47 protein-coding genes and 2 pseudogenes (2 of these 49 running past the window's edge) are annotated in these 57,671 nt (G+C 58.5%); 28 read left to right on the top strand and 21 right to left on the bottom strand.

Features of this window, described 5'->3' with window-relative positions:
* Together GYN01_RS09010 and GYN01_RS09005 are read left to right on the top strand one after the other, a co-directional pair.
* Positions 1-874, top strand: partial view of an SdiA-regulated domain-containing protein gene (locus GYN01_RS09010; protein ID WP_048363982.1) — the 3' portion only. Its footprint begins 59 nt before the window's first position; only the last 874 of its 933 coding nucleotides appear in the window; its start codon lies off the left edge, out of view; the stop codon is at positions 872-874.
* A 115-nt stretch (positions 875-989) separates the two neighbouring features.
* Positions 990-1,910, top strand: a complete 921-nt coding sequence (locus tag GYN01_RS09005; protein ID WP_048402280.1) for an SdiA-regulated domain-containing protein — start codon at positions 990-992, stop codon at positions 1,908-1,910.
* On the opposite strand, the gene GYN01_RS09000 is transcribed toward GYN01_RS09005, so the two are convergent.
* From GYN01_RS09000 to GYN01_RS08990, 3 genes are all read right to left on the bottom strand, one after another.
* The gene (locus GYN01_RS09000; protein WP_203307023.1) at positions 1,904-2,554 is read right to left on the bottom strand and encodes a TetR family transcriptional regulator; all 651 of its coding nucleotides are present in this window, start codon (positions 2,552-2,554) and stop codon (positions 1,904-1,906) included. The genes GYN01_RS09005 and GYN01_RS09000 overlap by 7 nt on opposite strands.
* A 58-nt stretch (positions 2,555-2,612) precedes the next feature.
* Complete coding sequence (locus GYN01_RS08995; RefSeq protein WP_053221371.1) at positions 2,613-3,383, bottom strand: carbonic anhydrase family protein; 771 nt, start codon at positions 3,381-3,383, stop codon at positions 2,613-2,615.
* A 199-nt stretch (positions 3,384-3,582) separates the two neighbouring features.
* A complete protein-coding gene (locus tag GYN01_RS08990; RefSeq protein ID WP_048363984.1) occupies positions 3,583-4,959 on the bottom strand; it encodes a glutamine synthetase family protein in 1,377 nt (458 codons plus the stop codon).
* A 278-nt stretch (positions 4,960-5,237) separates the two neighbouring features.
* Between GYN01_RS08990 and GYN01_RS08985 the strand changes: the two genes are divergently transcribed.
* The 8 genes from GYN01_RS08985 (at position 5,238) to GYN01_RS08950 (ending at position 14,469) form a co-directional block, all read left to right on the top strand.
* Entirely contained in the window at positions 5,238-6,014 is a 777-nt protein-coding gene (locus tag GYN01_RS08985) for a gamma-glutamyl-gamma-aminobutyrate hydrolase family protein (RefSeq protein WP_203306913.1), read from the top strand.
* A gap of 36 nt (positions 6,015-6,050) precedes the next feature.
* Positions 6,051-7,409 (top strand): glutamine synthetase family protein, encoded by a 1,359-nt coding sequence (locus GYN01_RS08980; RefSeq protein WP_048363986.1) that lies wholly within the window; start codon positions 6,051-6,053, stop codon positions 7,407-7,409.
* Between the two features lie 56 nt (positions 7,410-7,465).
* Positions 7,466-8,830: an aspartate aminotransferase family protein gene (locus GYN01_RS08975; protein WP_048363987.1), complete on the top strand. Its 1,365-nt coding sequence runs from the start codon at positions 7,466-7,468 to the stop codon at positions 8,828-8,830.
* Positions 8,831-9,014: 184 nt separating this feature from the next.
* Positions 9,015-10,127, top strand: coding sequence for a polyamine ABC transporter substrate-binding protein (locus GYN01_RS08970; RefSeq protein WP_048363988.1), 1,113 nt, complete (start codon positions 9,015-9,017; stop codon positions 10,125-10,127).
* A 232-nt stretch (positions 10,128-10,359) separates the two neighbouring features.
* On the top strand, positions 10,360-11,454 hold the full coding sequence (locus GYN01_RS08965) for a polyamine ABC transporter substrate-binding protein (protein WP_048363989.1): 1,095 nt from the start codon (positions 10,360-10,362) through the stop codon (positions 11,452-11,454).
* A gap of 68 nt (positions 11,455-11,522) precedes the next feature.
* A complete protein-coding gene (locus GYN01_RS08960) occupies positions 11,523-12,665 on the top strand; it encodes an ABC transporter ATP-binding protein (protein WP_048363990.1) in 1,143 nt (380 codons plus the stop codon).
* A complete protein-coding gene (locus tag GYN01_RS08955; RefSeq protein WP_048363991.1) occupies positions 12,662-13,582 on the top strand; it encodes an ABC transporter permease subunit in 921 nt (306 codons plus the stop codon). The genes GYN01_RS08960 and GYN01_RS08955 overlap by 4 nt, the downstream gene beginning before the upstream one ends.
* Complete coding sequence (locus GYN01_RS08950) at positions 13,579-14,469, top strand: ABC transporter permease subunit (protein ID WP_048363992.1); 891 nt, start codon at positions 13,579-13,581, stop codon at positions 14,467-14,469. Before GYN01_RS08955 ends, GYN01_RS08950 begins: the two co-directional genes overlap by 4 nt.
* A gap of 92 nt (positions 14,470-14,561) precedes the next feature.
* Here the strand turns inward: GYN01_RS08950 and GYN01_RS08945 are convergent, their stop codons facing one another.
* Positions 14,562-17,327, bottom strand: coding sequence for an RHS repeat-associated core domain-containing protein (locus GYN01_RS08945; protein WP_203306912.1), 2,766 nt, complete (start codon positions 17,325-17,327; stop codon positions 14,562-14,564).
* 301 nt (positions 17,328-17,628) lie between these two features.
* Complete coding sequence (locus GYN01_RS08940; protein ID WP_048402279.1) at positions 17,629-18,009, bottom strand: COG4315 family predicted lipoprotein; 381 nt, start codon at positions 18,007-18,009, stop codon at positions 17,629-17,631.
* A gap of 153 nt (positions 18,010-18,162) precedes the next feature.
* On the opposite strand from GYN01_RS08940, the gene phoB reads away from it, so the two are divergent.
* From phoB to GYN01_RS08925, 3 genes are all read left to right on the top strand, one after another.
* Positions 18,163-18,855, top strand: a complete 693-nt coding sequence (phoB, locus tag GYN01_RS08935; protein WP_048363994.1) for a phosphate regulon transcriptional regulator PhoB — start codon at positions 18,163-18,165, stop codon at positions 18,853-18,855.
* A 42-nt stretch (positions 18,856-18,897) separates the two neighbouring features.
* On the top strand, positions 18,898-20,220 hold the full coding sequence (phoR, locus tag GYN01_RS08930; RefSeq protein WP_048402278.1) for a phosphate regulon sensor histidine kinase PhoR: 1,323 nt from the start codon (positions 18,898-18,900) through the stop codon (positions 20,218-20,220).
* A gap of 121 nt (positions 20,221-20,341) precedes the next feature.
* Positions 20,342-21,682, top strand: coding sequence for a hemolysin family protein (locus GYN01_RS08925; protein WP_048363996.1), 1,341 nt, complete (start codon positions 20,342-20,344; stop codon positions 21,680-21,682).
* Between the two features lie 28 nt (positions 21,683-21,710).
* Here GYN01_RS08925 and GYN01_RS22825 read toward each other — a convergent pair.
* Positions 21,711-22,175: pseudogene (locus GYN01_RS22825) on the bottom strand (M23 family metallopeptidase); the annotation flags it as partial.
* 562 nt (positions 22,176-22,737) lie between these two features.
* On the opposite strand from GYN01_RS22825, the gene GYN01_RS08915 reads away from it, so the two are divergent.
* The 9 genes and pseudogenes from GYN01_RS08915 to GYN01_RS08875 all read left to right on the top strand — a co-directional run bounded on the left by GYN01_RS08915 (position 22,738) and on the right by GYN01_RS08875 (position 34,252).
* A complete protein-coding gene (locus GYN01_RS08915) occupies positions 22,738-24,045 on the top strand; it encodes a CitMHS family transporter (protein WP_048363997.1) in 1,308 nt (435 codons plus the stop codon).
* Positions 24,046-24,286: 241 nt separating this feature from the next.
* Positions 24,287-25,945, top strand: coding sequence for a Na/Pi cotransporter family protein (locus tag GYN01_RS08910; RefSeq protein WP_203306911.1), 1,659 nt, complete (start codon positions 24,287-24,289; stop codon positions 25,943-25,945).
* 89 nt (positions 25,946-26,034) lie between these two features.
* On the top strand, positions 26,035-27,417 hold the full coding sequence (locus tag GYN01_RS08905; protein ID WP_203306910.1) for a M16 family metallopeptidase: 1,383 nt from the start codon (positions 26,035-26,037) through the stop codon (positions 27,415-27,417).
* 96 nt (positions 27,418-27,513) lie between these two features.
* The gene (gene epsC / locus GYN01_RS08900; protein ID WP_048364000.1) at positions 27,514-28,440 is read left to right on the top strand and encodes a serine O-acetyltransferase EpsC; all 927 of its coding nucleotides are present in this window, start codon (positions 27,514-27,516) and stop codon (positions 28,438-28,440) included.
* A 228-nt stretch (positions 28,441-28,668) separates the two neighbouring features.
* Positions 28,669-29,745, top strand: a complete 1,077-nt coding sequence (locus GYN01_RS08895; RefSeq protein WP_048364001.1) for a putative 2-aminoethylphosphonate ABC transporter ATP-binding protein — start codon at positions 28,669-28,671, stop codon at positions 29,743-29,745.
* Between the two features lies 1 nt (position 29,746).
* Positions 29,747-31,471, top strand: a complete 1,725-nt coding sequence (locus GYN01_RS08890; protein WP_048402274.1) for a putative 2-aminoethylphosphonate ABC transporter permease subunit — start codon at positions 29,747-29,749, stop codon at positions 31,469-31,471.
* Positions 31,472-31,503: 32 nt separating this feature from the next.
* Complete coding sequence (locus GYN01_RS08885) at positions 31,504-32,526, top strand: putative 2-aminoethylphosphonate ABC transporter substrate-binding protein (protein ID WP_203306909.1); 1,023 nt, start codon at positions 31,504-31,506, stop codon at positions 32,524-32,526.
* A 35-nt stretch (positions 32,527-32,561) separates the two neighbouring features.
* Positions 32,562-33,695 carry a TIGR03364 family FAD-dependent oxidoreductase gene (locus tag GYN01_RS08880; RefSeq protein WP_203306908.1) on the top strand — a complete coding sequence of 378 codons (1,134 nt, stop codon included), beginning with the start codon at positions 32,562-32,564 and terminating at the stop codon, positions 33,693-33,695.
* Positions 33,695-34,252: pseudogene (locus GYN01_RS08875) on the top strand (HD domain-containing protein). Before GYN01_RS08880 ends, GYN01_RS08875 begins: the two are co-directional and overlap by 1 nt.
* 16 nt (positions 34,253-34,268) lie before the next feature.
* Here GYN01_RS08875 and GYN01_RS08870 read toward each other — a convergent pair.
* Both GYN01_RS08870 and GYN01_RS08865 read right to left on the bottom strand, forming a co-directional pair.
* A complete protein-coding gene (locus GYN01_RS08870; RefSeq protein WP_048402273.1) occupies positions 34,269-35,633 on the bottom strand; it encodes a GTPase/DUF3482 domain-containing protein in 1,365 nt (454 codons plus the stop codon).
* Positions 35,626-37,008: a DUF2868 domain-containing protein gene (locus GYN01_RS08865; protein WP_203306907.1), complete on the bottom strand. Its 1,383-nt coding sequence runs from the start codon at positions 37,006-37,008 to the stop codon at positions 35,626-35,628. Before GYN01_RS08865 ends, GYN01_RS08870 begins: the two co-directional genes overlap by 8 nt.
* 91 nt (positions 37,009-37,099) lie before the next feature.
* Between GYN01_RS08865 and GYN01_RS08860 the strand changes: the two genes are divergently transcribed.
* A complete protein-coding gene (locus GYN01_RS08860; protein WP_048402271.1) occupies positions 37,100-37,612 on the top strand; it encodes a dihydrofolate reductase in 513 nt (170 codons plus the stop codon).
* Between the two features lie 111 nt (positions 37,613-37,723).
* Here GYN01_RS08860 and GYN01_RS08855 read toward each other — a convergent pair whose 3' ends face one another.
* From GYN01_RS08855 to GYN01_RS08835, 5 genes are all read right to left on the bottom strand, one after another.
* Positions 37,724-39,115, bottom strand: coding sequence for an L-cystine transporter (locus tag GYN01_RS08855; protein WP_048364009.1), 1,392 nt, complete (start codon positions 39,113-39,115; stop codon positions 37,724-37,726).
* Positions 39,116-39,305: 190 nt separating this feature from the next.
* Positions 39,306-41,153, bottom strand: coding sequence for a dihydroxy-acid dehydratase (gene ilvD / locus GYN01_RS08850; protein ID WP_048402270.1), 1,848 nt, complete (start codon positions 41,151-41,153; stop codon positions 39,306-39,308).
* Positions 41,154-41,389: 236 nt separating this feature from the next.
* The gene (locus GYN01_RS08845) at positions 41,390-42,583 is read right to left on the bottom strand and encodes an MFS transporter (protein WP_203306906.1); all 1,194 of its coding nucleotides are present in this window, start codon (positions 42,581-42,583) and stop codon (positions 41,390-41,392) included.
* A complete protein-coding gene (locus tag GYN01_RS08840; protein WP_048364012.1) occupies positions 42,576-43,544 on the bottom strand; it encodes a diiron oxygenase in 969 nt (322 codons plus the stop codon). Before GYN01_RS08840 ends, GYN01_RS08845 begins: the two co-directional genes overlap by 8 nt.
* Complete coding sequence (locus GYN01_RS08835) at positions 43,541-44,626, bottom strand: SagB/ThcOx family dehydrogenase (RefSeq protein ID WP_048402267.1); 1,086 nt, start codon at positions 44,624-44,626, stop codon at positions 43,541-43,543. Before GYN01_RS08835 ends, GYN01_RS08840 begins: the two co-directional genes overlap by 4 nt.
* Positions 44,627-45,051: 425 nt before the next feature.
* On the opposite strand from GYN01_RS08835, the gene GYN01_RS08830 reads away from it, so the two are divergent.
* Positions 45,052-46,743: a DUF4153 domain-containing protein gene (locus GYN01_RS08830; protein ID WP_048402266.1), complete on the top strand. Its 1,692-nt coding sequence runs from the start codon at positions 45,052-45,054 to the stop codon at positions 46,741-46,743.
* Positions 46,744-46,787: 44 nt separating this feature from the next.
* Here GYN01_RS08830 and GYN01_RS08825 read toward each other — a convergent pair whose 3' ends face one another.
* Positions 46,788-47,984, bottom strand: coding sequence for a class I SAM-dependent rRNA methyltransferase (locus GYN01_RS08825; protein ID WP_048364015.1), 1,197 nt, complete (start codon positions 47,982-47,984; stop codon positions 46,788-46,790).
* 201 nt (positions 47,985-48,185) lie between these two features.
* Between GYN01_RS08825 and GYN01_RS08820 the strand changes: the two genes are divergently transcribed.
* Positions 48,186-48,998, top strand: coding sequence for an HDOD domain-containing protein (locus GYN01_RS08820; RefSeq protein WP_173427017.1), 813 nt, complete (start codon positions 48,186-48,188; stop codon positions 48,996-48,998).
* Positions 48,999-49,021: 23 nt separating this feature from the next.
* A complete protein-coding gene (mutM, locus tag GYN01_RS08815; protein WP_048364017.1) occupies positions 49,022-49,834 on the top strand; it encodes a bifunctional DNA-formamidopyrimidine glycosylase/DNA-(apurinic or apyrimidinic site) lyase in 813 nt (270 codons plus the stop codon).
* Between the two features lie 137 nt (positions 49,835-49,971).
* On the opposite strand, the gene GYN01_RS08810 is transcribed toward mutM, so the two are convergent.
* The 5 genes from GYN01_RS08810 to GYN01_RS08790 form a co-directional block, all read right to left on the bottom strand.
* Positions 49,972-50,223 carry a YfhL family 4Fe-4S dicluster ferredoxin gene (locus GYN01_RS08810; protein ID WP_048364018.1) on the bottom strand — a complete coding sequence of 84 codons (252 nt, stop codon included), beginning with the start codon at positions 50,221-50,223 and terminating at the stop codon, positions 49,972-49,974.
* A gap of 100 nt (positions 50,224-50,323) precedes the next feature.
* Entirely contained in the window at positions 50,324-50,806 is a 483-nt protein-coding gene (coaD, locus tag GYN01_RS08805; RefSeq protein ID WP_019409197.1) for a pantetheine-phosphate adenylyltransferase, read from the bottom strand.
* Positions 50,807-50,921: 115 nt separating this feature from the next.
* Entirely contained in the window at positions 50,922-52,517 is a 1,596-nt protein-coding gene (locus GYN01_RS08800; protein ID WP_048402264.1) for a GMC family oxidoreductase, read from the bottom strand.
* 90 nt (positions 52,518-52,607) lie between these two features.
* Positions 52,608-53,153 carry a hypothetical protein gene (locus tag GYN01_RS08795; RefSeq protein WP_048364020.1) on the bottom strand — a complete coding sequence of 182 codons (546 nt, stop codon included), beginning with the start codon at positions 53,151-53,153 and terminating at the stop codon, positions 52,608-52,610.
* Between the two features lie 12 nt (positions 53,154-53,165).
* Entirely contained in the window at positions 53,166-54,596 is a 1,431-nt protein-coding gene (locus GYN01_RS08790) for a coniferyl aldehyde dehydrogenase (RefSeq protein WP_048364021.1), read from the bottom strand.
* A gap of 164 nt (positions 54,597-54,760) precedes the next feature.
* On the opposite strand from GYN01_RS08790, the gene GYN01_RS08785 reads away from it, so the two are divergent.
* Entirely contained in the window at positions 54,761-55,429 is a 669-nt protein-coding gene (locus GYN01_RS08785; RefSeq protein WP_048364022.1) for a TetR/AcrR family transcriptional regulator, read from the top strand.
* Between the two features lie 30 nt (positions 55,430-55,459).
* Positions 55,460-56,314: a sulfurtransferase gene (locus tag GYN01_RS08780; protein WP_048364023.1), complete on the top strand. Its 855-nt coding sequence runs from the start codon at positions 55,460-55,462 to the stop codon at positions 56,312-56,314.
* Positions 56,315-56,345: 31 nt separating this feature from the next.
* Here GYN01_RS08780 and GYN01_RS08775 read toward each other — a convergent pair whose 3' ends face one another.
* Both GYN01_RS08775 and GYN01_RS08770 read right to left on the bottom strand, forming a co-directional pair.
* Positions 56,346-57,188 carry an AraC family transcriptional regulator gene (locus GYN01_RS08775; protein WP_173427016.1) on the bottom strand — a complete coding sequence of 281 codons (843 nt, stop codon included), beginning with the start codon at positions 57,186-57,188 and terminating at the stop codon, positions 56,346-56,348.
* Positions 57,188-57,671, bottom strand: partial view of a hydrolase gene (locus GYN01_RS08770; RefSeq protein ID WP_048402303.1) — the 3' portion only. 506 nt of this gene lie beyond the right edge of the window; only the last 484 of its 990 coding nucleotides appear in the window; the start codon falls outside the window, past its right edge; it ends in the stop codon at positions 57,188-57,190. Before GYN01_RS08770 ends, GYN01_RS08775 begins: the two co-directional genes overlap by 1 nt.

The raw sequence follows: 57,671 nt of genomic DNA, 5'->3' as shown, positions 1-57,671 counted from the left end.
CTGGTATTACTGGCTTTTATTGTTGGCAGCATTGCTTTACGGCGTGGCGGCCGTCATGCACTGGGATGATCGGGGTGCATTGTGGGTATTGGAGCGGTTTGAAAGCAGCGGCGAGCAGAGCGAAAGCGTCTGGCTGCCCGATTACACGGCGGTCATCGATGCCAAGCCTTTGCCCGGCATGGAGAAGGACGAAGCCTCCGATCTGGCGTATTCCCCACTCAGCAAAACATTGTTTTCGGTCATGGGCAAAAACCCTTTCCTGGTCGAGCTGACACTTGAGGGTGATGTGTTACGCAAAATTCCTCTGGTGGGCTGGAGTAACCCGGAAGGTCTGACAGTCATGGAGAACGGGCTGTTGGCCATCGTTGATGAACGTGAACATTTGTTGACGATTGTGAAGGTCGATGCCAACACCAAAAGCTTGAACATTGCCGATTTCCCCAAGTACAACCTGGGTGTTTCCAAGGATCAGAACAAAGCATTCGAAGCCATTGCCTGGGACCCGCGTCGCCAACAATTATTACTCGGTGAAGAGCGTCCACCTGCCATGTTTGTCTGGAAGAGTGATGGCAGTCAGGTTCTCACGGGTAACAAACAAAAAGTGCCCAGTGATGAGCTTGATCTGCGCAACCTCTCGGCATTGAGCATTGATCCTCGCACCGGCCACACCCTGGTGCTCTCAGCAGACTCGCACCTGTTGCTCGAACTGGATGAACTGGGCGAACAAGTCAGCTTTATGACGTTGCTGGGCGGTTTCAATGGCCTTAAAAACACCATTCCTCGTGCCGAAGGCGTGGCCATTGATGAGCACGGCACGTTGTACATGGTGAGTGAGCCGAACCTGTTTTATCGATTCGAGAAGGCACCCAAATAAGCTGGGGCTAATGTAGGAATGTTCTTAAAGGCGCAGAGGGGGTGTTGTGGATTAAGGTTTAATTCATACAGCCGTGGTATCTACACGGCCTGATCTGATTGTGAGTCATGCCCCCATGCGCCGTGCCAGCCGTTCGACCGTGTTTTTCATTAGCCTGCTGCTCGTGGTTTTTGTAGCAGGCGGGTTTGCTGCACAACATTACCGCTTGTTCGAGCGCACCTGGTTCAATGCCCGCCAACTCTGGGAGCCTATGGACCCCAACGCGATCAACCTGGGTGAGTATCGTGCTGTGCTGCAAGGCCAGATAATCGAAGGGCTTGAGGATGATGTGTCTGCTCTCACCTACGATCCGTTACGAAAAACCCTGTTTACAGTCACCAACCAGAAAGCCGAGCTGATTGAACTCTCCTTGGACGGCAAGGTTTTGCGCCGTATCCCGTTGATCGGGTTTGGTGATGCAGAGGCCGTGGAGTTCATTGGCCCCGACACCTACGTCATCACCGACGAGCGCCAGCAGCGACTGATCAAAGTGCATGTAGATGACGCTACGCATTCCCTGGATGCCGCTGATGCAGAGCAATTGATCCTTGGTATCAATCTGTCGGGCAACAAGGGCTTTGAAGGGCTGGCGTATGACTCGGCGGGCAAACGGCTGTTTGTCGCCAAGGAACGTGATCCCATGCTGATTTATGAAGTACGCGGCTTTCCTCAAGCTAACCCGCAACAGCCGTATGCGACTCACGTGGTGAATAATCCACGGCGTGATTCGCGATTATTCGTACGTGACTTGTCGAGTTTGCAGTTCGATGAGCGCAGCGGTCATTTACTGGCGTTGTCGGATGAGTCCAAGTTGCTGATTGAACTGGACGTCGAAGGGCGCCCGATCAGTACTTTGTCGTTGAAGAAAGGTCGGCATGGCTTAAAGAAGTCAGTCCCGCAAGCCGAAGGCATTGCGATGGACGATGAAGGCACGGTCTACGTGGTCAGTGAGCCGAATCTGTTTTATGTGTTCAAAAAGCCCGCGCCCGATCAGTGATCGCACGGCGCAGGCACTTCTCGTTTAGGTAAATAGGGCGGTAAGTAGAGGGCCAGATAAGCCTCGAAAACCCGCATGCCTTCTTCGGCCATGCGTGGGGTAATGCTGGCGTGAAGCTGAATGGAGCGCGCATAGACCCGGTCGCCCAGCTCCATTGCCAGCGCAAAAACATCCACGTCATGGGGCAAGGCAGGCAGTTCAAAGTGGCGTGAAAACAATGCCTGCAATTGCTGGCCCAGCTCCAGATCGTGTTGACGGTCAGCCTGGGTCACTTCCGTCAGGCCGTGCTGGGCCAGAATCAGCTGCCTGGCAGCTCCATCCTCGTTGTAAATCCTTAGCATGCGTTGCTCAGCCTGACGCGCCAGGTTTCGCCAGCTGTTGAGGTGCTGATGTGCCACAGGTGCTTGCAGGCAAGCGCGGAAGGCGGCGTGTATGTCTGCGGTCAGCGCCTCAAGCAAGGCGGGCACATTGTTGAAGAAGTGATACACCGAAGAGGGTGGGATTTTTGCGCGCTCAGCCACGCTGTAAATCGAAAGACTGGCCACGCCTTCTGTCGCCAGCAGTGTGCGGGCGGCGTTCAATATGGTGTCGATTCGAGCCTGGCTGCGTGCGCGGGCCTTGCGAGGTGTAGCGCGTGAAGTCACGGGGGCCGTCATGGGTCTCTCCTGCGGGCAGCAGGCATTGTACGAGCCGGATAGTCGGTTAGCCACCGACCCGAACCGAGCGGTTGCGCGCAGGGTGCGCCGGCCGCCTGTGCGCAGGGAGTATCAATTGGAAGGCGTGCAGTTGCGCATCCGATACTTCCATCGGGGTCTTGAGAATATGCCAGTTAATGCCTTCAATGCCGGGCTGCGCGGACATTGATTCTTTATAGGCGTAGTACTTACGCTGTTGTGGAAGCAGTTGAGCGATATCGAATTTCCCCAAAACAAATGCATCGCCCTTATGACGCGGCATTACGGCGAGTAACTGTGCAAGATTGGCGTTTTCCTGGCCTCTTTTGAAGACGATGGCGACCACAGCCACTTCGCCGGTTGAACTTCTATGCACCAGATGCGCGACCAGCGGGTAGCTGCGACCCTTTATGAGGTCAACTCCAGGCAGATGAAAATGCAACTGCACAAAATCGTAGGACTTGGCCCCCAATGTGAGGTGTCCCTTCATTTCAGTCCTGACTTCCAGGGTGTGGCCAATGTGCTTAACCGTTGCTGGCCCTGGACTGTATCGCGTGACCAGTTCGGGCAGATGAGCGCGCAGTGAATGCTTGATGTTGATAGGTGACTGCAACTCTCCACACCCGCACGGCGCCCCTTCGGGGGACTGCTGCGAGCAATCGTCGGCCTTGGCAGGCGTCGTAAAGTGCCAAGGTTGCTCCTCAGACAGTGCGCTGTGATAAACAAACATGCCAATCAACAAAATGACCGCCGCGAGGCGATGGTGTTTTGTGTAGGGGAGCTTTTTAGCGATAGGCATGTAAGTGCGGTCCGGTAAAGATGGCTGAGCACCCTGCGTGTGGCTCAATAAGCCGATCATCTTGGGAGCTCGGAGTACTTTTATATGTAGGTTTTTTCCTGAGTTCTTGTGGACAGCGACGTAAAAGAGGAAAGAAAAAAGCCACAAAAAAACGCCGCTGGCTTTAAGGCCAGCGGCGTTTTTTTAGAGCAGCAATCGTTTACACGGTATGCAAGTACCAGTTGTATTCGAGGTCGGAGATGGAGTGTTCAAACTCTTCCAGCTCGCTCTCTTTACAGGCCACAAAGATATCGATGTATTTAGGGTCGATGTATTTGGCCATGACTTCGCTGTCATCCAGCTCACGCAGTGCATCGCGCAGGTTGTTTGGCAGGCTTTGCTCGTTCTGCTCGTAGCTGTTGCCTTCGACCGGAGCACCCGGCTCGATCTTGTTGGTCAGCCCGTGGTGAATACCGGCCAACACAGACGCCATCAACAGATACGGGTTGGCATCGGCACCGGCTACCCGATGTTCGATGCGCACAGCATCAGACGAACCGGTCGGTACGCGGATAGCCACCGTACGGTTATCCAGGCCCCAGCATGGCGAGTTCGGCACATAAAACTGAGCACCGAAACGACGGTACGAGTTGACGTTAGGGCATAGGAACGCCATCTGCGCCGGTAGGGTCTCCAGCACACCGCCGATCGCGTGACGCAATGCGGCGTTCTGCTCGGGATCCTCGCTGGCAAAAATGTTTTTGCCTTCTTTGTCCAGAATCGAGATATGTACGTGTAGTCCGTTGCCCGCCTGGCCTGGGTAAGGCTTGGCCATGAACGTGGTATCCATCTCATGGTCGTAGGCGATGTTTTTAATCAGGCGTTTGAGCAGTACCGCGTAGTCGCAGGCCTTGATCGGGTCGGCAACGTGGTGCAGGTTCACTTCGAACTGCGCCGGGGCACTTTCTTTAACGATAGCGTCAGCCGGGATGCCTTGCTCTTTCGCACCTTCCAGAATGTCCTGGAGGCAATCGACGTATTCGTCGAGGTCGTCGATCAGGTACACCTGAGTCGAGTGCGGGCGTTTGCCGGAGATCGGCGAGCGCGGAGGTTGCGGGCGACCGTTCACGTTCTCCTGGTCGATCAGGTAGAACTCAAGTTCGAAAGCGGCGCAGATGGTCAGGCCAAGCTCGTCAAATTTAGTAACAACTTGACGCAGCACTTCGCGCGGGTCGGCGAAGAAAGGTTCACCTTCAAGTTCGTGCATGGTCATCAGCAATTGCGCGGTAGGGCGCTTTTGCCACGGCTCGTTGCACAGGGTGTCAGGGATTGGATAACAGATTCGGTCTGCGTCGCCGATGTCCAGACCCAGACCGGTGCTTTCCACCGTTGAGCCATTGATATCCAGAGCAAATAGAGAGGCTGGCAGGTTGATGCCTTTCTCGTAAACCTTGTGGAGGCTGGTGCGTTCAATGCGCTTACCGCGCACTACACCATTCATATCCGCAATTAGAAGGTCAACGTACAGAACCTCAGGATGTTCCTTAAGGAACGCGTTCGCTTCATTCAGCTGAACGGCACGCGGGGGTACCGACATGATGCAACACCTTTGTTGTTAAAAATATCAATCATTGAGCGCTACGGGTTTCAGTCAACCCGAACGGCATACCGAAGTCAAGCAGCCTATTTTTTGCCCTAAAAAAGCGCTTAAAGGGCATTTTTGACGCTTTTTAGAGCGTCTGATGCCTAAAAAAAAGCGTGCCGCCCGCAGGCTTGAGCGGGCCGTATTGTATTTTTTACGGGAGTGTTGTGTAAAAAAATGAACAAGGCTAAGCTCGATTCAAACCCATAACAGCAATAATACCGGGGTGTTACATGTCACGCCTGCCGTTAATCGGCGTCACCGCCTGCACCAAGCAGATCGGTTTGCATCCTTATCACATCACCGGTGACAAGTACGTGCGAGCAGTTGCGGTGGCAGCCCAAGGCTTGCCTCTGATCGTTCCGTCTTTAGCGGAGCTGATTGATCCGAACGATATTCTTGACGGTCTGGACGGCCTGCTATTTACCGGGTCACCTTCCAATATCGAACCTCATTTGTATAACGGTCCTGCCAGCGCGGCCGGCACGCTGCACGATGCTGACCGTGATCGCACCACACTCCCCCTGATTCGCGCGGCACTGGCTGCCGGCGTTCCCGTGCTCGGCATTTGCCGTGGCTTTCAGGAATTGAATGTAGCTCTCGGCGGATCGCTTCACCAGAAACTGCATGAAGTCGAAGGCTTTATCGAGCACCGTGAAGACCCGAGCGCGCCAGTCGATGTGCAGTACGCCCCCAGCCACGCCATGCACGTTCAACCCGGCGGCGTATTGGCGGGCTTGGGCTTGCCTGCCGAGTTCGACGTCAACTCCATCCACACTCAGGGCCTTGATCGCTTGGCCCCCGGTTTACGGGTGGAAGCTACAGCACCCGATGGCCTGGTAGAGGCCGTCTCGGTCGAGGGCGGCAAGGCTTTTGCTTTAGCTGTTCAGTGGCACCCCGAATGGCAGGTAAGCTCTAACCCGATTTACCTCGCCATCTTTCAGGCATTTGGCGATGCCTGTAGAAGGCGCGCAACCCAACGCGACGCCGATGCGTCAGTAAACGCCTGACTAATTCAAGTCAGGACACTCAGCCCAGAGGCATTTATGAGTAACAACCTCGACCAGCTCACCGATTGGTTGAAAGACCACAAGATCACAGAAGTCGAATGCATGATCGCCGACCTTACCGGGATTACTCGCGGGAAGATTTCGCCGACCAACAAGTTCATTGCCGAAAAAGGCATGCGCCTGCCCGAGAGCGTATTGCTGCAAACCGTAACGGGCGACTATGTCGAAGACGACATCTATTACGAACTCCTCGATCCGGCCGACATTGACATGGTCTGCCGTCCCGATCAGAACGCCGTATTTCTCGTGCCTTGGGCAATTGAGCCTACGGCTCAGGTGATTCACGACACGTACGACAAACAGGGCAACCCGATTGAGTTGTCGCCGCGCAACGTGCTGAAAAAGGTCCTCAAGCTCTATGCCGACCACGGTTGGCAGCCGATCGTGGCGCCAGAGATGGAGTTCTACCTGACCAAGCGCAGCGACGACCCGGACTACCCGTTGCAGCCGCCTGTCGGTCGTTCCGGTCGCCCCGAAACTGGCCGCCAGTCCTTCTCTATAGAAGCTGCCAACGAATTCGACCCGCTGTTCGAAGACGTCTACGACTGGTGCGAGCTGCAAGAGCTGGATCTGGACACACTGATCCACGAAGACGGCACCGCGCAGATGGAAATCAACTTCCGTCACGGCGATGCGCTGTCGCTGGCCGACCAGATTCTGGTGTTCAAGCGCACCATGCGCGAAGCCGCACTCAAGCACGACGTGGCCGCCACCTTCATGGCCAAGCCCATGACCGGCGAGCCTGGCAGTGCCATGCACTTGCACCAGAGCATCATCGACATCGAAACCGGCAAAAACGTCTTTTCTAATGAAGACGGCAGTATGAGCCAGCTGTTCCTCAATCACATCGGCGGCTTGCAGAAGTTCATTCCAGAGCTGTTGCCGCTGTTTGCACCGAACGTGAACTCCTTCCGTCGTTTCTTGCCTGATACCTCGGCACCGGTAAACGTGGAGTGGGGCGAAGAGAACCGTACGGTAGGTTTGCGTGTGCCGGATGCCGGCCCACAAAACCGCCGCGTCGAGAACCGCTTGCCGGGCGCCGACGCCAACCCGTACCTGGCGATTGCGGCCAGCTTGCTGTGTGGCTACATCGGCATGGTTGAAGGCATCAACCCGAGTGCACCGGTGGTGGGGCGCGGGTACGAACGCCGCAACCTGCGCTTGCCGCTGACCATCGAAGATGCCCTGGAGCGTATGGAAAACAGCAAGACCGTCGAGAAGTACCTGGGCACCAAGTTCATCACCGGCTACGTCGCGGTGAAACGTGCCGAGCACGAAAACTTCAAGCGCGTCATCAGTTCGTGGGAGCGGGAATTCCTGCTGTTCGCCGTCTGACACGCCGGAGCCGCGCTTGGGAAGCGCGGCTCCCCACTGAATAAAGGAGAAGCCGTATGACTAACAAGAACCCGCAAACCCGCGAATGGCAAAACCTCAGTAATGATCACCACCTGGCGCCGTTCAGTGACTTCAAACAATTGAAGGAAGTTGGCCCACGCATCATCACTCACGCCAAGGGCGTGTATTTGTGGGACAGCGAAGGTCACAAGATTCTCGACGGCATGGCCGGCCTGTGGTGTGTAGCAATCGGTTACGGGCGCGATGAACTGGCAGACGCTGCCAGTCAGCAAATGCGCGAATTGCCGTACTACAACCTGTTTTTCATGACCGCTCACCCCCCGGTGCTTGAGCTGTCAAAAGTCATTGCCCAGATTGCGCCTGAAGGCATGAACCACGTGTTCTTCACCGGCTCCGGCTCCGAAGGCAACGACACCATGTTGCGCATGGTTCGCCACTACTGGGCGATCAAAGGCCAACCGAACAAAAAAACCATCATCAGCCGCAAAAACGGCTATCACGGTTCGACCGTGGCCGGTGCCAGCCTGGGCGGCATGACCTATATGCACGAACAGGGCGACTTGCCGATCCCGGGCATCACGCACATCCCGCAGCCTTACTGGTTCGGTGAAGGCGGTGACATGTCCCCGGAAGAGTTCGGCATCTGGGCGGCCAATCAACTGGAAGAAAAAATTCTCGAAATCGGCGTCGATAACGTCGGTGCCTTTATTGCCGAGCCGATTCAGGGCGCAGGCGGCGTGATCGTGCCACCTGATACCTACTGGCCGCGCATCAAAGAGATTCTGGCCAAGTACGACATTCTGTTCGTGGCCGATGAAGTGATTTGCGGTTTTGGCCGCACAGGTGAGTGGTTTGGTAGCGATTTCTACGGCCTCAAGCCCGACATGATGACCATCGCCAAGGGCCTGACCTCGGGCTATATCCCGATGGGTGGTCTGATCGTGCGCGACGAAGTGGTGGCGGTACTGAACGAAGGCGGCGATTTCAACCACGGCTTTACCTACTCCGGTCACCCCGTAGCGGCAGCTGTTGCGCTGGAAAACATCCGCATCCTGCGCGACGAAAAAATTATCGAAAAAGTGCAGGCCGAAACGGCACCGTATTTGCAAAAGCGTTTACGCGAACTGAACGATCACCCGTTGGTGGGCGAAGTGCGCGGCGTTGGCATGTTGGGTGCCATTGAACTGGTACAGGACAAAGCCACGCGCAAACGTTATGAAGGCCGTGGGGTTGGCATGATCTGCCGCCAGTTCTGCTTTGATAACGGCCTGATCATGCGCGCCGTGGGCGACACCATGATCATTTCGCCCCCGCTGGTGATCAGCAAAGACGAGATCGATGAGCTGGTAACCAAGGCTCGCAAGTGCCTGGATCTGACCTTGGAAGTGCTTCAAGGTTAACTGCAAGGCTCCGAGCGTAAGACAACTACCGCTTTTACGTAGGTAATTACGCTCTAAGCCTTAAGAATAAAGGCTCTTCCCTTGAAAGCCTGCCCCGGAACTTGCCAGACTAGCCGCCGGCTTTAGTCACCCTGATCTCAGGACGCTGAATCGGTGGTTTAAAAGAATAAGTGGAGCATTACAGATGAAGGCATCAGGTTTTAAAAAAGCTGGCAAGACCCTTCTCGCCCTGTCTTTGATGGGTGTGATGGCGGGGGCAGCGCAGGCAGCCGACAAAGTGCTGCACATCTACAACTGGTCCGACTACATCGCACCCGATACCGTGAAAAAGTTTGAAGACCAGACCGGTATCAAAGTGGTGTACGACGTGTTCGACAGCAACGAGACCCTCGAGGCCAAGCTGCTGGCGGGCAAGTCCGGCTACGACATCGTCGTGCCGTCTAACAACTTTCTGGCCAAGCAGATCAAGGCCGGGGTTTACCAGGAGCTGGACAAGTCCAAGCTGCCCCTCTGGAAAAACCTCGACCCTGCGTTGCTCAAGGCCGTTGGCGATGCCAGCGACCCGGATAACAAACACGCGTTCCCGTACATGTGGGGCACCATTGGCATCGGCTACAACCCTGAAAAGGTCAAAGCGGCCCTGGGCGTCGACACCATTGATTCATGGGACGTGCTGTTCAAGCCCGAGAACGCGGCCAAGCTGAAAAGCTGTGGCATCAGCTTCCTGGACTCGCCGACCGAAATGATCCCGGCTGCCTTGCATTACTTGGGCAAGCCCACCAACTCGACCAACAAGGATGACTTGAAAGCAGCGGAGGACCTGTTCCTGAAAATCCGTCCTTCGGTGGGTTACTTCCACTCCTCCAAGTACATCTCCGACCTGGCCAACGGCAACATCTGCGTCGCCGTGGGCTACTCGGGCGACCTGGAACAGTCGATTTCCCGCGCTAAAGAAGCCGGCGACAAGGTCAAGCTCAAGTACGTGATCCCGAAAGAAGGTGCTGGCAGCTTCTATGACATGGTCGCCATCCCTAAAGACGCCGAAAACGTTGAGGCCGCCTACGCCTACATGAACTTCCTGATGCAGCCTGAGGTGATGGCCGAAATCACCAACAGCGTGCGCTTCCCCAACGGTAACAAGGCTGCAACGCCGCTGGTGAATAAAGACATCTCGGGCGACCCGAGCATCTACCCGTCCGACGAAGTGAAAGCCAAGCTGTATGCGATCAGTGACTTGCCGCCTACCACCTTGCGCCTGCTGACGCGTAGCTGGACCAAAATCAAGTCCGGTAAGTAACTCGACACCCTGTAGGAGCGGTCACAGGCTGCGATCTTTATAAACGTTCAACAGATCGCAGCCTGCGGTTTAGGGTGAAATCAGCGCTAAATCAGGGCATTACAGCAATAAATCGCAGAAAACTTTGCTGTGCACGTTTATCGAGGGTAAGTTGCGCGCCGGTTTTGTCTTTGGCGGTTCTACTGCCGTGTGACGCGGGCAACTCAGGCCCAACTATTTTGAGGACCATCACGTGTCTACATCTTTGTTTCGCAGGACCTTGCTGGTCGGCGCTGGTTTGACGCTTGCCGTCAGCGTACAAGCAGCACCTACCGTGCACATTTACAACTGGTCGGACTACATCGCGCCGACCACGCTGGTGGATTTTGAAAAGGCCACGGGCATCAAACCGGTGTATGACGTCTTCGATTCCAACGAAACGCTGGAAGGTAAACTGCTGGCCGGGCGTACCGGTTATGACGTGGTTGTGCCGTCTAACCACTTCCTGGGCAAGCAGATCAAAGCGGGCGCGTTCCAGAAACTCGATCTGGCGCAACTGCCCAATTATTCCAACCTTGACCCGGCCCTGCTCAAGCGCCTTCAGGCCAACGATCCGGGCAACCAATATGCCGTGCCGTACCTGTGGGGCACCAATGGCATTGGTTACAACGTGGACAAGGTCAAAGAAGTGCTGGGCGTCGACACCATCGACTCCTGGGACGTGGTGTTCAAGCCCGAAAACATGAAGAAGCTGCAAAGTTGCGGCGTTGCTTTTCTGGACTCGGCAGATGAAATGCTGCCCACCGTACTCAACTACCTGGGGCTGGATGCCAACAGCACCAACCCCAAGGATTACAAGAAAGCTGAAGAAGTGCTGATGTCGGTGCGTCCATACGTCACCTACTTCCATTCCTCCAAGTACATTTCCGACCTGGCCAACGGCAACATCTGTGTCGCCATTGGTTTCTCCGGCGATGTGTTCCAGGCAAAAGCGCGTGCCGAAGAAGCCAAAAAAGGCGTCAACATCGCCTACATCGTGCCCAAGGAAGGCGGCGCCCTGTGGTTTGACATGCTGGCGATCCCCAAAGATTCCGGCAACGTCAAAGAAGCTCACACCTTCATCAACTACTTGCTCAAGCCTGAAGTGATCGCTCAGGTCAGTGACTATGTCGGCTATGCCAACCCTAACCCGGCCGCCGACAAGGTGATGGATGCGTCCATTCGTGCCGACGAAGCGGTTTACCCAACCCAGGCGGTGCTGGACAAAACGTACGTTTCCACCGAACTACCCCCGAAAGTGCAGCGTCTGATGACGCGCACGTGGACCAAGGTCAAAACGGGTAAATAACCCCCGCGACCGCCTATCCAAGGCCTGGCTATTGAAGTCGGGCTGCTAAATTTGTTGGGAGTTTCGTAATGGCTGTTGCCTCCGGCGCCTATAAGAAAGCCCTCGAGGGCGACCAGACACCTAAACAGGTGCTGGTCAAAATCGACCGGGTCACGAAAAAATTCGACGAGACGATTGCGGTGGACGACGTGTCCCTGGAAATCAACAAAGGCGAAATCTTCGCCTTGCTCGGCGGATCGGGATCGGGCAAATCCACCTTGCTGCGCATGCTCGCCGGTTTCGAGCGCCCAACAGAGGGCCGTATTTTCCTCGACGGTGTAGACATCACTGATATGCCGCCGTACGAACGGCCGATCAACATGATGTTCCAGTCCTACGCCTTGTTTCCGCACATGACCGTGGCGCAGAACATCGCGTTCGGCCTCAAGCAGGACAAAATGTCCGGCGCCGAGATTGATGCGCGCGTGAACGAAATGCTCAAGCTGGTGCACATGAGCCAGTACGCCAAGCGCAAGCCGCATCAATTGTCCGGTGGTCAACGTCAGCGTGTGGCCCTGGCCCGTTCGTTGGCCAAACGCCCGAAACTGCTGCTGCTCGACGAGCCGATGGGCGCGCTGGATAAAAAGCTGCGTTCGCAAATGCAGCTCGAACTGGTTGAAATCATCGAGCGCGTGGGCGTGACCTGCGTCATGGTGACCCACGACCAGGAAGAGGCCATGACCATGGCCCAGCGCATTGCGATCATGCATTTGGGCTGGATCGCGCAAATCGGCAGCCCGATCGATATTTACGAAACCCCGGTCAGCCGGTTGGTGTGCGAGTTCATCGGTAACGTCAACCTGTTCGAGGGTGAAGTGGTCGACGACGCGGAAGGCTATGCGCGCATCAACTGCCCGGAGCTGGAGAACGACATTTATGTCGGTCACGGCGTCAGCACCTCGGTTGAAGACAAGCACACCACGTACGCGATTCGCCCGGAAAAAATGCTCGTCACCACCGAGAAGCCGACCTGCGAATACAACTGGTCGCGCGGCAAGGTGCATGACATCGCCTACCTGGGCGGCCACTCGGTGTTCTACGTCGAGCTGCCGAGCGGCAAACTGGTGCAATCGTTTGTGGCCAACGCCGAACGCCGTGGCGCGCGTCCTACCTGGGACGACGAAGTCTACGTGTGGTGGGAAGACGACAGCGGCGTGGTACTGCGCTCATGAACATGCGAAAACTTAAACGCCGTCTGCAACGAATAACCCCCAAGGGCCGCCATGCGGTGATCGGGATTCCATTCCTGTGGCTGTTTTTGTTCTTCATGTTGCCGTTTTTCATCGTCCTGAAAATCAGCTTTGCTGAAGCCGACGTCGCGATCCCGCCGTACACCGAGATCTACAGCTACATCGACCAAAAGATCCAAATCCTGCTGAACCTGGGCAACTACGCCATGTTGGGCGACGATGAGCTGTATATCGCTGCCTACCTTGGCTCGTTGAAGATGGCCTTTTTCAGCACGGCGTTATGCCTGCTGATCGGCTATCCAATGGCTTACGCCATTGCCAATGCGCGCAAAGAGATGCAGACCGTGCTGGTGCTGCTGATCATGATGCCGACCTGGACGGCGATCCTGATCCGCGTGTACGCGTGGATGGGCATCCTCAGCAACAATGGGCTGCTCAACGGCTTTTTGATGTCGATGGGCTGGATCAGCGAACCGTTGCAGATCCTCAACACCAACATTGCGGTCTACATCGGCATCGTCTATTCGTACCTGCCGTTCATGATCCTGCCGTTGTACGCCAACCTGGTGAAGCACGACCACAGCTTGCTGGAGGCCGCGTCTGACCTGGGTTCAAGCACCATCAACAGCTTCTGGAAGATCACCGTTCCGCTGTCCAAAAACGGCATTATCGCGGGCTGCATGCTGGTGTTTATCCCGGTGGTGGGTGAGTTCGTGATCCCGGAACTGCTGGGCGGCCCCGAAACCCTGATGATCGGTAAAGTGTTGTGGCAAGAGTTCTTCAACAACCGTGACTGGCCGGTAGCGTCTGCGCTTGCCGTGGTCATGCTGGCGATCCTGATCGTGCCCATCATCCTGTTCAACCGCAGCCAGGCTAAAGAGCTGGAGGGCAAGATATGAATCGCGTCCGTTTTTCGAGCTTCATGTTGGTCGTCGGGTTGCTGTTCATCTACCTGCCGATGTTGATTCTGGTGATCTACTCGTTCAACGCCTCCAAACTGGTGACGGTATGGGGCGGCTGGTCGCTGAAGTGGTACACCGGCTTGCTGGACAACACGCAGTTGATGGGTTCGGTGATGCGCTCGCTGGAAATCGCCTTGTACACGGCGATTGCAGCGGTCGCGCTGGGCACGTTGGCCGCCTTCGTGCTGACGCGTATCAGCCACTTCAAGGGCCGCACCCTGTTTGGCGGTCTGGTGACCGCACCGCTGGTCATGCCTGAAGTGATCACCGGTCTGTCATTGCTGCTGCTGTTTGTCGCGATGGCGCAAATGATTGGTTGGCCGCAAGAGCGCGGCATTGTCACCATCTGGATCGCCCACACCACGTTCTGCTCGGCCTATGTGGCCGTGGTGGTGTCATCGCGCCTGCGTGAGCTGGATTTGTCGATCGAAGAAGCCGCGATGGATCTGGGTGCCAAACCGTGGAAAGTGTTCTTTCTGATCACCATCCCCATGATTGCGCCGTCGCTGGCGGCGGGCGCCATGATGTCGTTTGCCTTGTCACTGGATGACCTGGTCCTGGCCAGCTTCGTGTCCGGGCCGGGTTCCACGACCTTGCCGATGGAAGTGTTCTCGGCGGTACGTCTGGGGGTTAAGCCCGAGATCAACGCCGTGGCCAGCTTGATTTTGCTGGCGGTGTCGCTGGTGACCTTTATGGTGTGGTTCTTCAGCCGTCGTGCGGAGGAGCATCGTAAAAAGGCTATTCAGCAAGCCATTGACGAATCGGCGGCAGAGTCGTGGAAGCAGCCTGATGTACGCCGTCCCAAGTCGCCTAACGCCGTTTAAGGCCGCGCTATAAAAAACCTCGCCTCCTGTAACAGGGAGGCGAGGTTTTTTATGGGCGCTGGGTCTGTTCTGGGGCACAGTGCTTTCATTGACTAATGCCCGCTCTTGCGCTTGTGCCGGGTCAGACTGCCCTTCAAGGTGAACGTCCTGTGACAACCCGCAGTGTTGCACCAGAAACGTGGTGCTTGTGTATGAATACTTTGATGCTTCTTTAGGTTGCTCCCATCTGCAAAGCTTTTTGTGCAGCCAGGTTCAGGGCATGAGTAAGGTTTCTCACCTGTATGAGTCCGCTGGTGCAGCCTTAGATGTTCCTTCAGCGCAAAGTTTTTTGCGCATCCAGGCTCTGAACATGCGTAAGGTTTTTCGCCTGTATGAGTTTGCTGGTGCCTCTTTAGATTACCTGCCTGCTTAAAGGTTTTGGTGCAGCCAGGCTCAGCGCACGCGTAAGGGGCCTCCCCCGTATGAACGCGGGTGTGGATTATCAGGTTGTGGTTGCTGAAAAAGCTTTTATTGCAGTCAGGGGTACTGCACTTAAAGCGCTTCTCTTTTGGCGCAGCAGGCACTTTGAATGTGCCCTGCGTGGACGTACCAGGCTGTGGTTTTGCGGCAACGGGAGCTAATGTTTCAACGATTGCTGCGTATTGTTCTTGCAAACTGAGTGTCGGTAGCAACGTCTCATCAAAATCGCTCAGAGACGGCGCTGGCGAGGGGGGGGGAGAAGGAGCGGGAGAGAATAGACTGGTATCAAAATCACTCAGAGACCGAGCAGGTGATGACGGCCTTGACCCACCCACATTGGTAGGTTGCAGAGATTCAGACCCAGCCGCGTCGGGAATCAGGCTCCCGTCCGCTCGCCGTTTGATCTGCCCATCCGTATCGACATGACCAATCGGGTCATTGCCCACAAACCCATACCCATTGAGCCCATCAACAGTGCCCCCAGGGTCAGGGTTCAGCCAGCGCCTTAGCCACGGCGCGTAGTAGCGGTAACCGTAGTAATACAAGCCCGTGGCATCACGTTCCTTACCCGAGTAACGATGGGTATTGTAGGTGGCCTCAATCGCACTTTTTGCCGCCCACCAGGCCGTGGCGCCATAGGGGTAATAGCCCTCGTGGTTGAGCAGCGCGGCTTGCTCGTCGAGTTCCAAGGTGCAACTGCCGCTCAAGTCCGACAGGCTGAAACGCACTTGTTCGTCGGCTGTTTGCGCAGGCCGATGTTGCTCCCATTGCAGGGCTCTGACGGTGGTACGCCCGGTCTCGATGCAGAGCACGCTGAGCCACTGTTCGCTGGCATGGTCGCGACGCAGTTCAAGCCCCGGCAAGTACATGACTTCGCGGGTGTGGGTCAGGCTTTTGGCCTTGCTCAACCGTCGTTTGAGCACGCGTTGACCGGCGCCATCGTAGGTGTAGGTTTCTTCATCGCACTCACCGTCCTCGCGCAACACCTGTGTTACTTGCGACAGTTGGTTGCGCAAGCTCCAACTCATCACTTGGCCTCGTGCCAGGGTGTGCTGATTGCCGCCCTGATCGAAGCCACGGCCCAGCCCCGGGTTCGCGTTCGGTGTCTCCAGCAGGCTGTGATTACTATGAGCTGCCACGTTCATACGCTGGGTATAACCCTGGCCGGTGGAGGGCACATGCTGCATCTGCAACAGATTGCCAGCCGCGTCGTAGTGATAATGACGGGTGTAATTACCCCAAGGCGTATTTTGCGTGGCGCCGAACAAGACCAGCCCCGGCAAGGTTGCCTTACGGTTGTTCTGAACGTTTTCGCGGCCGGTGGCCTTGGTCAGTTGATACAGCGTGTCGTACTCATACTGACTCACGGCATCGATTTTGGCGTTACTGAACCAGGCTGTCGGTTGGGCGGCGTCCTGAATGCTGATCACATTGCCAGTGCGGTCATAAGAGTAGGTCAGGTCTTGCAGCACACGGCCCCTATTGTGCGACTGATAGACCTTCATCTGCTGTAAACGGCCGTCTGCCTCATGGTGGCTGGCCATGGTGGTAGCACCGTTTCCGGCGCGTTCAGAGATCACTTGGCCCTGCGCGTTATACACCCTGCTGTCCACCAGCACCTTGCGTTTTCCGCTGCTGAACTGCAGCGTGATCCGGCTCAGTTCACCGTCGATACCGTATTCGGAAAACCGCCGGTTGCCTTTGGCGTCGACCTGTTCTCGCACCGCATTAAGCGCGCTGTAGTGCCAGGAGCTGGTGAACGGCTCCGGCGCCAGCAACTGCTCGCGTGCTGTTATGAGTGCGGGCCAGTTGAGCGCGGTGTGTGCCTTGACAAAACGGCGAGACTGCTGCGTGACGGCGCCATTGAGCCCGTAGTGTTCGTAACGCACGCTGCCTGCCGGATCATCGTGGCGCAACAGCCGGCCGCTACAGTTAAGCGCCGCGTACTCGGGGGTTGCGCCCGCATACGTCAAGTGCTCAATACAGGCTTCGAAGGGGTCATCCTGCGCTTGCTCAAACACCGCCACCTGCCTGAGCATGCGGTCGTATTCATGGCGTTGCAGCCCGCCGCGAGCGTCCCAGCTTTTGACCGGCTGACCGGCACTGCCCAGCAGTGAAACGCGCCATCCGGCATCGACACTGTCGTTGCGCAGCACCTGCCCGGACAGGCTCAAGCGCTGGCTGAAATTGGGTTTTATACCGGCATCCGTGGCGTGCAAGGTGTGCAGGCGCGGGTCCCACTGCTCCTGCAAGAACCCGGTGTGGCCGAACACGCTGCGTGTGACTCGGGCAAACGGTGCTTCCTCGGCGCGCACGCGGTGGTAAGCCACCTTACGCACGCAGGCCCCTCTGGGGTTGAGGGCGGCGAGGGAGGGGGTGTGGTGATGTAAGGAAGCCATACGTGTGACCTGATTGGCACAATGATCCAATCAGATTAAAAGAGAGAGTTTCACCAGAGGCAGTAGTTATGTATGGCCGTTGGGCGGGGGTAGCGTTTTTGCTTTCCGTGCTCAACCCACTATAACGATGGGCTTGCACCGTTGTAGTCGCTGTCGAGGAACGAGGCTGCGATCAATCGCGAAGCGGTCGTAAAATTCCACGAGGCAGTGTGTCTGCAATACCAGGCTGGATGGTTTTACGACGGCGGCGCAGCAGGACGCAGCCTCGCATGACGGGTCAGTGGCTACAGGGTTGCGTCCGTTAGGGTTTGGCCACTTTCCACGCGCCATCCATTTTGCCGTCCCCGGTCTTGTCCCCGGCTTTCTTGTCCATGACAAAGGTGTACAGCGGCTTGCCGTTATAGGCCCACTGCATCTGTTGGTCATCACGAATAAGGGTGGTCCATTGACCCTCGCCTTTGTCCGTGCTTTCAGCTTTGAGCGGCGGCCAATTTTTGGCGCATTCGTCATTGCACTTCGATTTGCCTTGCTCATCTTTGGCAAAGGTGTAAAGCGTCATGCCGCGGTGATCTACCAGCACACCGTTTTGGGTCATCGCCGGTTCTGCGGCAAAGGCCAGGCCAGGCAGCGCCAATACAGCGCCTAAAAACAGTGACTTCAGGGAAAGCGAGCTGTGAGTCATCGGAATCGTCCTCTAGGTGGTTGTACGATTTGAACCTACAAGCGTAGTTCACTCGCCCTTCGAACGTGGCGCTTGCCCAAAGTTGTCACACGACTGCAATAATTCCGTTATCTAATGCGCCACAAGACAGTTAAATGACATGGGGATTACGGCATGGTTGGCAGGAGCATTCTGATTGTTGATGACGAGGCACCGATCCGCGAAATGATCGCAGTCGCCCTGGAAATGGCGGGCTACGACTGCCTCGAAGCAGAGAATGCTCAGCAGGCCCACGCGATCATCGTCGACCGCAAACCTGATTTGATCCTGCTCGACTGGATGCTGCCCGGCGGCACCTCCGGCATTGAGTTGGCCCGACGCCTCAAGCGTGAAGAAATGACCGGCGATATTCCGATCATCATGCTCACGGCCAAAGGTGAGGAGGACAACAAGATCCAGGGCCTGGAAGTCGGCGCTGACGATTACATCACCAAGCCGTTTTCCCCACGCGAGCTGGTAGCACGCCTTAAGGCCGTGTTGCGTCGCGCTGGCCCGGCCGATGGCGAGTCGCCGATTGAAATCGGCGGCTTGCTGCTCGATCCCATCAGCCATCGCGTCACCATCGACGGCACGCCCGCCGAAATGGGCCCCACTGAATACCGCCTGCTGCAATTTTTCATGACCCACCAGGAACGCGCTTACACCCGTGGCCAGTTGCTCGACCAAGTATGGGGCGGCAACGTTTATGTCGAAGAGCGCACCGTGGATGTGCACATTCGCCGTTTACGCAAAGCGCTCGGCGAGGCGTACGAGAATCTGGTACAAACCGTGCGCGGCACGGGTTATCGTTTTTCGACCAAAGCCTGATTTGCACTTTCAGACTCAACGCCAAGCAAGGACCCGCGCGACGTGAATCAAAACTGGCATAGCACGCTGATTCGTCATTTGTTGCTGTTGGTCACCGCCTGCCTGTTGATCGGCCTGGTCAGCGGTTATTACGGCTGGAGCCTGGCCGCAGGTGTGACGCTGTACTTGGGCTGGACGCTCAAACAGCTGTTACGTCTGCACGACTGGTTACGCAATCACCAACCCGACGAAGCCCCCCCTGATGGCTATGGCCTGTGGGGAGAAGTGTTCGACAGCATTTATCACCTGCAACGACGCGACCAGCGGGTACGCGGGCGCTTGCAAGCTGTGATCGACCGCGTGCAAGAGTCCACCGCAGCGCTCAAAGACGCCGTAGTGATGCTCGACAGCGACGGCAACCTCGAATGGTGGAACCGCGCCGCAGAGACCTTGCTGGGCCTCAAGACGCCACAGGACAGCGGCCAGCCCGTGACCAACCTGGTGCGTCACCCGCGCTTCAAGGAATATTTCGAACAGAACAGCTACGCTGAGCCGCTGGACATCCCTTCGCCGGTCAACGATCACCTGCGTATACAGCTCTACATCACCCGCTACGGCAACAATGAGCACTTGATGCTGGTACGCGATGTCACGCGCATTCATCAGCTCGAACAAATGCGCAAAGATTTCATCGCCAACGTCTCCCACGAATTGCGCACGCCGTTGACAGTGATCTGTGGCTATCTGGAAACCCTGCTCGATAACGTCGACGACGTGAACCCGCGCTGGAAGCGCCCGCTGTCGCAAATGCAGCAACAGGGCGAGCGCATGCAAACGTTGCTCAACGACCTGCTGCTACTGGCCAAGCTGGAAGCCACCGATTACCCGTCAGACAACCAGCCGGTGCAGGTCGAGCGTTTATTACGCACAGTCAAAAGCGACGCACAGGCGTTGTCCGGTCAGCGCAACCAGACCATCACGCTGGAGGCGCAGGCCGATGTAGCGCTCAAAGGCAGTGAGTCTGAGCTGCGCAGTGCGTTTTCGAATCTGGTGTTTAACGCGGTCAAATACACCCCGGACGGTGGGAGTATTCGGATCCGCTGGTGGGCCGACGCCTTGGGTGCGCACCTGAGCGTGCAGGATTCCGGGGTCGGAATCGACAGCAAGCACTTGCCACGCCTGACCGAACGTTTCTACCGCGTTGACTCCAGCCGCCATGCCAGCACCGGTGGCACCGGCCTGGGCCTGGCCATCGTCAAACATGTGCTGCTGCGCCATCGTGCGCGCCTTGAGATCAGCAGCGTGTTGGGCCACGGCAGTACGTTTACCTGCCATTTCGCTCCGGTTCAGGTGACAAAAACCCTTAGCGTGGACCCGATCGACTGAGCCATGCGGCGTTAGCCCACTAGGCAAGGGCCACGTCAGTCGTTACATTGCTTGCCATGTGCCTGTCGTTCAGGCACCTGACCCTCCCTATTTGAAACAACGGAACCATTAAAACTCCATCATGGACCCTTCCCCTGGCTTGACCCTCGCCACACTGTTCGCCGATTTCGGCATGATTCTTTTTGCACTGATCCTGGTTTTGCTCAACGGCTTCTTCGTTGCGGCCGAATTTGCCATGGTCAAACTGCGCTCCACCCGGGTCGAGGCCATTGCTGACCAGAACGGCTGGCGCGGACGTATCCTGCGCACCGTGCACAACCAACTCGATGCTTACCTCTCGGCGTGCCAACTGGGTATCACCCTGGCATCGCTGGGCCTGGGCTGGGTCGGCGAGCCGGCGTTCGCGCACTTGCTGGAGCCGCTGCTCAGCGCCTTGGGCGTTGAATCGGCCGAAGTGGTCAAGGGCGTGTCGTTCTTTACCGCCTTCTTCATCATTTCGTACCTGCACATCGTCGTCGGCGAGCTGGCGCCCAAGTCTTGGGCCATTCGTAAACCCGAGGCCCTGTCGCTGTGGACGGCCGTGCCGCTGTACCTCTTCTATTGGGCCATGTACCCGGCCATTTACTTGCTCAACGCCAGTGCCAACGCGATTCTGCGGATTGCCGGCCAAGGTGAGCCGGGCGCCCATCACGACCACGCCTACAGCCGCGAAGAGCTCAAACTGATCCTGCACTCCAGCCGTGGTCAGGACCCCAGCGATCAAGGTATGCGAGTGCTGGCGTCGGCGGTCGAAATGGGTGAGCTGGAGGTGGTCGACTGGGCCAATTCGCGCGAAGACCTGGTGACCCTTGATTCCAAGGCGCCACTCAAAGAAATCCTGGCGTTGTTCCGCCGCCACAAGTTCAGCCGCTACCCGGTCTACGATGCCGAAAACAACACCTTCGTCGGGCTGTTGCACATCAAGGACCTGTTGCTGGAGCTGGCTGATCTTGATCACCTGCCCGAAACCTTCAACCTCGAAGAGTTGACCCGGCCACTGGAGCGCGTGTCGCGCCATATGCCGCTGTCGCAGTTGCTCGAACAGTTTCGCAAGGGCGGCGCGCACTTTGCGCTGGTCGAAGAAGCTGACGGCAAGGTCGTGGGCTACCTGACGATGGAAGACGTGCTCGAAGTGCTGGTGGGCGACATTCAGGACGAACACCGCAAGGCCGAGCGCGGCATTCTGTCGTACCAGCCGGGCAAGCTGCTAGTGCGGGGCGACACGCCGTTGTTCAAGATCGAGCGCTTGCTCGGCGTTGACCTGGACCACGTCGAAGCCGAAACCGTCGCAGGCTTGATCTACGACACCCTCAAACGGGTGCCCGAAGAAGAGGAGCTGCTGGAAGTCGAAGGTCTGCGCATCATCATCAAAAAGATGAAAGGCCCGAAAATCGTCTTGGCCAAAGTCCTCAAGCTGGACTAACCCCCACGCGTAAACCGGTCAGGGGGTATTACCTGCCGAGCGCAAAGTTCGGCAGGCCCTGCAGCGGTTGGTTGAACTGAAACGGGATCGACACCCAGCCCAGCCCCGAGTTGCGTTGCACCACAAAGTGCAGATGCGGCCCGTTGCTGTGGCCGGTGTTGCCAGACAGACCCAATACACTCCCCAGCTTCACCTGTTGCCCCACCTGCACCCGCACCGATCCACGGCTCAGATGCAGGTACACCCCGGTGCTGGCGTCGCTGTGCAGCACCCGCACAAAATTGCCTGATGGGCTGGGCCACGCGCCGCTCTGGCTGTTCTCCAGATCCAGCACCCGGCCCGCGCGCGCCGCGATGATGGGCGTGCCCTCGGGCATGGCGATGTCCATCGCGTATCGGCTGCGCACGTCCTGATGGCTGTAAGACCCGCCGGGGCCTTGGGTCAGACGGAACGGTCCACCTCGCCACGGGAAGGGATAACGCTCGCCCTGCGCCACCCACGGCACGATGGGTGCCGACAGGCGCGGGCGGTTGCGGATCAGGCTCTGCCCCGGCACATACCCCAGCGCGGGGTTGTCCGGCACCCAGGCGCGACGTTTGACGGGTTTGGCCGGACGTTCATTGCAGGCCCGCGCAGCATGGGGGTCGGGCGGTGTACTGAATGCACAGGCCGCTGGCGCCGTGAGTGTGAGCAGCAAACCCCCACCCGCTAGCCACATCAACGCCTTGGCCGAATGCCGCTGCGGTGATTCGCGCATGGAGCTGAAACCCTTCACAGGCAAGTCCTTCACACCAGGGCTGGCGCATTGCAATCAGCCTGTGATTAAACATATGCCAGCGCGTAGGAATAATCCGCTACCAGTGGTCAGACTCTTTTCTTTAGGCCCGTTCGCTCAGGTATTTCAGCGCCACCGCTCAGAAAACTTACTCGTGAAAGCGGGATGAAAGGAATCATCACTAGCATCCCGTCACCCCCGGCATTAGACCGGCTGGCCAGAGCCGCGGTGTAAGCCGTTGCCAGCGCCCACTCGACAACAATAAGAATGGTGATTGTTTATGCTGACCTTCCTTGGCTTTGCCATGGTCATTACGTTTATGTACTTGATCATGACCAAGCGCCTGTCTGCGCTGATCGCGTTAATCCTGGTACCGATCCTGTTCGCCGTCTTCGGCGGTTTTGCGCCCAAAATCGGGCCGATGATGCTTGAAGGCATTACCAAGCTGGCCCCGACCGGGGTGATGCTGATGTTTGCCATCCTCTATTTCGCGCTGATGATCGACTCCGGCCTGTTCGACCCGGCGGTGCGCAAAATCCTCAAGCTGGTAAAAGGCGACCCGTTGAGAATCAGCGTCGGCACCGCTGTGCTGGCGCTGGTGGTGTCGCTGGACGGTGATGGCGCTACCACCTACATGATTTGCGTGGCCGCGATGCTGCCGCTGTACAAGCGCATCGGCATGAGCCCGCGGATCATGGCGGGGCTGATTATCCTGGCCGGTGGCGTGATGAACATGACGCCGTGGGGCGGCCCGACGGCGCGGGCAGCGAGTGCGCTGCATGTCGACCCTTCTGACATTTTTGTACCGATGATCCCGGCCATGCTCGCAGGCTGTGCGGCGATTTTGGTCATCGCCTGGTGCTATGGCTTGCGTGAGCGTGCGCGCCTGGGTGAACTGCACCTGCATGGCGACGAAGTGGACCACAGCGAAATCAGCGTCTCGCAGTTCCCGGATGCCCGCCGTCCCAAACTGATCTGGTTCAACGGTGCATTGACCCTGGCGTTGATGATCACCCTGATCGCTGGTCTGCTGCCTTTGCCGGTGTTGTTCATGGTCGCGTTCAGCATTGCGATGATCGTCAACTACCCGTGCCTGCAACAGCAAAAAGACCGCGTGGCCGCCCATGCTGGCAGCGTGTTATCCGTGGTCGGGTTGATTTTCGCCGCGGGTATTTTCACCGGCATCCTCTCGGGTACCGGCATGGTTGATGCCATGTCCAAAAGCCTCCTGGCCGTGATTCCGCCAGCGATGGGGCCGTACCTGGCCGTGATCACCGCCTTGGTCAGCTTGCCGTTCACCTTCTTCATGTCCAACGACGCGTTCTACTACGGCGTGTTGCCGGTATTGGCCGAAGCTGCCAGCCATTACGGCATCACCGCCGTCGAAATGGCCCGCGCCTCGATTGTCGGTCAGCCCGTGCATTTGCTCAGCCCGTTGGTGCCGTCGACCTACTTGCTGGTGGCCTTGGCGGGTATCGAGTTTGGCGATCACCAGCGCTTCACGCTCAAGTGGGCCGTTTTAGTGTGCCTGTGCATTTTGGTGGCAGCCTTACTGCTGGGCACCTTCCCGCTCTACAGCACGCTCTAACCCGCACTATTCGTAGGAGATTGCCGAAGGCTGCGAGCGGTTCAACGATCGCAGCTTGCGGCGGCTCCTGCGCAATGGGGGCAACCTTCGGTAAGTGTTTCAGAAATGTTTCAACGCTGCGCCAGCTATGCGATGCTGGCGTTCTGCTTATTTGCCGACTACAGCTTAAGAAACGACTGTAGGAAATGGCCGCAACCCTTTGATCCAGCCCACCAGGGCATCCATCGCACAGGGAGCCTGCATGCTGACCCTGCTTAATCTGCTTTCCGCCGTGACCTTGCTGATTTGGGGCACGCACATTGTCCGGACCGGCATTCTGCGGGTCTACGGTTCAAACCTGCGCCATGTGATTGGGCAAAACGTGTCCAAACGCATGCTGGCGTTTGTCGCCGGGATCGTGGTCACGGCCATGGTGCAGAGCAGCAACGCCACCGCGATGCTGGTCACCTCGTTTGTTGGCCAGGGCTTGATGGCATTGACGCCAGCCCTGGCCACGATGCTCGGGGCGGATGTCGGCACGGCGCTGATGGCGCGGGTGCTGACCTTTGACCTGTCGTGGCTGTCGCCGCTGCTGATTTTTCTCGGGGTGATTTTTTTCCTGTCGCGCAAGCAAACCCGCGCGGGCCAGTTGGGCCGGGTGGGCATCGGCTTGGGCCTGATCATTCTGGCGCTGCAACTGATCGTCGAAGCCGCCGCCCCCATCACTCAGGCCCAAGGCGTCAAAGTGATTTTCGCCTCGTTGACGGGCGACATCTTGCTCGATGCGTTGATCGGCGCCCTGTTCGCCATGATTTCCTACTCCAGCCTGGCCGCCGTGCTGCTCACGGCCACGCTGGCGGGCGCAGGTGTGATCAGCTTGCCGGTGGCCATTGGCCTGGTAATTGGGGCCAATATCGGCAGTGGCGTGCTGGCGTTTCTCAGCACCAGCATGCAAAACGCCGCCGGGCGCCAAGTGGCATTGGGCAGTCTGCTGTACAAGTTGTTTGGGTTGCTGTTGATCATCCCGGTGCTTGACCCGCTGGTGGCGTGGATGGACACCCTCAGTTACAGCGCCCAAGAGCTGGTGATTGGCTTTCATCTGCTCTACAACACCGCGCGGTGTTTCTTGATGCTGCCCACCGTCGGCCTGATGGCGCGGGCGTGCGCCTGGTTATTGCCCGAGCGCGAGCAGGCCAACGGCGCAGTCAAACCCCGCCATCTGGACCTTACAGCGCTTGAAACCCCAAGCCTGGCGTTGGCCAACGCGGTACGTGAAACCCTGCGCATTGGCGACTTGATCGACAACATGCTGGTGAACATGCTCGACGTGCTGCGCGGTAAGCAAACCGCCGTCACCCAAGAGATGCGCACCCTGGCCGATGACGTCGAAGTGCTCTACAGCGCAGTCAAACTGTATCTGGCACAAATGCCCCGCGAAGATTTGGGCGAGCAAGACAGTCGGCGCTGGGCTGAAATCATCGAACTGGCGATCAACCTCAAGCTGGCCAGTGACCTTATCGAACGCATGCTGCGCAAAGTGCAGCAACAGAAGACTTCCAAACGCCGCTCCTTCTCTGAAGACGGGCTTGAAGAGTTGACCGGTTTGCAGCGCCAGTTGATCGACAACCTGCGACTCGGGCTGACGGTCTTCCTCACCGGTGACCCGCAAAGTGCCCGGCAATTACTGCGTGAAAAACGCCGTTTTCGTGCGCAGGAACGGCGCTTGGCCCACGCTCACGTCAGCCGTTTACAGCGCAAAATCACCCAAAGCATTGAAACCAGCTCCATGCACCTGGAACTGATCGCCGACATGCAACGCCTCAACTCGATGTTTTGCGCCAGCGCCTACGTGGTGCTCGAAACCTCTGAAACCGGCGCATTGCTGCTCGATGAGATCACCGACACCACACACTCGCCTTGAACGTTGCGCGATTCACTGTTGTCAGTCTTTAAGCAGCGACTAACCTGCGCTGACTGCTTCATCACCCAACAGGGATTCAGGGATTTTTTATGCGTTGCCTGCTGTTCATCTGCCTGCTGCTTGGCGCAGCCCAGAGTTTTGCCCTTGATCGCTCCAGTGTTGAGGGCTATCAACTGCCCAACGGCCTGCAACTGATCCTCAAGCCCACCCGTGATAGCGGCCATGTGTCGATTCGTTTGGTGGTGGGCGTCGGGCTGGACGATTTCAGCTGTGCCGACCAACAACTGCCGCACTTGCTGGAGCATTTGTTGTTCAGCGGCACCGACGATACAGGCGAGGGCGGGCTTGAAGAACGCATGCAGGCGCTGGGCGGCGAGTGGAACGCCTTTACCAGCCACGCAGACACCACGTTTGTGATCGAAGCCCCGGCAAAGAACCAGCGCAAGGTGCTCGACCTGTTACTCAGTTTATTGACGCAAACCCAGCTCACCGAACAACGCATTGCAGAGGCCAAGCAAGTGGTTGAACGCGAAGACGGCGGCCATTACTCGCACTTGCAACGTTGGCTCGATCGTCAGGACGTGGGCCACAGCGCCAGTAATCAACTGGCGGTTGAGCTGGGCCTCAAATGCGCCGAGCGCGCGCAGGTTCAGGGCCTCACCCGTGCACAGCTCGAAACCGTGCGCAAGGCGTGGTACGCGCCCAATAACATGACGCTGATTATCGTCGGCGAACTCGACCGTGTGTTGCCGGCCTATCTGGAGCGTACCTATGGGGCGCTGGAGCCGGTCGATCCCAGTGATCACAAACCGTTGGCCGACATTGACGCCCGCGCCGACGCAGAGCGCGTGTTGCTGCGCGGCGTCGTCGGTGACACGGCCAAGCTGCACTGGCTGTTGCCGGAACCGGTGATTGCGGGCCAAAGCGACGAAACCTGGGACTTGCTGCGCGACTACCTGGAATGGGTGCTGTACAGCGAACTGCGGCTCAAGCACGGGTTGTCGTACGGGCCGTGGTCAGAGCGCGAGGTGTTTGGCGGGGTAGGATTCTTGAGCCTCAATGCCGACCTTGAACGCGACGATGTGGCCAAGGCCCAGCAGGTCATGTCCCAACTCAAGGCTCAACTGCTCAAAGACGGCCTCGACCCGCAGCGCTTCGCCCGCCTCAAGCAAGCGGCCATTGCGCGGCAGGCGTGGGCGGTGCAGGGCAACAGTGCGCTGGCCGATTATTACTGGAGCGCGCTGGGTGACTACGACCAAAGCCGCTTTGCCGATCCGGCCAAACGCTTGCAGGCTGTGAGCCTGGAGGAGGCCAATCATGCGTTGCGCCAGTTGTTTGCAGGGCCGGGTTACGTGCGCATCGAAAAGCCGCTGTTCAGCTATAACGGCTTGAGCGGGGTGATTCTGGCGGCGCTGGTGCTGCTGGTGTTGAGCGGGCTGGGTTGGCGTGTTTGGCGTCATCGTCATCAGTGATCGCGTAATTGTTCGAGTCCGACATCCTTTGATACCGTAAAATCATTGCCATTTCGCGGCCGGTTAATCCGGCCGCCAGCGTGCGGAGTATTCATCGTGAGCGAGCGTTCCAATCCTTGGCAATTGCAAACCATCGTCAGCCAGTTGCGCACGGCGCGTAATCAATGGCGCACGCAGAACGGGCGTGTCAGTGGCGAGCTGGGCGGGCGTGAACTGCCCTCGCGTGCCGCGATGGCCGATATTCTGGAAGCGCTGTGCGGAGCATTGTTCCCCATGCGTCTTGGCCCGGTGGACCTGCGCGAAGAAAGCGAAGACTTTTATGTCGGCCACACGCTGGACGTGGCGCTCAACGCCCTGCTGGCACAAGCACGTCTGGAATTGCGTTACGCGGCGCGCCAAAGTGGCCAGCTCGATGACGGTGTGGATGCCACGGCCACTTTATTGATTCAGGATTTTGCCCTGGCCCTGCCGAGCTTGCGCAGCGTGCTCGACACCGACGTGCTGGCGGCCTATCACGGCGATCCGGCAGCGCGCAGTGTGGACGAAGTGCTGCTGTGCTATCCGGGGATTCTGGCGGTGATTCATCACCGTTTGGCGCACCACTTGTACCGTGCGGGTCTGCCTTTGCTGGCGCGCATCAGTGCCGAAATTGCCCACTCGGCCACCGGCATCGACATCCACCCCGGCGCGCAGATTGGCCGCAGCTTTTTCATCGACCACGGGACGGGCGTCGTGATTGGTGAAACCGCCATCATTGGCGAGCGCGTGAGGATTTACCAGGCCGTGACCCTGGGCGCCAAACGCTTCCCGGCGGACGAGTCGGGGCAATTGCAAAAAGGCCACCCACGCCATCCGATTGTTGAGGACGACGTGGTGATTTATGCCGGGGCGACGATTTTGGGGCGCATCACCATTGGTCAGGGTTCGACCATCGGCGGCAATGTGTGGCTGACCCGCAGCGTACCGGCTGGGTGCAACCTGACCCAGGCCAATTTGCAACATGATGACGGGACGCAGAAGTAAGACCGGGGCCACATTGCCCCTCACCCCAGCTCTCTCCCGAGGGAGAGGGGGCCGTTTTGCGGTGTTAAGGGAATCTGCTTCTTGCCCCTCTCCCGAGGGCGAGGGGCTTTTGATCGTGCATCACACCCAAATCCGCCAATACCACTATCGGCAACTTTTGCCTCGCTGCCACATCGTGTACGCATTGCCTCTCTAGGATGACCCTCATCTGCTTGATGAGGTGCATCCATGAACCGCTCGAACGCAACCGCTGTGTCCCAACCGGGCGTGCCGATGAAGGTGCGCAATGTGAGCAAACGCTTCGGCGCTTTCACCGCGCTGGATGATGTGTCGCTGGAAGTCGCCGCCGGTGAACTGGTGTGTCTGCTCGGGCCGTCCGGCTGCGGCAAGACCACCCTGCTGCGTTGCATCGCAGGCCTTGAGCGTCAGGACAGTGGCGTGTTGTATCTGGGCAGTCGCGATGTGTCTGACCTCGCCCCGCAAGCGCGCGATTACGGCATTTTGTTTCAGTCCTACGCGTTATTCCCCAACCTCAGTGTCGAAGCCAACATCGCCTACGGGCTGGCGGGCAGCAACCGCGACGTGGTGCGCAAGCGCGTGAGCGAGATGCTCGAACTGGTGGGCCTGAACGGCAGCGAAAAGAAATTCCCCGGCCAGCTCTCGGGCGGCCAACAGCAACGTGTGGCCCTGGCCCGCGCCTTGGCGCCAGCGCCTTCGTTGTTGTTGCTGGATGAGCCGATGTCGGCCCTCGACGCCAGGGTTCGCGAGCATTTGTGTACGGAGTTGCGCCAACTGCAACGCCAGCTCGGTATCACCACGCTGATGGTCACGCACAACCAGGACGAAGCCATGCTCATGGCTGACCGCATCGCGGTGATGAACCACGGCAAGGTCGAGCAGTACGCAACCCCGCAGGCCATCTACAACAAACCCGCCACGCCGTTTGTGGCCGAGTTTGTCGGGCAGGGCAATTGGCTGCCGTTCCAGCGCAGCAGCGACAGCCACGCGCAGGTCGGCGGCCTGAACATGCGTTTGGCCGACGACGCCAGCGGTGTGGCGTCTGGCCGACTGTTTTGCCGCCCCGAAGCCATCACCGTGAATCCGCTGCAGCATCAGGAAAACCTGTTCCCGGCGCGGGTGCGCGACATCACGTTTCTCGGCAATCGCTGCCGCATGCGTTTTGAACTCAACCACCTGCCGGGCCATGCCTTGACGGCCGAAGTGGGCAGCCACGACCTGCCGCGCCTGGGCAATCAGGACATCGTGGTCGCCCTGCCGCCGAGCTGCTTGCAGGTGTTTGCCTGAGATGGCCGCTGACATGACGCTGCCACACACCGGCAAAATGACCGGCCTCACGTCGCGAGCCGAGCGCGCTGACAAGATTTTCGTGGTCGGCGGCAAATGGCTGCTGCTGTTGCTATTGGGCGTCGCGGTGTTGATGCCGTTGCTGGCGATCTTCTGGCGCGGGTTCAGTGCAGCAGACGGCCAGGGTGGGGGTTGGATCGCCGCGCGGGAGCTGGTCAGCAGTGACAACTTCCATTGGTTGCTGGGCAACAGCCTCAAGGTGTCGCTGAGCGTGGCGGTCATTGTCGTCCCGCTGGCTTACCTGTTTGCCTACGCCCTGCAACGCACGATGATTCCCGGCAAGCGCGTGTGGCGCGGGCTATCGCTATTGCCGCTGATGGCACCGTCGATGCTGCCGGGCATTGCGCTGGTGTACCTGTTCGGCAATCAGGGCCTGTTGCGCGGTCTGGTGTCAGACAACATTTATGGCTTCTGGGGCATCGTGCTGGGCGAAGCGATCTACACCTTTCCGCATGCGCTGATGATTTTGCTGTCGGCGTTGTCGCTGGCCGATGCGCGCCTGTTTGACGCGGCATCGAGCATGGGTGCCGGGTCGTTCAAAGCCTTTCGCAGCATTACCTGGCCGGGCACAAAGCAAGCTGTGTTCGCAGCGTTCTGCCTGGTGTTTACCCTGACCATTACCGACTTCGGCGTGCCCGTCGTGGTAGGCGGCGATTACCAAGTGCTGGCGCTGGAGGCTTATAAGGCCGTGGTTGGCCAGCAGCAATTTGGGCGCGGGGCCTTGATTGGCATGGTCTTGTTGCTGCCTGCGCTGTTGAGCTTCGGCGTGGATGCGTGGCTGCGCCGTCAGCAGGGCGACTCAATGAGCGGTCGTGCTCAAGTGTTCAAGCCAGTGCCTGGCAAAGGGCGCGACCGCTGCTACCTGGCCATCGTGATGCTGATATGCGCCGCTCTGTTACTCGTATTCGGGATGGCGGTGTATGCCTCACTGGTGAAGTTCTGGCCATACAACCTGTCGTTGTCGTTGCATCACTATCAGTTCAACGATACGGCGGGCGGCGGTTGGCTGGCCTATCGCAATAGCCTGACGATGGCGTTGTACACGGCGGTGATCGGCAGCGCGGTGATCTTCACGGGTGCCTACCTGATGGAGAAAACCAAAGGCCAAAAAGGCCTGAATCTGGCGCTGCGCATGCTCAGTTTTGTGCCGATGGCTGTGCCGGGCCTGGTGTTGGGGCTGGGCTACGTGTTCTTTTTCAATGTGCCCGGCAATCCGCTGCATGTGCTGTACGGCAGCATGATCCTGCTGGTGGTGTGCACCATTGCTCATTATTTGACCACCGCACACATGACCGCCACCACGGCCCTGCGCCAGCTCGATAGCGAGTTCGAAGCCGCCGCGCTGTCGCTCAAGGCGCCGCTGTACCGCCACTACCTGCGGGTCACGGTGCCGATTTGCCTGCCGGCGTTGCTGGACATCGTGCGCTACCTGTTCGTGTCGGCCATGACCACTGTGTCGGCTGCGATCTTCCTCTACAGCCCCGACACCCTCCTTGCGGCGGTGGCAGTGTTGAACATGGATGACGCGGGCAACGTAGGCGGCGCGGCCGCGATGTCGACCTTGATTCTGTTCACCTCGGCGGGTGTCTCCCTGTTGTTGGCCTGGGCGTCGCGCGGCGTGCTGCGTCGCTCCCAAGCCTGGCGTCAGGACGCACCTGCGCCATGATTCGTGCCCCTAAAACCAAAAGGAAACGCACCATGTTCAAGCCTCTTGCTCTTGTTGCTGCTGTCCTCACTGCGTTTAGCGTCAATGCGTTTGCGGCCAAAACCGAGTTGACGGTGTACACCGCCCTCGAAGCCGAGCAGCTCAAGACCTACAAGCAAGCCTTCGAGAAAGCCAACCCGGATGTCGAAATCAGATGGGTGCGTGACTCCACGGGCATCATCACCGCCAAACTGCTGGCCGAAAAAGCCCGTCCGCAAGCGGATGCCGTGTGGGGCCTGGCGGCGTCAAGCCTGGCGATCCTTGATCAACAAGGCATGTTGCAGCCCTATGCACCCAAAGACTTGAGCAAAATCGGCCCGAACTACCGCGATGCCGCCAACCCCCCGGCGTGGGTGGGCATGGACGTGTGGGCCGCGACCCTGTGTTTCAACACCATCGAAGCCCAGAAACAGGGCCTGACCAAGCCTGTAAGCTGGCAAGACCTGACCAAGCCTGAGTACAAAGGCAAGATCGTAATGCCCAACCCGGCGTCGTCCGGCACGGGGTTTCTGGACGTGAGTGCGTGGCTTCAAACCTTTGGCGAAAAGCAGGGCTGGCAGTTCATGGACGACTTGCACCAGAACATCGGTCAATACGTTCACTCCGGTTCCAAGCCGTGCAAATTGGCGGCGGCGGGTGAGTTCCCGATAGGGATCTCGTTTGAATACCCGGCGATGCAGCTCAAGCGCCAGGGTGCGCCACTGGACATCATCTTGCCCAAAGAGGGGTTGGGCTGGGAGATCGAAGCCACGGCGCTGATCAAAGGCACGCCGCATGCAGAAGCAGCGCAAAAACTGGCGGATTTTTCGGCGAGTCCGCAGGCGATGGAGCTTTATAAAGAAAACTTTGCGGTGTTGGCCCAGCCGGGGATTGCCAAGCCGCAGACGGAGTTGCCCGCTGATTACGAGCAGCGGCTGATTAAAAACGACTTTGTGTGGGCTTCGCAGAACCGCGATCAAATTTTGACCGAATGGCGTAAGCGCTATGACGGCAAGTCTGAGAAAGCGGCGCCGTAAACTCCCTAAGGGTTATGTCAGACAAGGAATCCGCAATGGCCCCACCCCACTCAGTTCTCATCGTCGGCGCCGGTATTTTGGGCCTGTCCCACGCTTACGCCGCTGCCAGGCGCGGGCTTAAGGTCCGGGTGTTCGAACGCACCGCCACGCCACTGGGCGCCTCGGTGCGCAACTTTGGCCAGGCGCTGGTCACCGGCCAGCCTCCCGGTGTAATGCTGGACCTGGCCCGCGCCAGCCGCGACATTTGGGCCAACTGGTCACAACAGGCGGGCTTCGAACTCAAGCGCAACGGCTCTTACCTGTTCGCCCGCACCGAAGCCGAAGAGCACTTGCTCGATGCCTTCTGCCAAAATCGTGCCCCGGCCTATGGCTATCGCGCCGAATTACTGCGCGCAGGGGATCTGCGCGATCTGTACGGCGGCCAGTTCAAACACCACCGCGCCGCATTGCACGGGCTGGACGATCAACAGGTCTACTCACGCGAAGCCATCCCGGCATTGATCGAGTTTCTGCACCGCGAGCTGGGCGTCGAGTTTCATTTCTCGACGCTGGTGCGCGAGGTCGAACCGGGCGTGGTACACACCACGGCTGGCACTTTCACCGGCGCTCACGTCATTGTCTGTTCAGGCCACGACTACCAGACCTTGTTGGCCGAACCCTTAGCGGCGCTCGACCCGAAAATCTGTCGCCTGCAAATGCTGCGCGTACGCCCTGAGGTGGATTTAAACCTGCAACACGCCTTGCTCACGGGTTTGAGCTGCGTGCATTACGGTGCGTTCGCCGACCTGCCAGAAGCCGCAGCGGTGCACGCACAAATTCTGCGTGACAGCCCGCATCTGGATGAACACGGCATTCACCTGCTGATCAGCCCTACGCCGCACGGGGATTTGATCGTCGGCGATTCTCACGATTACGCCGACGATCCATCACCCTTTAACGGCGAACAGGTCGACAACTGGATGCTGCAACTGTGCGAAGACACACTGGGTTGTCGCGTGCAGGTGGTCGAGCGCTGGCAAGGTGTCTATGGCGCTAAAGGTGCCAAACCCTTTACGTGGTTAAGCGTCGCGCCTGGCCTGAATGCAGCGCTGATGCATACAGGCGTGGGGATGAGCGTTGGCCCCGCCATGGCCGAGGCCAACATCGCCCGGATGCTGGAGGAACTGTGATGAGGAACGCGCAGCTGGTGGTTGAAGAGGTCTTTGGCCTGTATCAGCAATAGGGTGCTGACGATTACATCGGCGAACCGGTGTCGCAGATCGAGCACATGTCCCAGGCCGCACAGCTGGCGTTGGCGCAAGGGTATGACGATGAAGTGGTGCTGGCGGCGTTCTTTCACGATATCGGGCATATTTGCGCCGAAACCGCGGACAACATGGGCGGTTACGGCGTGATCAGTCACGAGTTGCAGGGCGCCAATTATCTGCGCGATAAGGGCTTCAGTGAGCGCATCGCCAAACTGGTGGAGTACCACGTACAGGCCAAGCGCTACCTCGCACTGCGTCAGCCGGGCTATTACGCCCTGTTGAGTGAGGCTAGCTTGCGAACCCTGGGTTATCAGGGCGGGGTCATGAGTGACGCCGAGGCTGACGCGTTCGAGCAAGACCCGCTGTGCGCCCTGAGCCTTCGCATGCGGGGGTGGGACGAACGGGCCAAGGCCATGAACGTGCCGCTGATCGACATGGGTCTGCTCAAGGGCAAAGCGTTAAAGCTGCTAAGCGCGTAGCAGCGGCCGCAGGGCATCAAATCTGCTCGGTCAGCGCTTCGATTTGCGCTTGGCGCTCGGCCTGGCTCAGTTTCGGGTGCGGGTTGAGGGACGACCACTGCGGATGTGCGCGGGCTTTGTTCAGCGCCTCAGGCAGTTTGCCTTCGCGCCAGGTTTTCTCTTGCGGTGTTGCCACCTTGATACTGTCCACCGCCGCGTGCCCCCGCGCATTCAGCGCATGCAGCAGTTGGCGTTGGCGCAAGGCCAGCAAGCGCAACACGCTGTCGTCTACGGTCAGCTCACGTTGGCCTTTGATCTTGCCCAGCAGGCGGCTGCCGTAACTGCGCGCGGTTTGCAGGGCGCCACCGGCAATGGCACCGGCCAACGCCGCCGCGCCCAAGGTCAGGCCGCCGACCATCAAGTCCACACCCGCCCCCGCCGCGGCGCCTGCGGCAATACCGCCGCCCACCCGCACGCCCAGTTGCTTGAGGGTTTCAGGGTTGAACAGGTCATCGCCCCAGCGCCCGTCCAGCAGCGGCAAATCGCTGGCCGCTGCGTCGCTGGCGCGAAAGCCATAAAGCTTGAGCAAGGCTTCGACGCAACGTTGTTCACGTTGGCGAATGGCCTGTCGCAGTTGGTTGATGGCGTCTTGCTCGGCACTTTTTTCGCTGACTACGCTGCGCCGACACGCGGCGCAATCAATGAGCAATTCGGCGATCAGGCGCAATGCGCTGTGCTTGCGCGCCACGCGTTGAGCTTGCTGGTCAGTGATCAGGCGCTGCAACGCGTCCCGTGAGTGTTCCAGCAGCAGCGCCAGGCTTTCATACAAACGGCGCTCGCCGTCTTCGGGCGGGGCCACGCTGTCGAAGCGCACCAGCGCATGCAAGCCCAGACGCGCCAGTGCGTCGCGCCATTCGGGTTCGCGTTGCTGCGGGTTGCTGACGAAATTCAAGACTGGCAGTAACGGTTTGCCGCAACTGGCCAGCACACTGAGTTCGTCGCGGTACTTGGCCAGCACCGGTTCGCGGGCATCGATCACGTACAGCCCCGCGTCCGAGGCCAGCAATTGGCGCAACACTTTGGCTTCTTGCTCAAAGCGCTGGCGGGCCTCGCTGCCTTCAAGAAAACGCGCGACGCGGGCCGGGCCGTCCAGGCGTTCGCCGGGGCGGTCGAGGCGCTCAAGGTAGTCGAGCAGCGCAATGGCATCTTCCAGCCCCGGCGTGTCGTACAACTCCAGTAACGGCTCGCCGTCCACCGACAGCCGCGCCCCTTCGACATGCCGCGTGGTGCTGGGGCGATGGGACACTTCACCGAAACCCACATCCCGCGTGAGGGTGCGCAATAGCGACGTTTTGCCAACATTGGTGTGGCCGACCACGGCCAGCGTCAGTGGCTTAGTCATGACCTGTCTCCAGCCAGTTCAAGGGGGCGCTGGTGGCGAACGGCAGGCCCAGTTGCTTGAGCGCGGTGTGCCAGTCGCTCAGGCGGTCGGCGTCCAGCGCCTGGCCGGGCGGGGCTTGCAGCAGCCAGACCCGTGTTTGAGCAGCGCTGCGGGCCAGTTCGCCGATTAACGCCAGGCTGCCGCGATCCGGTGAGCGCCTGGGGTCACAGGCAATCGCCAGCCGCGCAGGCGGGAAGCGGGTCATTTGCTCCAGCAGGGTTTGGCGTGATTCGCGGCTGTCGAGGATGCCTGCGTCTTTCACCGTTGCGGGCAATGTGGGCGGCCACGGGTGTTGGTCGTCGAGTTCGATGGCCACGATCAGTGCGCCATCGGTGTGCAGATCTGTGTTCCCAGCCTGTACCGTGTGCAGTTGCTGGGGCGCGATGTCGTTGACGCCAAGGCGTTCGCTGCTCGGCATCAAGGTTTCGCGCAGTTGACTGTAGCCGGGCAAGTTGAGGTCCAGTTGCAGCGCATTGCGCCCGCTCTTCCAGCGCCAGCGGCAGAAAAGGTAAAGCAGCAAGCGCGGGATCACGCCATAAATAAGGACCGCGCCGACAAGCCAGATCGCCCACGACTGACGTACCAGTTCGTTGTTGTAGAGGCTGCTGTCAGTGCTGACGAGGATCATTTCCACCGTGGGCACGCTGAACCCCAGCCAGTTCGGCAGAGCGCCCAGTGCCCGTGTGGCGGCGACAAACGCATCGGCCCCCAGAAGGGTGGTTTCCCAGATAAACCCGTAGCGGCGGGTGGCCATGAGCAGCAGCATCATCACCAATGCGCTGAGCATTGCCAGCAGCCACAGCCCGTTGACCAATGCGCCGAGCGCCCAGCGATTGAGCTTGCGCCGTTGCAGCAACAACAGGAGGGCGGGGGCCAGTTGGGCGGCCTTGGCATCGCGGGCGAGCTTGTCGCTGAGCCACAGCCATACGCGGCCAAGGCTGGCGCCGTGCTCACCGGCCAACAGCAGGCCAAGCACCCAACTGAGCAATAAAATCGAGTTGAGGCCCAGCAGGCTGCCCAGCGCCCAGAACACATTAACCGGGGTTTGGCCGTTGCCCAGCGCGGCAAAGGCCAGCCCTGCGCCACTGATCACGGCCAACACCGCCAGCACCAGCACCGCCAGCCGTGCGCCTTGCAGCCAGTGGTGCAGGGCGCTGAGCAAACCATCGCGTTCAGCCAGCCACAAGGCCCGATGCTCAAGGCGGTGGGTCAGGTCGCCGCCGCTGCTGCGGGCGCGACGATTGGCTTCCTGGTCATCCAGCGGGCCCGCGTGTTCTTCGCGCAGGCGCACGGTTTCAGTCAGCCACAGGCGTTGCAAAGGGGAAAGTTGAGTCACAGGCCAATCCATTCAAGTGAGCCAAGAGCATAACCGCTGTTACGTCGCACGGGGTACTGCGGGCGCGGGTCGCTCTGGTATCCTCGCCAACATGAAAAAAACTCTCCCCCTCAGCCTGATCGCAGCGCTCGGTGAAAACCGCGTGATCGGCGTCGATAACAGCATGCCGTGGCATTTGCCGGCGGATTTCAAATATTTCAAGGCCACCACCCTGGGCAAGCCGATCATTATGGGTCGCAAAACCTGGGATTCGCTGGGCCGCCCTTTACCGGGGCGCTTGAACCTGGTGGTCAGTCGTCAGACCGACTTGCAGCTTGAAGGTGCCGAGGTGTTTGCCTCGCTCGATGCGGCCGTGGAGCGCGCACAGGCGTGGGCCAGAGAGCAGGGCGTGAGCGAAGTGATGTTGATTGGCGGCGCGCAGTTGTACACCCAGGGGCTGGCAGATGCCGACCGGTTGTACCTGACGCGTGTGGGCCTTAGCCCGCAAGGCGATGCGTGGTTCCCTGAGTTTGATCAGGCGCAATGGACACGGGTGTCGAATGAGCCGCATGCGGCTGAAGAGGGCAAGCCGGGTTTCAGCTTTGAGGTGTGGGAAAGGGTCTAACATTTTGTAAACGCTTTACGCACAGTTGCGTAGGCGTTACCGAAGGCTGCGATCTTTTGATCTTGAAGCTCGCAGCCTGCGGCAGTTCCATTCCAAAGGGGCTACGCGAATTTACGCGTGCGCCAGCTCACCATGATCGTCTTCAGCCAAAATGGCTTTATCGGTTTCATTCATGATCTGGCTGGTTACCGTACCGGCAACCATTGCGCCACTCACGTTCAAGGCTGTGCGGCCCATGTCGATCAGCGGCTCGACCGAGATCAGCAACGCCACCAGCGACACGGGCAAGCCCATCGCTGGCAAGACGATCAGCGCGGCGAAGGTTGCACCACCGCCCACGCCCGCCACACCGGCCGAACTCAGGGTCACAATCGCTACCAGCGTGGCAATCCACAGCGGGTCCAGCGGGTTGATGCCCACGGTGGGGGCAACCATCACCGCCAGCATCGCCGGGTACAGACCGGCACAGCCGTTTTGCCCGATGGTCGCGCCAAACGAGGCCGCGAAGCTGGCGATGGACGACGGAATCCCCAGGCGGCGGGTTTGCGCTTCAATGCTCAACGGGATGCTGGCGGCGCTCGAACGGCTGGTAAACGCGAACGTCAGCACTGGCCATACTTTGCGGAAGAAACGCAGCGGGTTAACCCCGGAAAGCGACACAATCACGCCGTGAATTACGAACATCAGCGCCAGGCCGATGTAGGACACCACCACAAAACTGCCGAGTTTGATGATGTCTTGCAGGTTGGACATGGCGACCACTTTGGTCATCAAGGCCAGCACGCCGTACGGGGTGAGCTTCATCACCAGACGCACCAGACGCATCACCCAAGCTTGCAGGGTGTCGATGGCGTTAAGCACTTTGCTGCCTTTTTCAGGCTCGTCCTTGAACAGTTGCAGCGCAGCAACCCCCAGGAACGCGGCAAAGATCACCACGCTGATGATCGACGTCGGCTTGGCGCGCGCCAAGTCAGCAAACGGGTTTTGCGGGATGAATGACAGCAGCAACTGCGGCACATTCAGGTCGGCCACTTTACCGGCGTAGTCGCTCTGGATGATTTGCAGGCGGCTCATTTCAGCCGCGCCCGCCACCAGGCCGTCAGCCGTGAGGCCGAACAGGTTGGTCAGGCCGATGCCGACCAGTGCTGCAATCATGGTGGTGAACAGCAGAGTGCCGATGGTCAGAAAGCTGATCTTGCCCAACGATGATGCGTTGTGCAGGCGCGCGACCGCGCTGAGGATCGAAGCAAAGACCAGCGGAATCACGATCATTTGCAGCAGTTGCACATAGCCGCTGCCGACCAGATCGAACCAGCCGATAGAGGTTTTCAGGGTTGGGCTTTCTGCACCGTAGATCAGGTGCAAACCAAGACCAAACATCACACCGACAACCAGCGCCAGCAGGACTTTTTTCGCCAGGCTCCACGCGGTGTGGCGGGTCAGCGACAAGCCGAACAGCAACGCGAGGAACACCAGCAGATTGAGGATCAGCGGGTAATTCATGAAAGCTCCGGGGGCGACTTGTACCAGTCTTGGGTTGTAACAATTTCGAACCGGAAATGCTAACAGGTTGATATAGCTAGAAATATACCGTTCTGGAATGACTACCTATGTTTTGGGTATAAGCCTCATCCACCTGCGCGATACAAAAATCCCGGCACGTGGCCGGGATTTTTGAATGGAGCCGCCTGGCTTATGGCACCAGCTTGTCTAGCAAGGCTTTGTCACGCACCGCGCCTTTGTCGGCACTGGTGGCCAGCAAGGCATACGCCTTCAATGCTGTAGTGACTTTGCGCGGGCGTACTTCCACCGGCTTCCAGCCCTTTTTGTCTTGCTCGGCACGACGAGTGGCCATTTCTTCATCGCTGATCAACAGGTTGATCGAGCGGTTGGGAATGTCGATCAGCACTTTGTCGCCGTCCTGCACCAAACCAATCGCGCCACCGGCGGCCGCTTCTGGCGAAGCGTGGCCAATGGACAGGCCCGAAGTACCGCCCGAGAAACGGCCATCGGTCAGCAGCGCGCAGGCTTTGCCCAGCCCTTTGGATTTGAGGTACGAAGTGGGGTAGAGCATCTCTTGCATGCCGGGGCCGCCTTTAGGCCCTTCGTAACGAATGATCACGATATCGCCGGCTTTTACCTCGTCTGCCAAAATGCCGCGCACGGCGCTGTCCTGGCTTTCGAAGATTTTGGCATTGCCCTCAAACACATGAATCGACTCGTCAACGCCAGCGGTTTTAACCACGCAGCCGTCCAGCGCGATGTTGCCATAGAGCACGGCCAGGCCGCCCTCTTGCGAATACGCATGTTCGACACTGCGGATGCAGCCGTTTTCACGGTCGTCGTCCAGCGTGTCCCAACGGGTTGACTGGCTAAACGCGGTTTGTGTCGGGATACCGGCCGGGCCTGCGCGGAAGAAGGTGTGGACGGCTTCGTCGTCAGTCTGGGTGATGTCCCACTTGGCAATGCCCTCGGCCATTGTCTTGCTGTGTACGGTCGGCAGGTCGGTGTGCAACAAGCCACCACGGGCCAGCGAGCCGAGAATGGAGAAAATGCCGCCTGCGCGGTGCACGTCTTCCATGTGGTACTTCTGGATGTTTGGCGCCACTTTGCACAGCTGCGGCACATGGCGCGACAGGCGGTCGATGTCTTTGAGGTCGAAATCGATCTCGGCCTCCTGGGCGGCGGCCAGCAAGTGCAGGATGGTGTTGGTCGAGCCACCCATGGCGATGTCCAGCGTCATGGCGTTTTCGAACGCCTTGAAGTTGGCGATGTTGCGCGGCAGTACCGACTCGTCGTTTTCGACGTAGTACTGACGGCACAGGTCGACAATGGTGCGCCCCGCTTGCAGGAACAATTGCTCGCGGTCGCTGTGGGTGGCCAGTGCCGAGCCATTGCCCGGCAAGGCGAGGCCCAGGGCTTCGGTCAGGCAGTTCATCGAGTTGGCGGTGAACATGCCGGAGCACGAACCGCAGGTTGGGCATGCGCTGCGCTCGTACTCGGCAACCTTCTCGTCAGAAGCGCTGGAGTCGGCGGCGATGACCATGGCGTCTACCAGGTCGAGGCCGTGGCTGGCGAGCTTGGTTTTGCCCGCTTCCATTGGCCCGCCCGAGACGAAAATCACCGGGATGTTGAGGCGCAACGAAGCCATCAGCATGCCGGGGGTGATTTTGTCGCAGTTGGAAATACACACGATGGCGTCGGCGCAGTGCGCGTTGACCATGTACTCAACGGAGTCGGCGATGATCTCGCGGCTCGGCAGCGAGTACAGCATGCCGTCGTGGCCCATGGCGATGCCGTCGTCGACGGCGATGGTGTTGAATTCTTTGGCAACGCCGCCAGCGCGTTCGATCTCGCGGGCAACCAGTTGACCCATGTCTTTGAGGTGGACGTGGCCGGGTACGAACTGGGTAAAGGAGTTGGCAATGGCGATGATCGGCTTCTTGAAGTCGGCATCTTTCATCCCCGTGGCGCGCCACAAAGCGCGGGCACCGGCCATATTGCGGCCGTGGGTGGAGGTTTTTGAACGATAGTCAGGCATGGAACAACTCCGGGCGGCTAATCAGGTAACAAACAGGGAAGTGAGCTTCTAATAACTGAGGGACCACACAGAAAATGACTACGTGTCCGAAAGCTGCCGTGAGCGCTGCGGGATCGCCGCGTGCCTGGGCCTGAGCTCATAAACCCGCCGGGGATGATTGGCGATGAATGCGTCGATTCTACACGGCTGGCGTGCGGAGGGAATGGGCCAACGTAGGGGGCTGAATCGTAAAAGACTCAGGCAGCAGGTTGTATACGCTGGTGCTGGCAAATGCATGCGATCAAGCCCAATGCAATCACGCTCATTGACACAAAGCCCGTTGCCAGCGTGATTTGCAGGCTGCCGGGGATCAGATTGACCAAGGCGCTGACCGTGCCTGCGAAAATGAATATGAGCGCGCTGCCGACGGACGATGCAGTGCCTGCCCACTCAGGGAACACGTCCATCGCCCGCGAAGTGGCAATGGGCCGGGCAATGGTGATGCCTGCAGTGCAGACGATCATGGGCAGCAACACACTTGGCACGCTTAAGCCCATGAGTCGGTACAGGAGCAACATGAGTGCCCCTGCCACAAGGATTAACAGCAGGCCTACGATGATCTGGCTGTTTGCACTGATGCGCCGGGCCAGCAGGTGAGCCATTAACCCGCCGCTCACGTAGGCTGCGCCATACAGCAGCAAAATCAGCGAGTAACGGTAGCTGGTCAGTTGCAGTTGCTCAAGAAACAGCAATGGCGAAACGACGATGAATGAGAAGTGACAGGCAAAGGCAAGGGCTGCAATCAGCCAGTAGCTGATGAACACCGGACTGCGGCACACAATGGCGTAGGCTCCCAGCAGGCTGTGGGAGGGCTGTGCAGGGGCAGGGTGCTCGGTTAGCTGGTGCCAGGCAATGATCCATACCCCTGAGGCCAGTGCAATAAACAGCCAAAAGCTCCCGGGCCAGTCAAATGTTTCCTGCAACAGGGTGCCAGCCAACGGCGACAGTGAAATCGCCAGCCCGCTGGCGGTGACCATCAGGATTCGCAACGAGTCCCGTTTTTTACCGGTGAACAGGTCTTGAACCAAGGCTTGAGACAACACAAAACATCCACACCCGACTGCCTGCACACACCTGAACAGTAAAAATCCCAGGTAGTGCGTAGAGAGCACGCAGCCCGCTGCTCCGACAATCGACATGGCCATGCCAGTCAGCAACAGGGACTTGCGTCCTAATTTGTCAGAAAGGGGGCCAATCAGCAGTTGCGATATGGAAATGCCGATGGCGAAAAGGCTGACGGATAACGCGATATCGCTGGGTGTGCGTTGGTAGTACTCAGCCAGAGCCGGGAATGAGGGCAACACCACATCCAGCGGGAATACTCCCAGCACCACCATGCTCAGCAACAAGAAAATGGCCATGCCGCGTCGGTTGGCCGGGGCTTCAGGCATCGATATAACCCGCGTTTTGAAAAAGGTGCCGGTTATGCGCGATGTTGAAAAAACCGGCGTTGAATAACGCCTGCAGGGTGACTTTGGCGCCAGAACGTACACGCTGTTGATGTGCGTGCGGTTGCTGCAAGCGTGTGGTGATGTATTCGAGGGTGTCGGGGTGCAGGCCGACACTGGCCAGGCTTTCTTTTAGCCAGTCAGTGTCGCTCTCGAAAAAGATCTCGAGGATGGCGAGCAGCTGCGTGGCGGCGAGGGTGCGCTGACAGTCATCAAACAATGGCCACAGATGGCTGAACACGTCGCAAAAATAACGGCTGTGTCGGGCTTCGTCGGCCAGGTGACTCTTGAACATGCGCAGCACGGTAGAAACAAGTGGCAGGCGAACCGCGCTCAATAATTCTTTGGCAATGATCGTTTCGGATACAAAACCGATCAAAAACCAGACCATCGCCTCGTCAGCCGGGCTGCATGCCTGTATCCGCTCCAGCAGGCGGCGGATGCGACGGGCCGGGCGTGAGCGGTTGTCGATGCCATATAACTCGGCCACCTGTTCGGCGATTTGATTGGAAAACAGCGCGTGATAACCCTCGTCTGTGTACAGCTGCAAGGCGGCAGTTTTCACAGCGCAAGGCACAGGTACACCCAGTTCGTCATGGATCAGTGTTTCGACCGAGCGGTTAACCAGTTTGTGTTCCAGAACCGTGGTGTAGTCGAGAAAGTACACCAGTTGATTAGCTTCAAGGCGTCGCACCACAGAAGGCCCGGCCAATACGATGTCAGGGTGGTCGAGATAGGGCATGAAGTCGGGTACGAACCAGTGGCGCTCGCCCAGTTGGTGCTCCAGGTCGGCAGGCAATGTGTAGGGTGAGCGATCCGTGCGTACGCTGGCCTTGGTATCCCAGTCTGGCAGGGTACAGGGCGGGTACAGGGCAAAAGGCTCGGGGGGGCAATGTTCTTTCACACGACGACTTCCTTGTGCTTGATCAGTGCCATCAGCTCCGGGCACTGAACCTGACCATCGCCCTGGCCACAGCCGACAAAGAACAGGGGTTGCTCCGGGCTGTCTTTCAGACCCAGCAGGGCTTCAACACGATCATCGGTTAATGCGCCGGTCAGCCAGGTATCGAGGCCCAGTTGTGTCGCTACGAGCTGAAAGGTTTGAGAAATATGCCCGACTTCAACGTAGGCCATTCGATAGGCGCGTGAGTGTTCGTATTTCCACCATAGTTTGTCGAAGCGCGAGGTGATGAACAGGCCTACGGGTAACGGGTTGATGAAGTGTTGCCCGCATAGCAGCTGCCCCAGCGGTTCCTCGGGCAGCGTATTGACCAGGCTCAGGGCATGCAGTTCGCTTGAGTAGGCATAAACGCCGGGTTTGAGCCCCTTCACATTGCGTACATAAACGTAGCCTTCGCAGGCGTTCAGTCCACCCCCTGAAGGGCTGCTGCGGCGTGCTTCCATGCCACGCGGGATAGACAGATGGGTATCGCCCTTGCGCTCGTTAAGATACCCCAGTGAAAGGTAAAGCAAGGTACTGAGCTGGCTGAGGGACAGGCTTTGCCCGGTGAATGAGCGAGAGGTCTTTCGGTTGAGCAGGGCAGTGGCCAAAGAGCCTTTCAAGACCTTGGCAGGGGCACACGCGGGCAAGGCAACCATATGACCGTTATGAGGGTCATTCCGATGAGGGGGCGGCGCGGGAGTACTCAGCACGTGCGAACAGTGGGCAAGGTACTGTGTGGCCCATTCATTGGCATCTTCGGGGACGTGCTCTTGTGGCAGGTTTTTCGTGCCGATATGAAAAATCTTCGACAAGTCGTCCCACCCCCATTCAGGGCTGGGGATAGGTTCGTGAGTCATGATCGAGGCTGTCAGAAAGGCCTGGTCGATCGGATTGTGTTTATTGAACAGTTCAGGGCAAGAAATAAGTTGGGTCAAGCGTTCACTGTAATGAGCGTCGAGTTCGTATTGTGTGTGGTTAAAGAAGTTCCAGACGATGTGGTGGGGTGTTCGGGCCAATATAAACAAGTAAGGATTTATATGCATGGATGAACAACTCTGAAGTGAGAGGGTAATGAAACCGGGGTGCCGACATTCCCCGGTTTCATTATCGTCCGTGTGGCTTTAGCGCTGAATCACAGCGAGACAAGCCAGGTTGGCGATTTTATTAGCTTCCAGAGTGATTGTTTTCATCTTGATGCTCCTTACATTGGGATAGGACACTTCAGATATTAAGTTCAGTCACTTCATGCTGTGTCATTCTTAAAGTGACTTTGATAAAGCTAGCTGCTCAATAAAAAATGACAACGTTGAATCGTGTAAGTTATTACCCGCTTTTTCGTAGGAATTATCCTGCTAAAGATGATGGCTGTAGGAGGCGCCCCCGGCACGCTTACAAAAATGGCCGTATAGGCGATCTGCAACTTAGCGCTTAGAGTATCGGTGTGTTTTAACAACAGGGATTTTGAACAATGGTCATTACACGCTCTATCAAGGCCTGCCTGGGCATTGGCCTGGTGCAGGGGCTGCTGCTCTGGTTGGCCAGCGGTATCAGCGAACATGGCATCAAGTTTGCGCTGGTCACGGCGGTTTTGGTGGGGGGCATCAATGCGCTGCTACTGGGCGATGCCCTGCGTCAGCGCGGCACCCTGTGGCTGGTAATGGCGTTGACGGTGGTGATGTCGGCCATCAGCGCCTGGGTGTTTTGGGACGGCGGGGAGCAGTGGCGCTCCAGCAGTTGGCTGACCGGCAGCTGGACGTGTTTTGCCGTGGTGATTGCCTACATTTGTACGGCCTTCATCTTGAGCTGGCCAACCCGCGAAGGGCGCTATCCGCGCTACGAAGACTTGTTCCGTCACGCGTGGGACACGGTGTTCATCGTGTTGCTGGGATTGCTGCTTAACGGCGTGTTCTGGGCCTTGATTCTGCTGTGGGGCAGCCTGTTCAAGATGCTCGGGATTGTGGCGCTTAACCAATTGTTCTCCACGGACGGGTTCATCTACATCAGTTCAGCCGTAGTGTTTGCGCTGGGCGTGAAGATGGGCCGCGACAACGATCGGGTCATTGGCCTGTTGCGCGGCATTCTGCTCACGTTATGCCGCTTCTTGCTGCCTCTGGGGGCATTGATTGCCCTCGTGTTCACCTTCGCCCTGGCCTTTACCGGGTTAGGCCCGATCTGGGACACGGGGTATTCGACGCCGATCATGTTGTGCCTGGTGGCGGTCAATCTGTTTTTGCTCAACGGCGTGGTGCAAGACGGCGAGCACGAAAGCGGCTATCCGAAGTGGCTGCTGCGCATGGTCGACCTGTGCCTGTTGTGCCTGCCGGTACTGGTGGTGCTGGCCGGGTATTCGAGCTGGTTAAGAATTGAGCAGTACGGCCTGACGCCAACCCGTTTACTGGCGATGTTGCTGGTGGTCGTGATGCTGGTGCACAGCGTGGCCGCCGCTTGGGCCGCCGTGGTGCCGCAGCGTCAGTGGTTGTGGCGCTTGCGGGTCAGCAACCCGGTGATTGCACTGCTGAGCGTGGTGGTGTTATTGGCCATTCACACCCCGTGGTTCAGCCCGTTGCAGTTCAGCGCCAAAAACCAGATAAACCGGGTCTTGAGTGGCCAGTCATCGGTCGAAACCTTTGATGCCGATGCCTTGCGCTATCGCTTGGGACTTCCCGGCAAACAGGCCTATGACGCGTTGCTGGCGCAAGTGGAGCAAGGGCAGGTATTGACGGAGCCTGAGCGCCAAGTGCTGCTCAAACGTCTGAAGGATGCAGACACCGGCGGTGGTGTTCGAGCGCCGAATGCGCGGGTGCTGGAGTGGATCGGCCCCAAGGTTGAAGGCAGTGAGCAATTTGATCTGCCGGGCGTCGGCGGGCAGCCGTGCTGGGCACCGGGTTGTGCACTGTGGGCCGTGGATCTGGACAACGACGGGCAGGTGGAAGTACTGCAATTGCCCAAGCAAGGTTGGTCTGACGGGCTGTACTTTTTTACGCGCGATGCGCAAGGCGAATGGAAGCGTGCGGGCACCTATGAAGGTGGCGAAAACCCACTTCAAATGATTGATCAGATTCGGGCAGGGAAGGTGAAGGTGGTGAAGCCGCGCTACCAGTCATTGCAGATTGGCGAGGTTGAGTTGAACCCCAAACTGGACCGCGAACCCCAGCCATGAAGCGCAACCCGTAGCCGCTGGCGGCTACGGGTTGACGCTACTGCTTAGCTGTTGGGCAGCAAACGGCAGGTGATGCTTTTGATGTAGCGAGTTTCTGGGATCGCCGGGTGTACCGGGTGATCCGGGCCTTGGCTGCCGCGTTCCAGCAACTGGATGTTGCGGTCCAAGTGGCGGGCGCTGGTCAGCAAGATGTTTTGCAGGTCGTCTTCGGGCAGGTGCATGGAGCACGATGCGCTGAACAGGATGCCGTCTTTGGTGAGCAGGCGCATGGCTTGCTCGTTGAGGCGGCGATACGCGCCTTCGCCGTTTTTCAGGTCTTTTTTGCGTTTGATGAACGCCGGAGGGTCGGCCACGATCACGTCGAAACGTTCTTCGTTGGCTTTGAGCTCTTTGAGCGCTTCAAACACGTCGCCTTCCATGCAGGTCACACGCTCGGCAAAACCGTTCAGTGCCGCGTTACGCTCAACACCGTCCAGCGCGAACGAGGACGCGTCAACACACATCACTTCGCTGGCGCCAAAGGCCGCTGCTTGAATGCCCCAGCCGCCGATGTAGCTGTACAAGTCCAGGACGCGTTTGCCCTTGGCGTACGGTGCCAGGCGGGCACGGTTCATGCGGTGGTCGTAGAACCAGCCGGTTTTCTGGCCGGCAATGACCGGTGCTTCGAACTTGACGCCGTTTTCTTCCAGCGCGACCCACTCCGGCACCAGGCCGAAGACGGTTTCGACGTAACGCTCAAGGCCTTCGGCATCACGGGCAGCCGAGTCGTTCTTGAACAGAATGCCGCTTGGCTTGACTACTTGGACCAAGGCTGCAATTACGTCAGCTTTGTGCATTTCCATGGTTGCAGAGGCCAGTTGCACCACCAGGATGTCGCCGAAACGATCAACCACCAGGCCTGGCAGCAGATCGGAATCGCCGAACACCAAGCGGTAGTAAGGCTTGTCGAACAGGCGATCACGCAAGGACAAGGCCACGTTCAGGCGGTGAACCAAAAACGATTTGTCTAAGGGCACTTTCACGTCGCGCGACAGCAGGCGCGCGCAGATCAGGTTGTTAGGGCTCATGGCAACGATGCCCAGCGATTTGCCGCCAGCAGTCTCCAGCACCGCTTGGTCGCCAGCCTTAAAACCGTGCAACGGAGTGGTGGCTACATCGATTTCGTTGCTGTAGACCCACAAGTGGCCGGCGCGCAGGCGTCGATCGGCATTGGCTTTAAGGCGCAGGCTTGGCAGGGACATGACGTCGCTCCGGGTATTGAAAAGGGCGCGATTATAGCCTTAGACGCAAGCGCGGGGCTTGGTTGATTCACCGCATTGCGTCGGATTACGTACCCAACCCGGCCGAAAATTCCGTTAGAATCGCGGGCTATTCCAGAGTGTGTCGTCATGCCCCCAGAGCTTTCATCCGAACAGATCAGCCAAACGCTGCAAGGCATCAGTGTGCCGCCTCAACCGCAAATCATGGTGGATTTGCAGATGGAGCAGTACATGCCCGATCCGGACCTGGAAGTGATCGCCCGTCTGATTGCCCAAGACCCCGGTTTATCGGGCGCCTTGATGAAGATCGTCAACTCGCCGCATTACGGTCTGAGCAATAAAATTGCCTCGATTCAGCGTGCCGTCACGTTGCTGGGCAGCCGTACCGTGATCAACCTGATCAACGCGCAGTCGATCAAGGGCGAGATGTGCGATGAAACCATCGTGACCCTCAACCGCTTTTGGGACACCGCGCAGGACGTGGCCATGACCAGCATGACGCTGGCCAAACGCACCGGCTCTCAGGCGGTCGATGAAGCCTACGCGCTGGGGTTGTTTCACGATTGCGGCATCCCGCTGATGCTCAAGCGCTTCCCTGACTACATGGCCGTGCTGGAGCAAGCCTACGCCAATGCCAGCCCGGCCAGCCGTGTGGTTGACACCGAAAACCGCCATTTCAACACCAACCACGCGGTGGTCGGTTATTACACGGCCAAGTCCTGGCGCTTGCCGGAACACCTGACCCACGCCATTGCCAATCACCACAATGCGCTGGCGATTTTCAGCGATGACTCGTCGCGCAACAGCCAACTGAAAAACCTGCTGGCGATCCTCAAGATGGCCGAGCACATTTGCGCCTCGCACAAGGTGTTGGGCAATCAGCGCGAAGACCACGAGTGGAACAGCATCAGCCACTTGGTGCTCGATTACATCGGCTTGTCCGAATACGACTTTGAAAACCTCAAAGAGAGCATCCGCGAGCTGGGTGCTCACTAGGTTTTTCCCCGCAGGAGCCTTGCATGCCTGAATTACCTGAAGTTGAAACCACCCGCCGCGGTATCGCCCCTCACCTGGAAGGGCAGCGGGTCAGCCGGGTAATTGTGCGTGAACGGCGCCTGCGTTGGCCCATCCCCGAAGACCTGGATGTACGTTTGTCGGGGCAGAAAATTGTATTGGTCGAGCGGCGTGCCAAGTATTTATTGATCAACGCCGAAGTGGGTACGCTGATCAGCCATTTGGGCATGTCGGGCAATTTGCGTTTGGTTGAGGCCGGGTCGCTGGCGGCCAAGCATGAGCATGTGGATATCGAACTGGAGTCCGGGCTGGCCTTGCGCTACACCGACCCGCGCCGGTTTGGCGCGATGCTTTGGACCCACGATGCGCTTAATCACGAACTGCTGATCAAATTGGGGCCGGAGCCGCTGACTGACCTGTTTGATGGCGACCGGCTGTTTCAGCTGTCGCGTAAACGTTCGATGGCGGTCAAGCCGTTCATCATGGACAACGCGGTGGTAGTGGGTGTGGGCAATATCTACGCCACCGAAGCGCTGTTTGCCGCCGGCATAGACCCGCGCCGGGAAGCCAAAAGCATCTCGCGGGCGCGCTATTTGAAGCTGGCGATTGAAATCAAACGGATTTTGGCCGCCGCCATTGAGCGCGGAGGCACTACCTTGCGCGACTTTATCGGTGGCGATGGTCAGCCCGGTTATTTTCAGCAAGAGCTGTTCGTGTACGGGCGGGCCTACGAGCAGTGCAAGGTATGCGGCAGCGAGTTGCGCGAGGTCAAACTGGGCCAGCGCTCCAGCGTATTTTGCCCGCGCTGCCAGTCGTAGACGCACTGACGAAAAAACCGTCGTGAAATCAGGTTCGACCCTGCGTCAGGTAAACCGCAAGTATCAGGCCGCAAGGACGTTGCCGAAGTGGCACGCGGCTCTGGCGTAGCCTCGTTCCTTCGGCAACGGCTACCGACTTACGCTTTGCCGGTTATCGCCCGGTATTTTTCCATCAATTGGGCTTCGGTTTCCGGGTGGGCTTCGTCCAGCGGGATGCAGTCGACCGGGCACACTTGCTGGCATTGCGGCTCGTCGTAATGGCCGACGCACTGGGTGCACAGGTTCGGATCAATGACGTAGATCTCTTCGCCCTGGGAAATGGCGGCGTTCGGACACTCGGGTTCGCAGACGTCGCAATTGATGCAATCGTCGGTGATGATCAGGGACATGGGTACTCCTGCCGGGGCGGTCGGCCCGGGCAACTGAAATCGAATGCGGGCAATTGTGCCGCATTGGCGCCCGCAGTGCACGCGGGCGCCGCTTCAGCGGTCATTTCTTGCGAAAGCGTTCGGTCAATGCGTCTGCGACCACCGGGTGCACGAATTTGCTGATATCGCCGCCCAATGCCGCAATTTCTCGGACCAATGTCGACGATATAAACGAATAGCGCTCTGACGGCGTGAGAAACAGGCTCTCGACGTCTGGTGCCAGTTGGCGATTCATGTTCGCCAGCTGGAACTCGTATTCGAAGTCAGACACCGCACGCAGGCCACGCAGAAACACATTGGCGTTCTGCTCTTTGGCAAAGTGCGCAAGCAGGGTCGAAAACCCCACCACTTCGACATTGGGCAGGTGTTTGGTGACTTCACGTGCCAGCTCAACGCGCTGTTCCAGAGGGAACAACGGGTTTTTCTTGGTGCTGGCCGCAACAGCAATGATGACGTGGTCGAACAAGCGCGAGGCGCGTTCAACCAGGTCGCCATGGCCCTTGGTAATAGGGTCGAATGTACCTGGGTACAACACTCGGTTCATCGCGTCGTCCTGGCGGGAATCCGTTGGGGAGTCGGATGGTATCGCAGCATTCCCGGTCGGCCAAGTCGCCATTGGCAGAAGAAAGCACTATAGACGCCGCCGAATTTGTCCTTTTTCACGGATTTTCAAGACGCTTGCCCAACTGCGTGGCCAGTTTTGCAGTCAGCCCGTACACCGATAATTGTGGGTTTGCGCCAATGCTGGTGGGGAATAGCGAGCCGTCGTGGACCGATACGTTGCGCAATTGATGATGACGCCCAAGGCTGTCGGTGACCGCCATGTGGGGATTTTCTCCCATAGCGCAACCACCCATGACGTGGGCACTGGCCAGACGTGTCCGATACAACTCCAGGCTCAAACTGTCTATCAGTTCACGCGTTTCACTCAAGTTGTTCACGTAGCGCGCATCGCTGTGCAGCGGCATGACGGCGCTGGCACCCGCCGCAAACTGAATCTCGGCCATGCTGTGGAAAGCGCGTTTCAACCCCTCCCAGACATACGGCGTGAGGCTGTAATCCAGCACCGGGGTGCTGTCATTGCGCAATTGGACGTTGCCGCCGCGACTGTCTGGATGAAAACCGTCGCGCATCAGCGCCAACATCATGTGCGTATTGGGCAGTTGGGCCATGTGTTCGGCGCTGCTCTCGCCGTAGCGGGCGAACAACGTGGCAGCCAGTGCGGGGTGGATCGGCGGTACTTCGAGTTTGTAGCCCATTGAGCCGGTGGTACCGTCTTTCCACTGAAAATGATCGGAGTAAATCGACTGCGGTGCGCCTTCAAACGCATTGATAGCCGTGGGAAAGGTTGCCGCAGAGAAGTTGACCACATGCAGGAAGGTGCGTTTGCCCAGTGTTTTATGCGGGTCTGGAGCATCTGAGCGCATGAGTAAGCCGGGGGTGTTGATGCCTCCGCCCGCGAGCACGTAATGCCGCGCCTTGACGGTGATGGTGCGGCCACTGGGTGTCACGCAACGCGGGTCCATGCCTTGGCACTCAAGACCGGTGACCTGATCGCCCTTGATTAACAGGCGCTGGGCGCGGGCCAGATACAGCAGCTCGCCGCCTTTTTCGAGGGTCGCAGGGATAGTGGTCACCAGCATGGATTGCTTGGCATTGGTCGGGCAGCCCATGCCGCAATAGCCCAGGTTCCAGCAGCCGCGAACGTTTCGCGCGATTACATGCCAGCTATAGCCGAGCTTTTCGCAGCCGGTGCGGATGACTTGATTGTTGGCATTCGGGGGGATCAGCCACGGCGCTACGCCTAAACGCTGTTCCATCTGCTCGAACCACGGTGCCATTTGTTCGCTGCTGTGGCCGACCACGTGATGTTCGCGTGCCCAGTGTTCAAGGGTTTGTGCGGGAGTGCGAAAGCTGGACGTCCAGTTGACCAGCGTTGTGCCACCCACGGCCCGGCCTTGCAGGATGCTGATGGCGCCGTCCCGGGTCATGCGGCCTACGCCTTCCTGATACAGGCTGGTGTACGCCTCGCCTTCGAGCATTTTGAAGTCGCTGCTGGTTTTGAGCGGGCCTTCTTCGATGAGTAACACTTTGAAGCCCGCCGCGCTGAGGATTTCAGCCGTGGTGCCGCCTCCCGCACCGCTGCCGATGATGGCCACATCAGCGTGCAGCGTCAGGTCGCTGTCCAGTTGTGAGCCGTTGTAGGTTTTCCAGCCTCGGGCCAAGCCTTCGCGAAACAGATCCGGTACGGGCATTAAGGTGTTCCTTGTCTTTTTATTTTTATGAGTGGCAGGTTGTCTGCTCACTGAAAATCGGTAGGCGCGAACGTGTTCTTATGGGGGTATTCAGACTGTGGGCGGTCCCGGATACCCGCAATGGGCCCAGGACTCTGGCCGCTCGTACCAACTCATCATCACCAGTTGCACCAAGGAGGCGTGACCCATGCGCAGCAGGCTCAGGCTGCTGTTTTGCCAGCGCTCAAGAAAGTGGCGAACCTGCTCAGGGCTGGCGGTTTCCCAGCGGCCCCAGACGCCAGTCAACGGACCGCGCGTAACGGGCATGGCCACGACGTCGAATAATTGCCGGGTGAGTGTGAGCAAGGCGGGTGACAGGCGGTTGAGGTTGTCGTCCAGCGTGTGCAACGTGGCATCGGCAGCGCTGGGCATGAGCGGCGCGGCAGTGCTGGCGGCCAGCATCACCGGGATCAGCGTGCGCAAAAAAGCCAGATCGCTGCTGCGCAGTACCGCAAAGCCGCGGGCGTTGTCACGGGCGGAGCAGCCTGTGAGGCTGGCGCTCAACCCGGCTGTCGCCAGTAGCGCGCTGGCACACAGCCCCACTTTAAGGGCGCCTCGACGTGAGAGCAGCGCGTTTTCAACACGGGGTTCGGGCATGGTCGGGCCTCGCTAACGAATGAACAGCTTCTGAACCAAACGCCCCAGCTTTCGTCCATAAGGCGGATAAATGGCCAGTGAGCTGTTCACGCGCTGCTTGGCCAGTACGCCCTTGGCATGGCTGAAGGTCAGAAACCCTTCATGGCCGTGGTAACGGCCCATACCGGAAGGCCCGACACCACCAAACGGCAGGTCGTCAACGGCCACATGCAGCAAGGTTTCATTGATGCACACGCCACCTGAGTGGGAGTTTTGCAGCACGCGCTGTTGCTCGGCTTTGTTGTAACCAAAATAGTAGAGCGCTAGCGGTCGCGGCCTCTCAGTGATGTAGGCCAGCGCCTGCGCCAAGTCGCGGTATGCCACGACGGGCAGCAAGGGGCCAAAAATTTCCTCCTGCATCACCTGCATGTCGTCGTTGACATCCAGTACCAGGCAGTGGGCCATGCGTCGGCCCTGATCCTGTTCATAAAGAGGGATCAGGCGTGCGCCTTTGGCGACGGCGTCTGTTTTGAGATGTTCAAGCCGGGCCAGTTGGCGCTCGTTGATGATGGCGGTGTAGTCCGGGTTATCGATCAGCGTCGGGTAGAAGCTGTGCATCACTTGGCGGTAAGCGTCGACAAACCCTTGAACGCGGTTTTCTGGCACCAATACGTAGTCCGGGGCGATGCAAGTCTGCCCGGCGTTCAGGCTTTTGCCCCAGGCAATGCGCTGTGCTGCGTCTTTGAGCGGTACATCGGCCGACACGATGGCCGCAGATTTACCGCCCAGCTCCAGCGTCACTGGGGTGAGGTGTTCAGCGGCGGCACGCATGACCAATTTGCCGACCTGGGTGGAGCCGGTGAACAGCAAGTGATCAAACGCCAGCCCGGAGAACGCAACGGCGACATCGGCTTCGCCCAGCACTACCGCCACACTGTCTTCAGGAAAGATGCGCCCCAGTAAATCTTTGAGCAGACGCCCGGTGGCCGGGGTGAACTCGCTGAGTTTGAGCATCACCCGATTGCCGGCCGCCAACGCACCGATCAATGGGCCCATTGCCAGATAAAGCGGGTAGTTCCACGGCACGATGATGCCGATCACCCCCAAGGGCTGATACATGACGTGGGCGCTGGCAGGTTGAAACATGAGGTCTACGCTGCGGGCAGAGGGTTTCATCCAGCGTTTGAGGTGTTTGAGGGTGTAGTCGATGCCATGCAGGCTGGGCATCAGTTCGGCAAATAAGGTCTCATCGGCGCTGCGATGGCTAAAGTCCTGGCTGATGGCGTCGATTAAGACTTCACGCTCATCACTTAACAGCTGGCGCAGGCTTTTTAGCCATTGCTGACGTTGCTCAAGGGGTGGGTAAGGATGTGCAGCGTAAGCCTGCCGTTGTTTGTCGAGCAGAAGATGCAGATCACTCAGTAAGTCTGAGGCGTCTTTGGGGTAGGCACTGTCGACAGACATGGGTCGCTCCGAGCTGATTTTTATAGGTGTAATTTTTAAGAGAGCAAGGACGTTTCTAGAGCCTATGCTCTAAGTTGTCAATCAGGGGGCCTGCCCGCCGCGATGTTTATCGAACTGAGGTTAGCCGTAAGATGCCGTCCGTTCTCAAATTAAAGCCCAAGCCTATGGCCACGCGAATAAAAACCAGCCAGCGCATAGTCAACAACAGCCTGGAGTTGTTTAACCAGCTGGGCGAGCGCGCTGTCAGCACCAACCACATTGCCGCCCATATGGAGATATCTCCGGGCAATCTGTATTACCACTTCCCCAACAAGCAGGCGATCATCTCGGTGTTGTTCAACGAGTATGAAGCGCTGGTGCTGAGTTTTCTGCGCCTTCCCGAAGGGCGTTTACCCACCGTTGCGGATAAGCATTTTTATTTGCAGCAATTGCTCGATGCCATGTGGCGTTACCGTTTTCTGTACCGCGATATCGAGCACTTGCTGCACAGCGACAGCGAGCTGGCCACCCGATATCGGCATTTTTCACAGCAATGCTTGAAGCAGGCGCAGGCGATTTATTCAGGGTTTGTCGACGCTGGCATTCTCAACATGACGCCACTGCAAATCGAATCGGTGACCCTCAATGCCTGGATCATTCTTACCTCGTGGATCGGCTTTTTGTGCACCACCCGTGAGACGAGTGATCAGCTCAGTGAGCAAGCGATCAAACGGGGTGTTTATCAACTGCTGGTCCTTGAAGCCGGTTTTGTGACCGATCAGGCGCGTGATGCCATTGATGAGTTGATTCAGGAATATTATGTGCCGCTGGACTTTGCGCTAGACGATCACTAACTGCGTTTCACCCCTTCACAGGAGTTCACTATGCCCGTTGCGCAACTGATCAGCCCTCACGCCCTGAAAGAACGTCAGGCGCAACCCGGCCTGATTATTCTGGACTGCCGCTTTGCCCTGGAAGACCCCGACTATGGCCGTTGCAGCTATGGCGAAGGGCATATCGAAGGCGCGCAGTATGCAGACCTGGAACGGGACCTGAGCGGCCCGGTGGTCAAAGGCGTGACGGGCCGTCATCCGTTGCCCGATGCGCGGGCATGGGTTGAGCGCTTGCAGGCGTGGGGCGTCAATGCAGACAGCGACGTGGTGGTGTATGACGACGGACCAGGTGCGTTTGCCGCACGCGCATGGTGGTTGCTTGCCTGGCTGGGCAAGCGCGACGGTGTGTTTATGCTCGATGGCGGTTTGAAAGCGTGGCATGCGGCCGGTTTCTCGTTGAGCCTGGATGCCGTGACGACGCCGCGCGGCACCTTCGAGGGTGCGCCGGATAAACACTTGGTACTGAGTGCCGAGCAGCTGCAAACGCGCCTGGGTGATCCGCAATTGACCTTGATCGATGCGCGCGCGCTGCCGCGTTTTCGCGGTGACGTTGAGCCGATAGACCCTGTTTCAGGGCATATTCCGGGCGCGCAGTGTGCAGCGTTTGGCGAAAACCTCGACAGCACGGGGCGTTTTCTACCGGCTGAGCAACTTAAACAACGCTTTGCTGAAAAACTGGCGGGGCGTTCGCCAGATGCACTGGTGGCATATTGCGGTTCCGGGGTAACGGCGTGCCATAACCTGTTCGCGCTGGCGTTGGCGGGTTATCCACTGGGCAAGCTGTACGCGGGGTCGTGGAGCGAATGGATCAACGATGCGCAACGAGGCGTTGCTACGGGCGATTAAGCATGGCGCCGCGGGGTGCCCGTTGCGATCGCTACGTCAAATGAGCGTTGTTACGCGCTGCGCGATAGGCCCCCGGGCCAACGCCATAGACCTTCTTGAATTGCCGGCTCAAGTGGCTTTGATCGGCAAAACCCAACTGGGCGGCGACCTGCACGGGCAAACACCCTTGTTGCAATAACGCTCTGGCATGAGCGATGCGTTGTTGCATCAGCCAGGTGTGCGGCGGCATGCCAGTGGCCCGTTGAAACACTCGCGCAAAGTGAAACGGCGACAGATTGACTGCCGCAGCCAGTTCTTCCAGCGACGGCGGCTGTGCCAACCGCGTCTGCAACAACTCTTTGGCTTGATTCACCGCGCGGTGTTCGACACCGGGTTTGGCGGGCGTGGGTAATCGTGCGTGGCGATGGAGCAAGGCAAACATCCTCTGGCGCCACACCGTTTGTTGTTGCAGCGCTGATTCCGGGCCTTCGAGCAATTGATGTAACTGGCACAACCCGCTGAACAGTTCAGGGTCTTGCAGCAAGGTGTCCTTGAACAGGGGCAGGTGTGCGCCGGGCAGTTCCAGTTCGTCCAGCAAGCGGTGCATTTGCGCGTTATCCGGGTAGAACGCGCGATAACGCCAGCCTGCGTCATGTCCCTTGTGACCGTTATGCACCTCGTCGGGGTTGATCAACACCAGCGTGCCCGTGGCCGCCAGATGCTCTGCACCGCGATAGCGATAACGCTGGGCGCCCGCCATGATCATGCCGATCACAAAGCCATCATGCACATGCGGCACAAAGCGGTGTTCGATGTAGCGAGCGGTGAGCAACTCGACGCCCGCCAATGGGGGCGTTTGCCAAAACCGGATGGACTCAACCTGCTCGCTGTCCATCACGCCGAACCGCGGCGCAGGGAAGCCAGCCATTGTGGAATGCGCCGCTCAAGATAGTACTGGGGCGTCCTCAGTGAGCCTTCGATGAAACCGACATGCCCGCCCTTGGCGTGCAGCTCCAGCTCGGTGTCGACCGCCAGCTCGCAGGCGTCGGGAATACTGTGTTTGAACACAAACGGATCGTCTTGGGACTGGATAATCAGTGTCGGCGTTTGAATGGCCCCCAGAAAATAGCGACTGGAGGCGCGACGGTAGTAATCGTCGACATTCAAATATCCGTTAAGCGGGGCCGTGACGCGGTCGTCGAACTCCCAGAACGTGCGCATTTTGCTCAAGGACTTGAGCGTGCCCAGTTCGGCCAGTGTGGCCAGACCTTCCTGTTTGGCATCGTGCTCAAACTGGCGCTGCTTGTTTTTGACGTACGCCACCATCTCACGCATGAAGTGCGCCTGGTACACCTTGGAAAATCCCAGGCCAATGCGG

It is taken from the genome of Pseudomonas weihenstephanensis (assembly GCF_016812185.1).
In the GTDB taxonomy this organism is placed as follows: Bacteria; Pseudomonadota; Gammaproteobacteria; order Pseudomonadales; family Pseudomonadaceae; genus Aquipseudomonas; species Aquipseudomonas weihenstephanensis.
Note: the sequence above shows the minus strand (reverse complement) of the source record. Positions and strands in the feature narration are given on the sequence as shown.

Coding starts and splice junctions, on each gene's coding strand:
- GYN01_RS09005 (WP_048402280.1), top strand. CDS start 990: ATGCGCCGTGCCAGCCGTTCGACCGTGTTTTTCATTAGCCTGCTGCTC.
- GYN01_RS08995 (WP_053221371.1), bottom strand. CDS start 3,383: ATGCCTATCGCTAAAAAGCTCCCCTACACAAAACACCATCGCCTCGCG.
- GYN01_RS08990 (WP_048363984.1), bottom strand. CDS start 4,959: ATGTCGGTACCCCCGCGTGCCGTTCAGCTGAATGAAGCGAACGCGTTC.
- GYN01_RS08985 (WP_203306913.1), top strand. CDS start 5,238: ATGTCACGCCTGCCGTTAATCGGCGTCACCGCCTGCACCAAGCAGATC.
- GYN01_RS08980 (WP_048363986.1), top strand. CDS start 6,051: ATGAGTAACAACCTCGACCAGCTCACCGATTGGTTGAAAGACCACAAG.
- GYN01_RS08975 (WP_048363987.1), top strand. CDS start 7,466: ATGACTAACAAGAACCCGCAAACCCGCGAATGGCAAAACCTCAGTAAT.
- GYN01_RS08970 (WP_048363988.1), top strand. CDS start 9,015: ATGAAGGCATCAGGTTTTAAAAAAGCTGGCAAGACCCTTCTCGCCCTG.
- GYN01_RS08960 (WP_048363990.1), top strand. CDS start 11,523: ATGGCTGTTGCCTCCGGCGCCTATAAGAAAGCCCTCGAGGGCGACCAG.
- GYN01_RS08955 (WP_048363991.1), top strand. CDS start 12,662: ATGAACATGCGAAAACTTAAACGCCGTCTGCAACGAATAACCCCCAAG.
- GYN01_RS08950 (WP_048363992.1), top strand. CDS start 13,579: ATGAATCGCGTCCGTTTTTCGAGCTTCATGTTGGTCGTCGGGTTGCTG.
- GYN01_RS08945 (WP_203306912.1), bottom strand. CDS start 17,327: ATGGCTTCCTTACATCACCACACCCCCTCCCTCGCCGCCCTCAACCCC.
- GYN01_RS08940 (WP_048402279.1), bottom strand. CDS start 18,009: ATGACTCACAGCTCGCTTTCCCTGAAGTCACTGTTTTTAGGCGCTGTA.
- phoB (WP_048363994.1), top strand. CDS start 18,163: ATGGTTGGCAGGAGCATTCTGATTGTTGATGACGAGGCACCGATCCGC.
- GYN01_RS08925 (WP_048363996.1), top strand. CDS start 20,342: ATGGACCCTTCCCCTGGCTTGACCCTCGCCACACTGTTCGCCGATTTC.
- GYN01_RS08915 (WP_048363997.1), top strand. CDS start 22,738: ATGCTGACCTTCCTTGGCTTTGCCATGGTCATTACGTTTATGTACTTG.
- GYN01_RS08910 (WP_203306911.1), top strand. CDS start 24,287: ATGCTGACCCTGCTTAATCTGCTTTCCGCCGTGACCTTGCTGATTTGG.
- GYN01_RS08905 (WP_203306910.1), top strand. CDS start 26,035: ATGCGTTGCCTGCTGTTCATCTGCCTGCTGCTTGGCGCAGCCCAGAGT.
- GYN01_RS08895 (WP_048364001.1), top strand. CDS start 28,669: ATGAACCGCTCGAACGCAACCGCTGTGTCCCAACCGGGCGTGCCGATG.
- GYN01_RS08890 (WP_048402274.1), top strand. CDS start 29,747: ATGGCCGCTGACATGACGCTGCCACACACCGGCAAAATGACCGGCCTC.
- GYN01_RS08885 (WP_203306909.1), top strand. CDS start 31,504: ATGTTCAAGCCTCTTGCTCTTGTTGCTGCTGTCCTCACTGCGTTTAGC.
- GYN01_RS08880 (WP_203306908.1), top strand. CDS start 32,562: ATGGCCCCACCCCACTCAGTTCTCATCGTCGGCGCCGGTATTTTGGGC.
- GYN01_RS08870 (WP_048402273.1), bottom strand. CDS start 35,633: ATGACTAAGCCACTGACGCTGGCCGTGGTCGGCCACACCAATGTTGGC.
- GYN01_RS08860 (WP_048402271.1), top strand. CDS start 37,100: ATGAAAAAAACTCTCCCCCTCAGCCTGATCGCAGCGCTCGGTGAAAAC.
- GYN01_RS08855 (WP_048364009.1), bottom strand. CDS start 39,115: ATGAATTACCCGCTGATCCTCAATCTGCTGGTGTTCCTCGCGTTGCTG.
- ilvD (WP_048402270.1), bottom strand. CDS start 41,153: ATGCCTGACTATCGTTCAAAAACCTCCACCCACGGCCGCAATATGGCC.
- GYN01_RS08845 (WP_203306906.1), bottom strand. CDS start 42,583: ATGCCTGAAGCCCCGGCCAACCGACGCGGCATGGCCATTTTCTTGTTG.
- GYN01_RS08835 (WP_048402267.1), bottom strand. CDS start 44,626: ATGCATATAAATCCTTACTTGTTTATATTGGCCCGAACACCCCACCAC.
- GYN01_RS08830 (WP_048402266.1), top strand. CDS start 45,052: ATGGTCATTACACGCTCTATCAAGGCCTGCCTGGGCATTGGCCTGGTG.
- GYN01_RS08825 (WP_048364015.1), bottom strand. CDS start 47,984: ATGTCCCTGCCAAGCCTGCGCCTTAAAGCCAATGCCGATCGACGCCTG.
- mutM (WP_048364017.1), top strand. CDS start 49,022: ATGCCTGAATTACCTGAAGTTGAAACCACCCGCCGCGGTATCGCCCCT.
- GYN01_RS08810 (WP_048364018.1), bottom strand. CDS start 50,223: ATGTCCCTGATCATCACCGACGATTGCATCAATTGCGACGTCTGCGAA.
- coaD (WP_019409197.1), bottom strand. CDS start 50,806: ATGAACCGAGTGTTGTACCCAGGTACATTCGACCCTATTACCAAGGGC.
- GYN01_RS08800 (WP_048402264.1), bottom strand. CDS start 52,517: ATGCCCGTACCGGATCTGTTTCGCGAAGGCTTGGCCCGAGGCTGGAAA.
- GYN01_RS08795 (WP_048364020.1), bottom strand. CDS start 53,153: ATGCCCGAACCCCGTGTTGAAAACGCGCTGCTCTCACGTCGAGGCGCC.
- GYN01_RS08790 (WP_048364021.1), bottom strand. CDS start 54,596: ATGTCTGTCGACAGTGCCTACCCCAAAGACGCCTCAGACTTACTGAGT.
- GYN01_RS08785 (WP_048364022.1), top strand. CDS start 54,761: ATGGCCACGCGAATAAAAACCAGCCAGCGCATAGTCAACAACAGCCTG.
- GYN01_RS08780 (WP_048364023.1), top strand. CDS start 55,460: ATGCCCGTTGCGCAACTGATCAGCCCTCACGCCCTGAAAGAACGTCAG.
- GYN01_RS08775 (WP_173427016.1), bottom strand. CDS start 57,188: ATGGACAGCGAGCAGGTTGAGTCCATCCGGTTTTGGCAAACGCCCCCA.